The 41252-nt window shown below is 44.1% G+C and carries 34 protein-coding genes and 2 tRNA genes (1 of these 36 only partly in view); 5 read left to right on the forward strand and 31 right to left on the reverse strand.

Going from position 1 to position 41252, the window contains the following annotated elements; translation table 11 throughout:
- On the forward strand, positions 1 to 283 hold the final stretch of the coding sequence (locus tag ACVBIL_RS05295) for a putative bifunctional diguanylate cyclase/phosphodiesterase (protein WP_447165948.1). The gene continues 1760 nt to the left of window position 1, outside the view; only the last 283 of its 2043 coding nucleotides appear in the window; the start codon falls outside the window, past its left edge; it ends in the stop codon at positions 281 to 283.
- A gap of 198 nt (positions 284 to 481) precedes the next feature.
- Here ACVBIL_RS05295 and rpsO read toward each other — a convergent pair whose 3' ends face one another.
- From rpsO to rlmE, 14 genes are all read right to left on the reverse strand, one after another.
- The gene (gene rpsO, locus ACVBIL_RS05300) at positions 482 to 751 is read right to left on the reverse strand and encodes a 30S ribosomal protein S15 (protein WP_012156278.1); all 270 of its coding nucleotides are present in this window, start codon (positions 749 to 751) and stop codon (positions 482 to 484) included.
- 121 nt (positions 752 to 872) lie between these two features.
- Positions 873 to 1820: a tRNA pseudouridine(55) synthase TruB gene (gene truB, locus ACVBIL_RS05305; protein WP_447165949.1), complete on the reverse strand. Its 948-nt coding sequence runs from the start codon at positions 1818 to 1820 to the stop codon at positions 873 to 875.
- Positions 1820 to 2248, reverse strand: coding sequence for a 30S ribosome-binding factor RbfA (rbfA, locus tag ACVBIL_RS05310; RefSeq protein ID WP_447165950.1), 429 nt, complete (start codon positions 2246 to 2248; stop codon positions 1820 to 1822). Before rbfA ends, truB begins: the two co-directional genes overlap by 1 nt.
- A gap of 60 nt (positions 2249 to 2308) precedes the next feature.
- The gene (gene infB, locus ACVBIL_RS05315) at positions 2309 to 4999 is read right to left on the reverse strand and encodes a translation initiation factor IF-2 (protein WP_447165951.1); all 2691 of its coding nucleotides are present in this window, start codon (positions 4997 to 4999) and stop codon (positions 2309 to 2311) included.
- Positions 5000 to 5026: 27 nt separating this feature from the next.
- The gene (gene nusA, locus ACVBIL_RS05320; RefSeq protein WP_447165952.1) at positions 5027 to 6526 is read right to left on the reverse strand and encodes a transcription termination factor NusA; all 1500 of its coding nucleotides are present in this window, start codon (positions 6524 to 6526) and stop codon (positions 5027 to 5029) included.
- Positions 6527 to 6553: 27 nt separating this feature from the next.
- The gene (rimP, locus tag ACVBIL_RS05325) at positions 6554 to 7009 is read right to left on the reverse strand and encodes a ribosome maturation factor RimP (protein ID WP_447165953.1); all 456 of its coding nucleotides are present in this window, start codon (positions 7007 to 7009) and stop codon (positions 6554 to 6556) included.
- A gap of 159 nt (positions 7010 to 7168) precedes the next feature.
- A tRNA-Met gene (locus tag ACVBIL_RS05330) sits at positions 7169 to 7245 on the reverse strand.
- Positions 7246 to 7348: 103 nt separating this feature from the next.
- Positions 7349 to 7435 (reverse strand) — tRNA-Leu (locus tag ACVBIL_RS05335).
- Between the two features lie 112 nt (positions 7436 to 7547).
- A complete protein-coding gene (gene secG, locus ACVBIL_RS05340; protein ID WP_447165954.1) occupies positions 7548 to 7883 on the reverse strand; it encodes a preprotein translocase subunit SecG in 336 nt (111 codons plus the stop codon).
- 1 nt (position 7884) lies between these two features.
- Positions 7885 to 8667 carry a triose-phosphate isomerase gene (gene tpiA, locus ACVBIL_RS05345; RefSeq protein WP_447165955.1) on the reverse strand — a complete coding sequence of 261 codons (783 nt, stop codon included), beginning with the start codon at positions 8665 to 8667 and terminating at the stop codon, positions 7885 to 7887.
- Positions 8668 to 8864: 197 nt separating this feature from the next.
- Positions 8865 to 10202 carry a phosphoglucosamine mutase gene (gene glmM, locus ACVBIL_RS05350; RefSeq protein ID WP_447165956.1) on the reverse strand — a complete coding sequence of 446 codons (1338 nt, stop codon included), beginning with the start codon at positions 10200 to 10202 and terminating at the stop codon, positions 8865 to 8867.
- A 97-nt stretch (positions 10203 to 10299) separates the two neighbouring features.
- Positions 10300 to 11088 carry a dihydropteroate synthase gene (gene folP / locus ACVBIL_RS05355; protein ID WP_447165983.1) on the reverse strand — a complete coding sequence of 263 codons (789 nt, stop codon included), beginning with the start codon at positions 11086 to 11088 and terminating at the stop codon, positions 10300 to 10302.
- A 112-nt stretch (positions 11089 to 11200) separates the two neighbouring features.
- Entirely contained in the window at positions 11201 to 13153 is a 1953-nt protein-coding gene (ftsH, locus tag ACVBIL_RS05360; RefSeq protein WP_447165957.1) for an ATP-dependent zinc metalloprotease FtsH, read from the reverse strand.
- A 60-nt stretch (positions 13154 to 13213) separates the two neighbouring features.
- Positions 13214 to 13843, reverse strand: coding sequence for a 23S rRNA (uridine(2552)-2'-O)-methyltransferase RlmE (gene rlmE, locus ACVBIL_RS05365; protein WP_447165958.1), 630 nt, complete (start codon positions 13841 to 13843; stop codon positions 13214 to 13216).
- Between the two features lie 93 nt (positions 13844 to 13936).
- On the opposite strand from rlmE, the gene yhbY reads away from it, so the two are divergent.
- A complete protein-coding gene (gene yhbY / locus ACVBIL_RS05370) occupies positions 13937 to 14236 on the forward strand; it encodes a ribosome assembly RNA-binding protein YhbY (protein ID WP_447165959.1) in 300 nt (99 codons plus the stop codon).
- Between the two features lie 87 nt (positions 14237 to 14323).
- Here yhbY and secF read toward each other — a convergent pair whose 3' ends face one another.
- The 11 genes from secF to dnaK all read right to left on the reverse strand — a co-directional run bounded on the left by secF (position 14324) and on the right by dnaK (position 29228).
- Positions 14324 to 15232, reverse strand: coding sequence for a protein translocase subunit SecF (gene secF / locus ACVBIL_RS05375; protein WP_447165960.1), 909 nt, complete (start codon positions 15230 to 15232; stop codon positions 14324 to 14326).
- A 1-nt stretch (position 15233) separates the two neighbouring features.
- Positions 15234 to 17048 (reverse strand): protein translocase subunit SecD, encoded by a 1815-nt coding sequence (secD, locus tag ACVBIL_RS05380; RefSeq protein WP_447165961.1) that lies wholly within the window; start codon positions 17046 to 17048, stop codon positions 15234 to 15236.
- A gap of 370 nt (positions 17049 to 17418) precedes the next feature.
- The gene (locus ACVBIL_RS05385; RefSeq protein ID WP_447165962.1) at positions 17419 to 17874 is read right to left on the reverse strand and encodes a hypothetical protein; all 456 of its coding nucleotides are present in this window, start codon (positions 17872 to 17874) and stop codon (positions 17419 to 17421) included.
- A 214-nt stretch (positions 17875 to 18088) separates the two neighbouring features.
- Positions 18089 to 18565 (reverse strand): transcription elongation factor GreA, encoded by a 477-nt coding sequence (gene greA / locus ACVBIL_RS05390; RefSeq protein WP_447165963.1) that lies wholly within the window; start codon positions 18563 to 18565, stop codon positions 18089 to 18091.
- A 323-nt stretch (positions 18566 to 18888) separates the two neighbouring features.
- Positions 18889 to 22110: a carbamoyl-phosphate synthase large subunit gene (gene carB, locus ACVBIL_RS05395; protein WP_447165964.1), complete on the reverse strand. Its 3222-nt coding sequence runs from the start codon at positions 22108 to 22110 to the stop codon at positions 18889 to 18891.
- A gap of 28 nt (positions 22111 to 22138) precedes the next feature.
- A complete protein-coding gene (gene carA, locus ACVBIL_RS05400; RefSeq protein WP_447165965.1) occupies positions 22139 to 23284 on the reverse strand; it encodes a glutamine-hydrolyzing carbamoyl-phosphate synthase small subunit in 1146 nt (381 codons plus the stop codon).
- A gap of 200 nt (positions 23285 to 23484) precedes the next feature.
- Positions 23485 to 24300 carry a 4-hydroxy-tetrahydrodipicolinate reductase gene (gene dapB, locus ACVBIL_RS05405; RefSeq protein WP_447165966.1) on the reverse strand — a complete coding sequence of 272 codons (816 nt, stop codon included), beginning with the start codon at positions 24298 to 24300 and terminating at the stop codon, positions 23485 to 23487.
- A gap of 65 nt (positions 24301 to 24365) precedes the next feature.
- On the reverse strand, positions 24366 to 24983 hold the full coding sequence (locus ACVBIL_RS05410) for an FKBP-type peptidyl-prolyl cis-trans isomerase (RefSeq protein ID WP_447165967.1): 618 nt from the start codon (positions 24981 to 24983) through the stop codon (positions 24366 to 24368).
- A gap of 82 nt (positions 24984 to 25065) precedes the next feature.
- Positions 25066 to 25866 carry a M48 family metallopeptidase gene (locus ACVBIL_RS05415; protein ID WP_447165968.1) on the reverse strand — a complete coding sequence of 267 codons (801 nt, stop codon included), beginning with the start codon at positions 25864 to 25866 and terminating at the stop codon, positions 25066 to 25068.
- A 226-nt stretch (positions 25867 to 26092) separates the two neighbouring features.
- Positions 26093 to 27223: a molecular chaperone DnaJ gene (gene dnaJ / locus ACVBIL_RS05420; RefSeq protein ID WP_447165969.1), complete on the reverse strand. Its 1131-nt coding sequence runs from the start codon at positions 27221 to 27223 to the stop codon at positions 26093 to 26095.
- Positions 27224 to 27311: 88 nt separating this feature from the next.
- Complete coding sequence (gene dnaK / locus ACVBIL_RS05425) at positions 27312 to 29228, reverse strand: molecular chaperone DnaK (RefSeq protein WP_447165970.1); 1917 nt, start codon at positions 29226 to 29228, stop codon at positions 27312 to 27314.
- 310 nt (positions 29229 to 29538) lie between these two features.
- Between dnaK and ACVBIL_RS05430 the strand changes: the two genes are divergently transcribed.
- Complete coding sequence (locus ACVBIL_RS05430) at positions 29539 to 30453, forward strand: DMT family transporter (protein ID WP_447165971.1); 915 nt, start codon at positions 29539 to 29541, stop codon at positions 30451 to 30453.
- 390 nt (positions 30454 to 30843) lie between these two features.
- Entirely contained in the window at positions 30844 to 31200 is a 357-nt protein-coding gene (locus tag ACVBIL_RS05435; protein WP_447165972.1) for a hypothetical protein, read from the forward strand.
- Between the two features lie 92 nt (positions 31201 to 31292).
- Here the strand turns inward: ACVBIL_RS05435 and ACVBIL_RS05440 are convergent, their stop codons facing one another.
- The 6 genes from ACVBIL_RS05440 to ACVBIL_RS05465 all read right to left on the reverse strand — a co-directional run bounded on the left by ACVBIL_RS05440 (position 31293) and on the right by ACVBIL_RS05465 (position 40501).
- Complete coding sequence (locus ACVBIL_RS05440) at positions 31293 to 32561, reverse strand: glutamate-5-semialdehyde dehydrogenase (protein WP_447165973.1); 1269 nt, start codon at positions 32559 to 32561, stop codon at positions 31293 to 31295.
- On the reverse strand, positions 32558 to 33676 hold the full coding sequence (gene proB / locus ACVBIL_RS05445) for a glutamate 5-kinase (RefSeq protein ID WP_447165974.1): 1119 nt from the start codon (positions 33674 to 33676) through the stop codon (positions 32558 to 32560). The genes ACVBIL_RS05440 and proB overlap by 4 nt, the downstream gene beginning before the upstream one ends.
- 269 nt (positions 33677 to 33945) lie before the next feature.
- Positions 33946 to 35235, reverse strand: coding sequence for an NCS2 family permease (locus ACVBIL_RS05450; protein WP_447165975.1), 1290 nt, complete (start codon positions 35233 to 35235; stop codon positions 33946 to 33948).
- A 1303-nt stretch (positions 35236 to 36538) separates the two neighbouring features.
- Positions 36539 to 37060, reverse strand: coding sequence for a hypothetical protein (locus tag ACVBIL_RS05455; protein WP_447165976.1), 522 nt, complete (start codon positions 37058 to 37060; stop codon positions 36539 to 36541).
- Positions 37061 to 37521: 461 nt separating this feature from the next.
- The gene (locus ACVBIL_RS05460; protein WP_447165977.1) at positions 37522 to 38502 is read right to left on the reverse strand and encodes a transposase; all 981 of its coding nucleotides are present in this window, start codon (positions 38500 to 38502) and stop codon (positions 37522 to 37524) included.
- Positions 38503 to 38749: 247 nt separating this feature from the next.
- Complete coding sequence (locus ACVBIL_RS05465; RefSeq protein WP_447165978.1) at positions 38750 to 40501, reverse strand: sulfatase-like hydrolase/transferase; 1752 nt, start codon at positions 40499 to 40501, stop codon at positions 38750 to 38752.
- 174 nt (positions 40502 to 40675) lie between these two features.
- Between ACVBIL_RS05465 and ACVBIL_RS05470 the strand changes: the two genes are divergently transcribed.
- The gene (locus tag ACVBIL_RS05470; RefSeq protein WP_447165979.1) at positions 40676 to 41221 is read left to right on the forward strand and encodes a hypothetical protein; all 546 of its coding nucleotides are present in this window, start codon (positions 40676 to 40678) and stop codon (positions 41219 to 41221) included.
- The last annotated feature ends 31 nt before the right edge of the window (positions 41222 to 41252 follow it).

Raw genomic sequence — 41252 nt, forward strand, 5'->3', positions numbered from 1 at the left:
ATATTTGCGTCGTCTACCGATCACCACCATGAAAATTGATCGCTGCTTTGTGTCAGACCTACCAGAAGAAAGTGCTATCGCCTCTACTATCCTAATGCTTGGAAAACAGCTTAATCTAAACATTGTTGCCGAAGGGATAGAAAACGAGCAACAGCTGCAGTGGTTACAGGAACGTGGCTGCCAAATAGGCCAAGGATTTTACTTCAGCAAGCCGTTGCCAATAGCAGAGTTTGAGGCGAAGTACATAGCGGGCAAGCATTCAGAGATAAAAACGATTAGCTAACTATCCACACACTAAGCTATGTGTCATTTAATTAAATAATCAGAACACTCTTGGTAAATGATTAGCAACGAATCACTATGTTAACTGTTAACTGTTGAATGACTTATGCCCCTAGTAACGGCATTAACATCAAAAACGTTAAAATACAGGCACAAAAAAAGGAGGCTTAGCCTCCTTTTAATAGATCAGACGTTAAAATTAACGACGTAGACCTAACTTCTTGATTAGTTCCTGGTAGCGAACGTTTTCAGTACGCTTTAGGTATGCAAGAAGTTTACGACGTGTGCTAACCATACGTAGTAGACCACGACGAGAATGGTGATCGTGGATGTGCTCTTTGAAGTGACCTTGTAGGTGGTTGATCTGCGCAGTTAGCAGAGCAACTTGAACTTCAGAAGAACCAGTATCATTTTCACAACGACCGAATTCAGCTAGGATTTGAGCTTTAGCTTCAACACTTAGTGACATTTCTATCTCCAAAATATTACATTAAAAAATCTTTAGCCGATCACTAACTCAGCCAAAGGGGCGCGCCATTCTACCCATTTAGACTTTAGGTAGCAAGTCTAATCTAAGAATATGTCTTCAATTAGACTTGGGGCTCTCTTAATACGATGAGCCGCTTAGGAGCAAGCTGGCCATCATCATTCATTTGCCCAATACCGACAAACTGATGCGAATCACCGATAGTGATACGGACTAACTCATCGACAGGTAAATTAGAGACTTGCACAGGGTTACCATTCATTAAATACGTGGCCAGTTCATCAGAGACATTCACCTCTTTAAAAGCACTTACCGCAGTATCCATGGGTAACAATAGTGGATCTAACACCTCAGATAGCGTCAAAGACTCTTCTTCGGCTTTAGTCACTAGCTCTTCAAGTTGCTTTAGTGACACCATCTTATCGTATGGGTAACCTGCAACTTGGGTACGGCGCAACATGATAACATGAGCCCCACAGCCTAACATCTCGCCTAAATCATCGGTGATAGTGCGGATGTAAGTGCCCTTAGAGCAATGGATATCTAAAGTTAACTCATCGCCTTCAAGGCTAATAAAGTTAAGCTCAAATACATTGATTGGGCGGGCTTCGCGTGGTATTTCGATGCCTTCACGCGCGTATTTATATAAAGGCTGGCCTTGATATTTAAGCGCTGAGTACATCGAAGGAATTTGCATCGTCTTGCCGCGAAAATGTTCTAAAGCAGTATCTAACTGCTCTTGAGTGAAGTTAACTTCTCTTGTTTGAACAATTTCACCATCAGAGTCACTGGTGTCTGTGCGCTGACCCAGTTTGGCGGTCACTAAATAACGCTTATCGGCGTCAAGTAAGTGCTGCGAGAACTTAGTCGCCTCACCTAAGCAAATAGGTAACATACCCGTAGCTAGCGGATCCAGAGCGCCTGTATGACCTGCTTTATTTGCATTAAAAAAGCGTTTAACTCTTTGTAAGGCAAAGTTAGAGCTCATACCGGTGTCTTTATCTAACAGTACAATACCGTCGATAAAACGGCCGCGAGAACGACGTGCCATTACTTATCGCCCTCATCCTTAGATTCATCTTCAGCAGCATCAGTTTCTACGCCGTGCTGCTTCTGTTTGGCTTCATCATTGCTAATAACACGGCTAACTAGGTTAGACATGCGCATACCTTCAACCAGTGAACTGTCATAGATAAAACGAAGCTCAGGCATAACGCGTAACTTCATACGACCAGCAACGAGTGAGCGGATGTAGCCTGCTGCAGCATCGAGTGCTTCGACTTTCTTTTGAACAAGACTTTCATCTTCTTCATAAAAAGTAACATACACTTTTGCATAGTTTAGATCGCGAGTAACATCGACATCATTAACCGTCACAAACCCAATACGAGGGTCTTTCATATCACGTTGTAGCACCTGTGCAAGCTCTTGTTGAAGCTGCTGTGCGATACGACGTGTACGACTAAATTCTTTTGCCATAATATATTTGCCATAAATAGTAAGGGCGGCTAACGCCGCCCTTATAAGTAATAAGATAGATTACAAGGTGCGTGCTATCTCAACGGTCTCGAAGACTTCAATCTGATCGCCAACTCTGACGTCATTATAGTTCTTCACACCGATACCACATTCCATACCGTTACGAACGTCGCTAACGTCATCTTTAAAGCGACGTAGTGATTCAAGTTCGCCTTCGTAGATAACGATGTTATCACGAAGAACACGGATTGGAGCGCTACGCTTGATCGTACCTTCAGTTACCATACAACCCGCAATTGCGCCGATCTTAGGAGACTTAAATACGTCGCGAACTTCAGCAAGACCAATAATCTCTTGTCTAAACTCAGGAGCAAGTAGACCACTCATCGCATCACGAACTTCATCAATCAATTGATAGATGATGCTGTAGTAGCGTAGATCAACACTTTCGCTATCGATAACTTTACGCGCTTGTGCATCAGCACGAACGTTAAAGCCAACCATAATCGCGTTAGATGCTGCAGCAAGTGTTGCATCGGTCTCAGTTAATCCACCCACACCACGTGCGATGATATTAACTTTAACTTCGTCAGTTGATAGAGCGTTTAATGAATCACAAATAGCTTCTAATGAACCTTGAACATCAGCCTTAAGCACGATGTTCAACTCTTCAACTTCGCCTTCAGTCATGTTAGCAAACATGTTCTCAAGCTTAGACTTTTGCTGACGAGCCAACTTAACGTCACGGAACTTACCTTGACGATATAGTGCAACTTCTCGCGCTTTACGCTCATCGCGTACAACCGTTGCTTCATCACCGGCAGATGGCACACCTGAAAGACCTAAGATCTCTACAGGAATAGATGGACCCGCTTCAGTAATTGTATTACCGTTTTCGTCTCTCATAGCACGAACTTTACCGTACTCAAGACCACATAAAACGATATCACCCTGCTTCAGGGTACCTTCTTGTACAAGTACGGTTGCAACTGGACCACGGCCTTTATCAAGCTTAGATTCAACAACAACGCCAGAAGCCATGCCTTCTTTGATAGCTTTAAGCTCAAGTACTTCAGCTTCTAGAAGAATGCCTTCTAATAGCTCATCCACACCAGCGCCTGTCTTAGCTGAAAGGTGAACAAACATGTTGTTTCCGCCCCAATCTTCAGACATAACGCCATGCTGAGAAAGCTCTGACTTTACACGATCAGGATCAGCTTCTGGCTTATCCATCTTGTTAACTGCAACGATTAAAGGTACGCCGCCCGCTTTCGCGTGCTGGATAGCTTCAATAGTCTGTGGCATAACGCCGTCATCAGCAGCAACCACCAAGATAACAATATCAGTAGCCTTAGCACCACGAGCACGCATAGCGGTAAACGCTGCGTGGCCTGGAGTATCCAGGAAGGTGATCATGCCATTTTCTGTTTCAACGTGGTATGCACCAATGTGCTGAGTAATACCACCCGCTTCACCTGATGCCACTTTAGCACGACGAATATAATCGAGTAATGAAGTCTTACCATGATCCACGTGACCCATGATAGTGACTACTGGAGCACGAGTCTCAGCTAATACATCGCCGTTACGATCTGCAAGCACTTGATGCTCTAGCTCGTTCTCACGAGTCAGAACAACCTTGTGACCCATCTCTTCAGCAACAAGCTGTGCAGTTTCTTGATCTAGGACTTGGTTAATCGTAACCATTGATCCCATCTTCATCATCTGCTTAATGATCTCAGTCGCTTTGATTGACATCTTAGAAGCAAGTTCAGAAACAGATACTGTTTCACCAATACTTACATCGGTCTTAACCACTGCAACAGGCTTAGTGAATGCGTGATCCATTGACTCTGGAGCAACGCTACGGTTGTTGCTACGAGAATTACGTGAATTACGGCTATCACGACGGTTATCTTTACCACCGCGCTTATTACCTTTACCGCTTGGCTTAGCACCTGCGTTTGCATTAGTGTTAGTGTTGTTACCCGCATTTGCAGAAGGCTTACGTGGGCGACGACCGCGCTTTTCAGCATTAGCATCAGCAGTATCTTCAGCTGCACGCGCTTCAGTAGACGTGGTCACATGGTGATCACCTGTCTTTTCAGCTTCTTTACGGGCCTTTTCTTCATCAGCCCAACGCTTCTCGTTTTCTTCCGCTAAACGACGAGCAACTTCTGCTGCAGCCTTTGCGTCTTCGTCAGCTTTCGCTTTCGCAACTGCGTCTTGACCGGCTAGCAATTTAGTTTCTTCTGCTTTTGCTGCTTTTTCTTCAGCACTTTCTTGAACTGGTTTATCTGTTTGCACTTTTACTTTCGCCTTAGCTTCAGCATCAACTTTTGCTTTAGCTTCTGCGTCGGCTTTCGCCTTAGCTTCTGCCTTTGCTTTCGACTCAGCTTCTGCTGCAGCTTTAGCTTCTTCAGCTTTAGCTGCGGCTAGCTCTGCTTCAGCCGCTTCATCGCGTTTTACGAAGGTACGCTTTTTACGTACTTCGACTTTAACGTCTTTTGACTGTCCGCCACTACCAGCAACACTAAGTGTTGAAACTGATTTGCGTTGTAATGTCATTTTAGTTGGGGCTGCATCGCCACCGTGTTGCTTCTTAAGGAAATCAAGCAACTGCTGTTTTTCAGTTTCAGAAACCGTATCACTTGCCGACTTCTTAATACCAGCCTGAGAAAACTGCTCGACTAAACGATCAGTACTTTTCCCAACTTCCTGGGCTAGCTTGTCTACTGTAGTATCCGCCATATATAAAACTCCCCTCTGCTGATCGACTTATGCTTCTTCGCCAAACCAACAGATATTACGGGCAGCCATAATTAGCTCGCCTGCTTTTTCTTCTGTTAATTCTTCAATTTCGATCAAATCATCAATGCCTTGTTCGGCTAAATCTTCAAGCGTAATTACGCCTTTGCTTGCCATTACGAATGCCAAGTGTCTATCCAAACCTTCTAGTGCAAGAAGATCTTCACTTGGTTCAGCACCGTCAAGTGCCTCCTCAGTCGCAAGTGCACGAGTAGAGATCGCCGCTTTTGCGCGCTCTCTTAATGACTCAACGATATCTTCGTCAAATCCATCAATTTCTAGTAACTCTGACGCTGGTACATAGGCAATCTCTTCTAAAGAAGTGAAACCTTCGTCAGATAGTACTTGTGCAAACCCTTCATCAACCTCTAATGCTTGAATGAATAAATTTACAATTTTAGCACTTTCAGCTTGATGCTTAGCTTTCATGTCAGCAACAGTCATCACGTTTAGTTCCCAACCCGAAAGTTGAGTCGCTAGACGAATATTTTGACCATTACGACCGATAGCTTGCGCTAGGCTATCCGCTTCAACAGCGATATCCATAGAGTGGTTATCTTCATCAACGATGATTGATGCCACATCAGCTGGTGCCATACAGTTAATAACGTACTGTGCTGGGTTATCGTCCCAAAGCACGATGTCGACACGCTCACCGCCAAGCTCGTTAGATACGGCTTGAACACGTGCGCCACGCATACCAACACACGCACCGATAGGATCGATACGACGGTCGTTAGACTTAACGGCAATCTTAGCGCGAGAACCTGGATCACGGGCAGCGCCCATGATTTCAATCATCTCATCAGCAATTTCAGGTACTTCAACACGGAATAGCTCGATAAGCATATCTGGCTTAGTACGTGTTAAGAATAACTGCGCGCCACGCGCTTCTGGACGTACAGAGTAAAGCAATGCACGAACGCGGTCACCTGGGCGGAATGATTCACGAGAAATCAAATCTTCTCTGAACAATACGCCGTCAGCGTTATTACCAAGATCGACAACCACACTTTCGCGGTTGCTCTTTTTAACAACACCAACAATCAGCTCACCTTCGCGATCACGGAACTGATCAACGATTTGTGCGCGTTCAGCTTCACGTACTTTTTGTACGATCACTTGCTTAGCCGTTTGCGTGGTAATACGGTCAAAAGCAACAGAGTCAATTTCATCTTCAATATAGCCACCAAGCTCTATTTCAGGTTCTTCGTACTGTGCAGCTTCTAGCGTAATTTCACGGAAAGGGAATTCTAATGGTACACCCTGGTCTTCAACTACCATCCAACGACGGAAAGTTTCATAAGCACCGGTCTTACGATCGATAGCGACACGAACTTCAATGTCACCTTCGTATTTTTTCTTGGTTGCTGTGGCTAGTGCAATTTCCAGCGCTTCAAAAATCTTTTCGCGCGGTACACCCTTTTCGTTTGAAACCGCCTCAGCGACTAGCAGAATCTCTTTATTCATTATCTTGCCTCGTTCACCTTGAATTCATCAAAACTTAGCGATTACGTTGCCTTTGCGGATATTATCCAAAGCAACGATAAGTTCGTTCCCATCTACTGACAGAGTAAGCATTTGCCCTTCAACGCCAGTAACGGTGCCTTTTAAATTACGACTGCCCGCTACAGGCATCGTTAATTGTACTTTTACAGTCTCACCGATGTAGGCCTGGTACTGCTCTGCAGTAAACAAAGGTCTATCTACACCAGGAGAAGAAACTTCTAATGTGTACTCAGATGAAATTGGATCTTCAACGTCCATTACAGCACTGACTTGGCGGCTTGCTTCGGCGCAATCTTCAATGAAGATGCCTTTTTCGTTGTCTATATATAGACGCAAGATAGAATGCTTACCTGCTTGAATATATTCCAAACCCCAAAGCTTGTGGCCTAATGCTTCAACTGGCGCTTTGAGCATCTCTACCAGTTTGCGTTCTAATGTAGCCAAGGTTACCCCCAGAAAAACAAAAAAGGGCCTAATAGCCCCAGTACACGTCACAGAAAGTGACCGTTTTATAAGTTCCAGATAACAAAAAACCCCGTAATGACGAGGTTGAAATATCCAGAACCTGTAACAGTATAGAAATAAATTTCCTTACTGGGAAGCTGGTTGCGGGGGCCGGATTTGAACCGACGACCTTCGGGTTATGAGCCCGACGAGCTACCATACTGCTCCACCCCGCGACAACTTGTGCAAGTATATTGAGAATTCTCTCCACTTGCAATAATAAAGCACGTTTAAAGCACTTTATTATCTTCAAGTTCGTCGTTAACGAACTCAAAGATTTGGTGCGGATGGGGGGACTTGAACCCCCACGAGCTTTCGCTCACCAGCCCCTCAAGCTGGCGTGTCTACCAATTCCACCACATCCGCATAAATCGTTACATTTGACTGTCTTTTTGTTTGCTACATTGAGAGGGGTAGCAATCTAACAGTCGGTACCAATCAACTAAGGATTAATACCATTCATAAAGTATCTTATGAATTAGTCAGGGATTTTATCTTCTGACTTTTCAGCTTCTTGCTGAACTTGCTCTACAACTTGCGCTGCGTCACTTCCTAAATCGTCCCATGCACCTTCAGCTTTAGTGTGATTTGCACTTAAGTTACCGATAGTAAGACTTAATGCAAAAAACGCGACTGCCAAAATTGCAGTTGAACGAGTCAAAAAGTTACCAGAACCAGATGAACCGAACAAAGTACCTGAAGCACCGGCGCCAAACGAAGCACCCATGTCAGCACCTTTACCTTGCTGGATAAGGATAAGCCCAACTAGACCAATCGAAACCAACAAGTATATAACCATTAGAACTTCATACATATTATGCGCTCATCGCTATCGTACATAAACTGAGGAATTCAGTAGCATTGAGGCTTACACCGCCAATCAATCCACCGTCTACATCAGGTTGAGCAAACAAGTCTGCTGCATTACTCGGTGTTACGCTACCACCGTACAAAATCCTGATATTTTCTCCGATAAATGGAGATACTTCAGAGAGGCGTTTGCGAATAAACGCATGAACTTCTTGAGCCTGCTCTGGCGTAGCGCTCTTACCCGTTCCTACTGCCCATAATGGCTCATAGGCGATAATCGCGTTATCAAAAGCCATGGTGCCATTTTTTTCAATGACGATATCTAACTCTTCAGCAATCACTTCAAAAGTGCGTCTTGCTTCACGAGCGGGACCTGACTCACCAACACATAATATTGGCGTCAAACCATGTTTTTGTGCTGCAGCAAATTTCTCTGCTACTATATTACTCGTCTCTCCGTACATACGGCGACGTTCTGAATGCCCGATAATAACATATCGACATCCTGAATCTTTTAACATCTGACCAGATATTTCACCAGTATAAGCGCCAAAGTCATGTTGACTTACATTCTGCGCACCCATTCTGACCAAACAACCATTTAAGGCTTCTTTGTTTTCATCTAGTAGCTGTCGAACACTTTCTAAGTAAATAGAAGGTGGACACAATACCACTTCCGCTGAATCATCTTGGAGCTTGGTAGCGAATTTTTTGAAAAGCTCTTGCGCCAATTGCGCACTGCCGTTCATTTTCCAATTACCAGCCACCATAGGACGTCTAAGTGCCATTACAGTCTCCTTTGAAAGCGGCGTGAATCATAGCGAACCACTTGTTAAGTTACAATACCTAAAGTCGTTATTTTTCAAAATCGCGGCGAGTATGCGTATTTTTTACGCTACCAAGAAGCTGCCCGTACAATTAACGACAGCTTTGCCGTAAATTTAATCGCAGCCACCAGCAGATGGCTTTAATATTCCACCTTTTACTAAACTAAATTACGTACAGCATCAGCAATATAGTTAGCATATTCCGTGACCGCTTGTTGCTCATCACCTTCAACCATTACCCGCAGTAACGGCTCAGTTCCTGACTTACGCAATAACACTCGACCACGAGCACCAAGCTTTTGCTCCACTTCAGCTTGTGCCGCTAAAACGATTTCAGACGCTAATGGGTCGTTGTCGCCCTCAAAACGCACATTAACTAATACTTGTGGCAGCATGGTGATATTTGCTGTCAGCTCTTCCAAACTGGCATTTTGACGCTGCATAGCGGCAAGAACTAAAATACCGGCAACGATACCGTCACCCGTTGTACCGTGATCAAGGTTTAAAATATGACCTGAGTTTTCACCACCAATACGCCAGTCATGCTCTTTTAACAGCTCCATCACATAGCGGTCGCCCACTTTAGAGCGCACAAACGGAATATTAAGCGCTTGAAGTGCCAGATCTAACCCTAGGTTAGACATCAAAGTCCCAACTACACCACCGCGAAGCACACCACGTTTTTGCGCATCACAAGCTAAAATATAGAGGATTTCATCGCCATCAATAACACGGCCATGACGATTCACCATCATGATACGGTCACCATCACCATCAAGAGCAATACCTAAGTCAGCATTCTCGGCCAATACAGTTTCACAAATCTTAGCCATAGAGGTAGCACCAACGTTATCGTTGATATTCAGACCATTTGGCTTATCACCTATCGCGATAACTTCAGCGCCTAGCTCTCTAAACACACTTGGGGCGATATGGTAAGTTGCGCCATGAGCACAGTCGACCACAATCTTAAGGCCGCTTAATGTCTGCTCGGCAGGAAAGTGGCTTTTGCAATACTCGATATAACGCCCAGCAGCGTCATCAATACGGACAACTTTACCGAGTAAATGAGACTCGACACAGGTCAATGGCTTTTCTAGTTCAGCTTCAATCTCTAGCTCAACCGCGTCATCAAGTTTACTGCCATCGGTATAAAAGAATTTAATGCCATTATCGTAATATGGGTTATGTGACGCACTGATCACAATACCTGCCTCAGCACGGAATGTTCGAGTTAGGTAGGCTACAGCAGGCGTTGGCATAGGACCTATCAACATAACATCAAGACCCGCGGCAGAAAGGCCGGCTTCTAATGCAGATTCAAATAGGTAACCCGAAATACGCGTATCTTTACCGATAATCACTTTATGCGTACCTGAACGAGATAACACCCGCCCAGCCGCCCAACCTAATTTAAGCGCTAATTCAGGGGTCATTTTACCCGCGCCGACTTTACCGCGAATACCGTCTGTTCCGAAAAATTGTCTTTGCTTCACATTAACTCCAAACTCAATCACAAGGTAGAAATGGATTAATCGATTCTACCTCTACAATACTGACCCTAGCTGAACACCTGGCATGAAAAGCCCATTATTAAGCTAAAGCGTTATAATTCTTTGTGGCTTGTAGAACAGCGAGCATATCGCTGGTCTCTTGCACATCGTGCACGCGCAAAATCTTCGCGCCAGCTTGAACTGCCAACATATTACCAGCAAGGGTGCCACTTAATCTTTGTGATACCTCACGTCCGAGTAACTGTCCGAACATACTCTTACGCGACAAACCTGCCAGGATAGGCAAGCCAAAGGGTAAAAATTCAGCCATACGATTTAGCAGCTCATAATTATGTGCAAGGGTTTTACCAAAACCAAAGCCAGGATCGAGCACAATATGCTCACGCTTTATTCCTGCTGCAATACACTTATCGACTCGCTCAGTAAAGAACTGAGTAATATCGCTAATGATATCCTCATATTGAGGTGCATCCTGCATCGTCCTAGGCTGCCCCTGCATATGCATTAAGCAAACCGGTACGTTTAATTTTGCCGCTGTTGTTAACGCATCGGCCTCTTGCAACGCTCTAACGTCATTAATCAAATGCGCGCCTGCATCTACTGCGGCCTTCATCACTTGCGCTTTGCTGGTGTCAATCGAGATCCACACATCATGGTTTCGGCTAACATAATCGATTAGAGGGATGACCCGTTCGAGTTCATGCTCTGCTGATACGTCTTTTGCACCAGGACGTGTTGACTCACCGCCAATATCAATAATTTTTGCGCCGTTAGCCACCATAAAGTCGGCTTGTCTGCGGGCGGTTTCAATCGATGAGTATTCGCCTCCATCAGAAAATGAGTCCGGCGTGACATTGAGGATCCCCATTACAACTGGAGAACTTAAATCTAGAGATGCATTACCACTGGTTAATTTAGACAAAATAAAGTTCCGTAAACAAGAAAACCCCTAGAAGGGGTTTTCTTTATCTAACTAAAGATTACTTAGCGGGTGATTCGTCAGCATCACTGACATCAGGCTTATCTTCTTTAGCTTCCTTGATCTCTTCTTTCTTTTCAGATGAAGCGTCATTGCTATCGTTATCATTTGACTGCAGATCTTTTTCCCACTCAGCAGGCATACGCACTTCACGACGAGCCATCAAATCACTAATTTGATTCGAATCAATCGTTTCATACTTCATCAACGCATCTTTCATTGAGTGAAGAATGTCCATATTTTCAGTTAAGAAAGTATGAGCACGTTGGTAGTTAGCATCAATCAACATTTTGACTTCGGCATCAATAATACGCGCAGTATCATCAGACATATGCTGTGATTTACCCATACTACGGCCTAAGAACACTTCGTTTTCATCTTCAGCGTAAAGCACTGGGCCTAGCTTTTCAGAGAAGCCCCACTGAGTCACCATGTTACGCGCAATAGACGTTGCATACTTAATGTCTTGCGATGCACCAGTAGAGACTTTTTCGCTACCGTAGATAATGTCTTCTGCAATACGTCCACCGTAAGCCACTGAGATTTGACTCTCTAGTTTACGACGGCTTTGGCTAATCGCATCAGCTTCTGGCAAGAAGAAGGTCACACCTAGTGCGCGGCCACGTGGAATGATAGTGACCTTATGCACAGGATCGTGCTCAGGCACTAAACAGCCCACAATAGCATGGCCCGCTTCATGATAAGCGGTCATCTCTTTCTCTTCTTCTGACATCACCATGGTGCGGCGCTCAGCACCCATCATGATTTTGTCTTTTGCGCTTTCGAACTCTTCCATACCGACTACGCGGCGGCTGTTACGAGCAGCGAACAATGCCGCTTCGTTAACAAGGTTCGCAAGATCCGCACCAGAGAAACCCGGTGTACCACGTGCGATAACACTGGCTTTAACACCGTCAGCTAAAGGCACTTTGCGCATATGAACTTTAAGAATTTGTTCACGGCCGCGTACATCAGGCAGACCCACAACGACTTGACGGTCAAAACGACCTGGTCGTAGTAACGCCGCATCTAATACGTCTGGACGGTTAGTTGCTGCGATAACAATCACACCTTCGTTACCTTCGAAGCCATCCATTTCAACCAGCATTTGGTTCAATGTTTGCTCACGCTCATCATGACCACCACCAACACCGGCACCACGTTGGCGACCAACAGCATCGATTTCATCGATAAAGATGATACAAGGAGATGATTTCTTAGCTTGTTCAAACATGTCGCGCACACGAGATGCACCGACACCGACAAACATTTCTACGAAATCAGAACCTGAAATAGTAAAGAATGGCACTTTCGCTTCACCAGCAATAGCTTTGGCGATTAGTGTTTTACCTGTACCTGGCGGGCCAACTAACAACACACCTGTAGGAATTCGACCACCTAATTTCTGGAAGCGCGTTGGCTCTTTTAGGTAATCAACCAATTCTTTAACGTCTTCTTTTGCTTCGTCACAACCCGCAACGTCAGCAAAAGTCGTTTTAATTTGGTCTTCGCTCATCAATTTGGCTTTACTCTTACCAAATGACATCGCGCCTTTACCGCCACCACCTTGCATCTGACGCATGAAGAAAATCCACACACCGATAAGCAGAAGCATAGGGAACCAAGAGATAAAGATCTGAGTTAGGAATCCTGACTCTTCAGCTTCCTCACCCTTGAATGTAATACCCTTGCGGTTTAATTCGTTAATTAGATCTAAGTCTGGTAACGGCATAACAGTGACAAACTTTTCACCAGTACGCGTTGTTCCCTCAATAGTACGTTGGTCGCTTTTAACCGTTGCAGTATTGACTTGCCCATCTTTAACGTTATCTAAAAATGTTGAATAATCCATCTTCTGCTTTGTCGAAGAAGAGGGGGAATAGCCCTGAAAAACTGACATCAGCACAACGGCGATGACAACCCAGAGAATTAAATTTTTTGCCATGTCACTCAAATTACTCGACCTCTTTTAAAGTCTTTCGAAAACTAATGTTAGAGTACTTACGATAGATTACTACAACTTGTACCCTGTCGCCACAAGATAGACTTCACGCGAACGCGGGCGCGAAGAATCTGGCTTACGTGTTTTAACCGTTTTGAACGCCTCTTTAACCGATTTCATGTAGTCATCAAAGCCCTCCCCCTGAAAGACTTTAACTGCAAAACAACCGTTAGGTGCCAATACTTGATGACACATATCCAACGCAAGTTCTACTAAATACATGGCTCTTGGTTGATCAACGCCACCTGTACCACTCATATTCGGTGCCATATCTGATAGCACCACATCAACCTTGGCATCGCCCACTCGGGTCAGCAATGCATCCAGTACTTTTTCTTCGCGAAAATCACCCTGTAGGAAATCAACACCGACGATGGGATCCATAGGTAAAATATCACAAGCGATAACTTTACCTCGGTCTCCAGCCAATTTAACAGCAACTTGAGACCAACCACCAGGCGCAGCCCCTAAATCCACTACCGTCATTCCAGGTCGAATGAGTTTATCTTTTTCTTGGATCTCTTCAATCTTAAAAGCCGCACGCGACCTAAAACCACGCTTCTGCGCTAGTTTGACATAATGATCGTCGAAATGTTCCTGCATCCAGCGATTAGAGCTAGCTGTTCGTTTTTTTCCTGACATTTAAAATCCGCAACAAAATTGAGAGTTACACAAAGCCTATATAAGGGTAGAATAGCGGGTTTTCAACAGTAACTCAGCATAAAGTTGGTATAAATGAACTTAACAACCAAACAAAAACAGCACTTAAAGGGCTTAGCGCATAGTCTCAAGCCTGTAGTGATGCTTGGTGGCAACGGTCTGACTGAGGGAGTATTGGCTGAAATTGATAATGCACTTTCTCATCATGAATTGATTAAAGTGAAAGTAGCCTCTGGTGACAGAGAGCTTAAAAGCGCTATCGTAGATGCCATTGTACGTGAAACCAAAGCTGAAAAAATACAGCTTATCGGTCACGTTTTAGTACTGTTCCGTCAGTCTGAAGAAATGAAAGTTGCTGTGCCTAAGGCAAAGTAATTAACAAAGGCGGCTTCATTAATATGAAAGCCTTTGTAAGATAAATAAAAAGAGCCGCTGATTATTCAGCGGCTTTTTTTATGCCAATTATGGTGTATCGCTTATAGGCTCGACTTTATAGTGCTCTGCACTCACCTTTAAATACTCTGGTAAACAAGTACCTACCGACACAGACGAAACCGTTCCAATCATGATCCCAAGAAACATCGCAATCGAAAATCCTTGCAGAGGTACCCCTCCCATCACCCATAAAGCAGCAACAGTAAATAGAGTGGTACCACTGGTGACCATGGTGCGCGAGAACGTTGCTTTAACTGCGCTACTACACACTTCATCTACCGCCATCTTAGGCTTGGCAATTAATACCTCTCTGACCCGGTCAGCAATCACAATAGAGTCATTTAAGGAGTAACCTAAAATAGCCAGTATCGCGGCCAAAATCGTCAAGTTGAATTCCATCTGAGTTAATGAGAAAAATGCCAATACAAAAATGACATCGTGAAACAGTGCCAATAAAGCTCCACTGGCAAGACGCCACTCAAAGCGAAAACTCAGATAAGCCAAAATACATAACATAGCCGCCAGCAACGCCAAGCCGCCCTGCTCTGCTAGCTCTTGACCAACTTGCGGCCCGACAATGCTTGAGTTAAGCACTTCAACATTATCGGTCAACGGCGCTAATACCCTTGTTATATCATGCGCGCCCGCATTATCTATTTTTGCGTAACGCAAAATCCAGCGACCTGGCTCACCCGCTGAAATAACGCTGACCTCTTGCTCAGAGGTTTGCGCTAATAACGCGCTAATCTGTGTGGCTTTTATATCTTTATCGAGTTTAACTTCAGTGACGATACCCCCGGTAAAATCCAGTCCCCAATTAAAGCCATTGGCTAAAATAATGCCTATTGATGACAGCATAATCAGCACAGAGAATACACTTGATAGGTAACGTGCTTTGGTTAATTTGCTTAGCTTATTTAAATGATTAAGTTCCATATTACACCTTCACGTTACGACTAAAATTACGACCATATGCCCAGTTAACTAATGCTCTAGATGCAAAAATTCCGGTAAACATACTGGTTAGCAGACCTAACCCAAGGGTTAATGCAAAGCCTTGGATAGGTCCATTGCCTATGGCATAAAGCACGACTGCGGTGATCATCGTGGTGAAGTTGGCATCGACAATAGTTGAAAAGGCACTATCAAAACCTCTATCAATGGCATGTGCAAAGCTCCTCCCCTCCTTTAACTTATCCTTAATGCGCTCAAAAATTAGCACATTCGTGTCAACAGCCATACCGACCGTTAGCACCAAACCTGCTATGCCCGGCAAAGTTAATACCGCGCCTGGGATCAGTGCCATTAAGCCGAAAAGTAGGATCATGTTAGCCATAAGAGCCACGTTGGCTATCCAGCCTAAACGGCGGTACCAAAGGCCCATAAACAACAAGGTCACCGCCATACCTAAAGCAAGCGCAGAGAAACCGTTAGTGATGTTTTCCTCGCCTAAGCTTGGACCAATAGTCCGTTCTTCAACGATAGTTACAGGCGCTGTCATCGAGCCCGCTCGAAGTAACAAAGCAAGCTGCTGTGCACTGGCATAATCCCTAGAGCCTGTTACGCTAAATCGGTCTCCCAGCTGAGACTGAATCGTTGCAACGCTAATCACTTCAGTGGTTTGTCTAATTTGTCCGTTATCACCACGGCTATACTCGCTGTATGAGGTCGCCATCGGTTTACCGATATTGTCACGAGAAAAGGCTGACATGATTTTGCCGCCTTCTCGGTCAAGATGAATAACCACTTCAGGCTGGCCCATCTCTCCAAGTGTCGCTCTTGCGTCGACAATATGCTCACCGCTCAATACCGCTCGTCTGGCAACATAAACGGGTGCGCCCTGTTCATCTTTCAATACCTTGGCATTAACAGAGCCCTGCTGCTTAACCTGATAGAAGGCTAAGCTTGCGGTTGCGCCGATCACCGACTTTGCGGCAGCTGGATCTTGTACACCGGGAAGCTCGATGCGAATTCGGTGCTCACCTTGACGCTGCACAACGGCCTCGCTGATCCCAAGTTGCTCAATACGACTGCGCATAATCTGCAAGTTTTGCTTTACGGTAAGGTCACGGATATTCACTTTTTCAGTTTCTGACAGATCAGCATTCAGCGCTTGCTCACCAGAATTTGAGACTTGCCAATTAGGATATTGCGTATTGATAAACCCTCTAACTGCGGCTCTTTGCGCTAAGTCTGTGGTTGCAATACTCACATTCCCGTCAGCCTGCTGCTGAATCGTGACGCCATATAACGACTGTTCACGCGCAAATTGCCTAACGGACTCAATGAAGGTGTTGGAGTGCAGCTTATAGACGGGCTCAATTTCAACATCCAGTAGAAATTGCACCCCACCTCGCAGATCTAGTCCCAATTTAATCGGCGTAAAACCGAGTGATAATAACCAGTTGGGCGCCGCTGGAGCTAAAGTCAGGGTGATCTTTGAAGGATCGTTTACCTGGCTTGCAAGCAAGGACTTAAGCTGGCTCTGTTGTGAATTGTCGTCCAGCACAATCAAGGTTTGGCCTTTAGCTTCATCGATACGCTTAACGCTGACACCTTGGGCTACGAGCAGCTGATGTAATTCCAAAGGGTTTACTTTCAATCCAGCCTCATCGCTGACCTGCACCGCGGCATCTTCACCAAAAAAGGTAGGCAATGCACTTAATAACATGATGCTGATGGTGACGACTAACACTATGTATTTCCAGGCTGCATAATGGTTCAAAATTGCTGATTTTTTCTGTTCTCTCATATTTTTGCTCTTTAAATTCACTAAAAGTGTGATAGCAACTCACCCTTATCCAAAGCTCACAACAGTGAAATCGGACTTATTACCAAGAGACGAATCCCAGAAGGACTCATGCCTAAGAATATTGGTACCTAAGAATATTGGGCGAGTATGCTTTAGAGCTATCGAGGTAGACGTCAACCGTTTCAATCACATGCTTGTGACGGAAATAAGTAGGCGTGTATACGAATTTCACCATTAGCTGAATCGACAACAAAGTGAGTAAACACGTAATACGTCAATGCATCAGGGAAAAGTTAGTCGTAACTAACGCTGCCGCTCTCAATAGCTGTTTTAATACCAACCGATAACTAAGCCAAAAGGCTATCGGTCGTTAGCTTAAGGAGCGAGACTGAGAAAAACGATAGAGAAGATTAGACTCTTTCCACGCACAAAGTCGGTGAGAATGAGTTTTAATGTGCAGTGACCAGTCTACAGCTGGCGTAAAGTCCACACGATAACCAACGGTTAAAGAGGGCACTGCGGGGGAAAGAAATTCAAAAGCAAGCAGATAGTCTGGACGACTTTGCAGGGGAGCATGCTGAGAAAAACTGATAAAGCGCTGCGAAACAAGTGGCGCATATTCAGAGCCATCGTTGTCTGTTTGCTTAGCCTGCTTATCTTGAAGCTCTAAAGGAGTATTTTTAGGTAAGCCAGAGGATTGTGTGCTTGTCATATCTGCGAGCATATTCTTATGCGGTGCAGCCTTTATAAAGGTTATAACAGCCCCTGCAGATTCCACTGAGCACATATCATTACTTTGAACATTTTCAGATGCACTTGCAGACATAGGTGTGAGAAATAATCCCCCTATGAACAACAAGATGAAGCCGAATCGCCAAAATGACAGCACTAATTACCTATTTTAAGTCTATTTACTATGTTGAATATACTAAACGTAGCACAGCCTCGATACAAATGATTATTCACTGTTTTGGCGCTATCGGTAAATTCGTCACATAAAAAAACCGCTAAAAAGCGGTTTTTTCTATGCTAATTAAAAATTAGATATAGTCGACTTTAATGATCTCAAAATCAGTTGTGCCACCTGGCGTCACAATAGAGATTTCGTCATCTAAACTCTTCCCAATTAAGCCACGAGCAATAGGTGAGCTAACTGAAAGCAGATTTTCTTTAATATTAGCTTCGTCTTCACCTACAATGCGATAAGTCACTTCATCTTCAGTGTCTACGTTCAAAATAGTCACAGTAGAGCCAAAGATAACGCGGCCGTTATTATCCATTGTGGTCACGTCGATGATCTGCGCGTAAGACAGCTTACCTTCAATATCTCTAACGCGCGCTTCGCTTAATCCCTGCTCTTCACGGGCGGCATGATATTCAGCGTTTTCTTTCAAATCGCCAAGCTCACGGGCTTCACCAATTGCAGCGGCAATTAGCGGACGGCGTTCAAACTTGAGAAAATCTAACTCTTTACGCAGTCTTGCAGCACCGACTATGGTCATTGGAACCGTACTCATAAGCTCTTTCGTCTCCTTTAAAACAAAAGCATGCCCCACTGAGTGATACATCAGCGAGGTTAAATCGGGGAATTGCGTTATTGTAAACGCTCAGGGCAATCGATGCACTCTAATCTATACTTGCTCGCGATCTAGCTATCATTCAAGCCGTATAAACAGCCTCTATATAAAATTAAATCACGACTTAAGACCGTAGAGCTTACTCAACCTTTGCCAAACTTGCTAGCAGTGACAGATAAATATTTATTTATCTCGGCATACCCTATCTAAAAATCAAGCCATAAAAAAGGCCGCTGTAAGCGGCCTTGTTTTTTTAGCTTAGCTTATTTGGTAATACGCTTATGTAGCTCTTGCACTGATGTAACATTCGAGCGGTCATCCGCTGAATGTGCCATACAAGTTGCAAATGCCGCATTCAGGGTCGTTGTGTAGTTCACTTTGTAACGCAGTGCACCACGACGAAGTTGACGTGAGTCTTCAATCGCCTTACGACCTTCTGTTGTATTAACAATATAGGTGTACTCACCGTTCTTGATACGGTCAAGAATGTGTGGACGGCCTTCATGTACCTTGTTCACTAGACGTGGGTTAATACCCGCTTCGCCTAAGATCACTGCTGTACCGTGCGTCGCGTCAATCTGATAACCCAGTGCGATTAATTGCGCGGCTAAATCAGCAACACGTGCTTTATCGCTGTTACGTACCGACAATAGTGCGCGCCCAGACTTAGGAACTTCAGATGTCGCACCTAACTGCGCTTTAGCATAAGCTTCAGCAAAAGTGTCACCCACACCCATAACTTCGCCCGTTGAGCGCATTTCAGGGCCAAGCAGAGGGTCTACACCTGGGAACTTGTTAAACGGTAATACCACTTCTTTTACAGAGAAGAATGGCGGAATAACTTCCTTAGTGAAGTTCTGTGACTTAAGGCTTTGACCCGCCATAACGCGCGCTGCAATCTTAGCTAATGGCACGCCAGTCGCTTTTGATACAAATGGCACGGTACGTGCTGCACGAGGGTTAACTTCGATCATGTAGATCTCGTTATCCTTCACCGCAAACTGTACGTTCATTAGGCCAATTACGCCAAGCTCCATTGCCAGCTTACCCACCTGCTCTCGCATGCGATCTTGAATTTCTTCGCTTAAGCTATATGGCGGCAATGAGCAACCAGAGTCACCTGAGTGAACACCGGCTTCCTCGATATGCTCCATGATAGAACCGATAACAACAGTTTCACCATCACAAATTGCGTCAATATCGATTTCAATTGCGTTGTCTAGGAAACGGTCAAGTAGCACTGGTGATGCATTTGATACGCTTACCGCTTCATTAAAGTAGCGACGTAAGTCTTGCTCGTCATAAACGATTTCCATAGCACGACCACCTAAAACATAAGATGGACGAACCACTAACGGATAACCGATACGCTCAGCAGAAATTACCGCACCTTCAACAGTGGTTACCGTATCGTTTTCTGGTTGCATCATGCCTAAACGTTGAATCGCTTGCTGGAAACGCTCACGGTCTTCAGCGCGGTCAATCGCATCTGGGCTTGTACCAATAATCGGTACGCCAGCAGCCTCTAGATCGCGTGCTAATTTAAGGGGGGTTTGACCACCGTACTGTACGATAACGCCTTTTGGCTTCTCGATACGTACGATTTCAAGCACATCTTCAAAGGTTATTGACTCAAAGTACAGACGATCTGAAGTGTCGTAGTCGGTAGAAACCGTTTCAGGGTTACAGTTAACCATGATGGTTTCAAAGCCGTCTTCACGTAGCGCTAACGCCGCGTGTACACAACAATAATCAAACTCAATACCTTGACCAATACGGTTTGGACCACCACCTAAAATCATGATCTTGTCACGATTTGATGGATTCGCTTCACACTCGTCTTCATAAGTTGAGTACATGTAAGCGGTATCAGTTGCAAATTCTGCCGCGCAGGTATCAACACGCTTATAAACTGGATGAATTTCAAAACGCGTACGTAGCTTACGTACTTCTGTTTCGCTCACACCAGCAAGTGCTGCTAAACGTGAATCGGCAAAGCCTTTGCGCTTAAGGTTACGTAGAACATCTTTATTTAAACCAGCAAGACCGATTTCAGCCACTTGCGCTTCAGACTTAAGCAAGTCTTCAATCTGTACCAGGAACCAAGGGTCAATATTAGTTAAACCAAAGATATCATCGACCGAAAGACCCGCACGGAATGCATCAGCAATATACCAAATACGCTCTGCACCCGGTTCTTTTAGCTCATGACGAATGCGTGACATCGCATCCGAATCAGCTAAATCAATCTCTGGGCACAAACCATTTTTACCCACTTCAAGACCACGAAGGGCTTTTTGAAATGACTCTTGGAATGTACGACCAATCGCCATCACTTCACCCACAGACTTCATCTGTGTCGTTAGACGGTCATTAGAACCGGCAAACTTTTCAAAGTTAAAACGTGGGATTTTAGTCACAACGTAATCGATTGCAGGCTCAAATGATGCTGGAGTTGCACCACCAGTAATGTCGTTGCTTAGCTCATCAAGCGTAAAACCAACCGCTAGTTTTGCTGCAATTTTAGCAATCGGGAAACCAGTTGCTTTTGATGCTAACGCCGATGAACGTGAAACACGTGGGTTCATCTCGATGATAACCATACGGCCATCTTTCGGGTTGATACCAAACTGTACGTTTGAACCACCGGTTTCAACACCAATTTCACGCAGTACAGCAAGCGATGCATTACGCATCAACTGATATTCTTTGTCAGTTAGTGTTTGCGCAGGTGCAACTGTAATAGAGTCACCCGTGTGCACGCCCATAGGGTCAAAGTTTTCGATTGCACAAACAATAATACAGTTATCGTTGCGGTCACGTACCACTTCCATCTCGTACTCTTTCCAACCAATCAAAGATTCGTCGATAAGCAGTTCACTAGTCGGTGATAGCTCAAGACCTTGAGAACAGATATCCTCAAACTCTTCTTTGTTATAAGCGATACCGCCGCCGCTGCCGCCCATGGTAAATGATGGACGAATAATACAAGGGAAGCCCAGTTCAGCAACAACGGCATTAGCTTCATCCATAGTGTGTGCGATACCGGCACGAGGACAATCCAGACCGATAGATTTCATTGCTTTATCGAAACGACTACGATCTTCAGCTTTATCAATCGCATCGGCTGTAGCGCCAATCATTTCAACATTGAATTCTTTTAGTACACCGCGGCTTTCGAGGTCTAGGGCACAGTTAAGTGCAGTCTGACCGCCCATGGTTGGCAAAATCGCATCAGGACGCTCTTTGGCAATAATGTTACGCACTACTTCCCAGTGAATGGGTTCGATGTAGGTCGCATCGGCCATTTCAGGATCAGTCATAATGGTTGCAGGGTTAGAGTTAACAAGAATTACTCGATAACCTTCTTCGCGTAAGGCTTTACAGGCTTGTGCGCCTGAGTAGTCAAACTCACAGGCTTGACCAATTACAATCGGTCCAGCCCCTAGGATAAGAATACTCTTTATATCTGTACGTTTTGGCATTGCTTAAATCTTCTCCCCGATGAGGTTACTACTTGGCGTGTTGACGGTACAAATCAATCAAATCGATGAAATGATTAAATAGTGGCGCCGCATCATTTGGTCCTGGACTTGCTTCTGGGTGTCCTTGAAAACTAAATGCAGGCTTATCTGTAAGGTGAATACCTTGCAGTGAACCATCGAATAGTGACTTGTGAGTCACTTTAATATTGGCTGGCAGCGTTGTTTCATCAGCAGCAAAACCGTGGTTTTGGCTGGTGATCATGACATTGCCTTGCTCAACATTGCTCACAGGGTGGTTAGCACCGTGATGGCCAAACTTCATTTTCAGTGTTTTTGCACCAGAGGCTAGCGCCAACAACTGATGACCTAAACAGATACCAAAAACTGGAATTTCAGTTTTTAAGATCTCTTTAATCGCCGTAATTGCATAATCACATGGTTCAGGATCACCTGGGCCATTTGATAGGAAAATCCCATCAGGATTCATTGCAAGTACTTCGCTCGCAGGAGTTTGCGCCGGTACAACCGTCACATCACAGCCACGGTCAACCAACATACGTAAAATGTTACGCTTTACACCGTAGTCGTAAGCCACAACTTTATATTTAAGCTCAGCTTCTGGGGTATCAGATGGCAAGCCGCCAACTAAACGCCAGCTACCACTGCGCCATGCATAAGTTTCATTGGTGGTGACTTCTTTAGCGAGATCCATGCCTTTAAGGCCTGGGAAGGCTTTAGCTGCAGCTAGCGCTTTAGCTTCATCTAAATCACCCACCATGATACAACCGGCTTGAGCGCCTTTTTCACGTAGGATACGAGTGAGTTTACGAGTATCGATATCAGCAATGCCAACAACGTTGTTAGCGATCAAATAATCGCTTAAAGATTGCTGATTACGAAAATTACTTGCGATTAACGGCAAGTCTCTAATGATAAGGCCACATGCATGAACAGAATCAGATTCTGTATCTTCATCATTGGTACCTGTATTACCAATATGTGGATAAGTGAGGGTTACCATTTGACGTGAATATGATGGATCAGTCAAAATTTCTTGGTAACCAGTCATTGAAGTGTTAAAAACGACTTCACCAACAGACATCCCTTCAGCACCAATTGCAGTGCCAGAAAAAATGGTTCCATCTTCAAGTACGAGTAGGGCAGACTTTGTCAACGCGACCTCCGGAAAGAGCCAAATCTTTGAAATTAATTGTTTTTTGTGTGTTTTTAAAATACCAACTTCCGCTACAATGCGAAATTTTGACAAATTCCGCAGATTTTATATGTAAAACAAAAACCTGTCTATAGCTTATATAAGTATTTTGTCAAAAATTTTTAAAGTAAAAAAAAACCGCTAATAGCGGTTTTAAATAATTATGCCTTCAAGCCTAAGACTTGCTGCATATCATAGAGCCCAGCTTTTTGCTCGACTAACCAGGTTGCTGCGCGCATAGCACCATTAGCAAAGGTCATTCGGCTTGAGGCTTTATGAGTAATTTCTAAACGTTCGCCCATATCGGCAAATAGCGCTGTGTGCTCACCGACAATATCGCCAGCACGCACAGTTGCAAAACCAATGGTGTCTCTAGCACGCTCACCGGTTATGCCTTCACGGCCGAAAACGGCACACTGTTCAAGATCACGGCCTAAGGTTTCAGCGATCACTTCGCCCATCTTAAGCGCGGTGCCTGACGGTGCATCTTTTTTAAAACGGTGGTGAGCTTCAATAATTTCGATATCGCTATATTGCCCCATCACTTCTGCGGCGACCTCAAGCAGTTTCCACATCAGATTGACGCCAACAGCCATATTCGGTGCCATCACAATTGGAATTTGATCCGCATAAGCTGAGATTTGCTCTTTTTGAGCATGATTGAACCCGGTGGTGCCGATTACGATTGCTTTGCCATTCTTAGCGCACCAGTCGGTATGCACCACACTGGCTTCAGGTGAAGTAAAATCAATAAGCACGTCAAAGTCATTGACCGCATTATCGAGAGAGTCGGTAATAGCAACGTTCATTGCACCAACACCTGCAAGCTCTCCAGCATCAACGCCCATAAGAGTTGAGCCGGCTCGTTCAATCGCCGCGCCTAACAAAATGATGTCATTTTGTTTGGCCGCCTCAATAAGAGTTCGCCCCATGCGGCCACTGCCGCCTGTTATTGCCACTCTTACTTGTTCAGTCATCTCAATTACTCCCTGCAAAAATGTCAAAAAAAAGCCTAAGTATTAACTTAGGCTGATTGTCTAACTTAGATAATCTCTAACAATTCAACTTCAAACACCAACGTTGAATATGGTGGGATAGCAGCGCCAGCGCCGCGTTCACCGTAGGCTAGGTGCTGTGGTACAAACAGTCTCCACTTAGAGCCCGTGCCCATAAGCTGTAGCGCTTCAGTCCAACCAGCGATAACGCCAGAAACTGGGAACTCAGCAGGCTCACCACGAGCAACAGAGCTATCGAATACATCACCAGAGATGAAAGTACCATGGTAGTGAGTACGTACCGTTGAATCATAACCAGGCTTGTCGCCGTTACCTTCAGTGATAATTTCGTACTGTAGACCTGAGTCTAGTGTTACCACGCCTTCACGAGCACCGTTATCAGCAAGGAACTTATCGCCCACTTCTGATGCAGCAGCGGCAGCAGCTTCTTGAACTTTTTGGATACGTTGGCTGATTTCAGTGAATGCAACTTGCATATCTTGCATAGATACTACACTTTCTTTACCTTCGAAAGCGTCAGATAGACCCAATTGAACAGCAGAAATATCGATACCTTCAAACGAGTTAGCGGCTAGTTGCTCACCTAGTTGACGACCAACACCGTAGCTTGCTTGACCTTCAATTGTACTGAACTTATCAGACATAATGATTGTACTCTCAATGATTCAATTAATTTTCGCGCAGAACTTTACCATAAATTCTGTGATGTTGCCCTAAAAACCGTAGCTATTTGGGTCTTTGACAAGTATTTTTCACACTGGCTTTACTTGCTTGATATAACGGCTGAGCTTTCGCCTGCATTTGCTGCAATTGCGCGATACGTTGATCATGTGATGGATGAGTAGAAAGTAATTCAGGCCCCTGTTCACCGCCCGCTTTTGACATATTCTTCCATAGCTCGACACTCGCGGCCGGATCAAAGCCCGCTTTTGCCATCAACTCGACCCCGATAACATCGGCTTCCGATTCTTGGTCACGACCATAAGGCAATATATAACCGACTTGCACGCCTAAACCAAGGGCTGCCATATACAGCTCTTTATCCGCTATCCCGCCAGCCCCTAACGCGAGATCGGCCAATTGCATGCCTGCGCCAGTCATCTGTGCGCGCGACACCTGCTCATTACTGTGATTAGCCAACACATGGGCCACCTCATGACCTATTACCGTGGCGAGCTGCTCTGAATTTACCGCCACATCAAGTAGCCCGGTATATACGCCAATGTGCCCACCTGGCAATGCAAAAGCGTTGACTTGTTCAGAGTCAAACACTACCACCTCCCAAGGCAAGCTTTGATCAGGTAAGGCTTGGGTTATACGCTGTGCCACGCAGTTAACATAAGCATTTAGCGCTTTGTCTTGACTGGCTTTCTCTTGCTGCTTTAACTGCGCAAATGATGAGTCGCCAAGCTGTGACATCTCTTGGGATGAGAACAACAGAGTTTGACCACGACCAGTAGGCGATTGATGCGTGGCACAACCACTTAGCAACAATGTTGCGCTAAGCAGTAATAGTATTCCTTTCATATCGACTAAATTCCATATTATGTATAGCGAAGCACTTATATAAAGTACTCATACAAAGCGCTAATACAAAGTACTTATATAAAGCACTCATACAAAGTACTCATACAAAGCGCTAATACAAAGTACTCATACAAAGTACTCATTATAGAAAGTGCTCATTAAAGTACAGATAATAAAAAGCCCCGCAAATGCGAGGCTTAAAAGTATATAACGATTTAACTCATTATTAACTATTCAGATCTTGAAAAAACTTCTTCACACCATCGAAGAAACCGTCAGCTTTTGGGCTGTGCTTCTTAGATTGGCCTGTTAAGGTATCTTCAAATTCACGTAACAGCTCTTTTTGGCGTTCGTTAAGGTTGACTGGCGTTTCCATGACAACCTTACATAACAAATCACCAACGGCATGGCTGCGAACCGACTTAACGCCTTTACCGCGCATACGGAACATACGACCCGTTTGTGTTTCAGTCGGGATCTTAAGATTAACTTTGCCATCGAGTGTTGGCACTTCAATCTCACCACCAAGTGCAGCTTTGCTGAACGAGATAGGCACTTCGCAATAAAGGTTATTGCCATCACGCTGGAAGATTGCATGTTCACGTACGCTCACCTGAACATATAAGTCACCTGGAGCTGCGCCATACTCGCCCGCTTCACCTTCACCAGAAAGACGAATACGATCGCCAGTATCAACACCGGCAGGGATCTTAACAGATAACGTCTTGCTCTTTTCTACGCGACCTTCACCATGACACTTGTTGCAAGGATCTTTAATGATCTTGCCACGGCCATGACAGGTAGGACAAGCTTGCTGAACAGCAAAGAAGCCTTGACGCATCTGCACTTGGCCTTGGCCATGACAGGTACCACAAGTGGTCGGTGAAGAACCTTTCTTAGCGCCGCTACCATCACAAACATCACAGGCTGCCAATGTCGGAATACGTAGTTCTTTGGTTAGACCACGAACCGCTTCTTCTAGTGACAACTCTAGGTTGTAACGTAAGTCACTACCACGAGCCGCTTGACGTTGACCACCACGACGTCCACCGCCGAAGATATCGCCAAATACATCACCAAACACATCACCAAAATCTGCGCCGCCGCCATAGCCACCGCCGCCACGATTAGGATCGACGCCAGCATGACCAAACTGGTCATAGGCAGCTTTCTTATCGCCATCGGTTAGAATTTCGTAAGCTTCTTTAACTTCCTTGAAGTTAGCTTCAGCTTCTTTGTTCCCAGGGTTACGGTCCGGGTGAAACTTCATTGCTAAACGCTTATAAGCTTTCTTAATTTCGCGTTCGCTAGTGTCACGTCCGACACCTAATACTTCGTAATAATCGCGCTTTGACATAATGTTTTATTTCTTTGCTAAAGTTGCACAAACGGGCGTTAGAGTTTCCTCATAACGCCCGCTACAATAAATTAGGAATTACCCGTCATTATTTTTTGTCGTCTTTAACTTCTTCAAACTCAGCGTCAACTACGTCATCATCTTGCTTAGCAGATTGTGCTTCGCCTTCTGGTTGACCTTGTTGTGCTTGCGCTTTAGCTTGAGCAATTTCCATTAACTTAGAAGACGCTTCCATTAACTCTTGAGTAGACTTTTCAATCGCTTCTTTGTCATTGCCTTTAACAGCAGTTTCAACGTTAGCCATTGCAGCTTCAATCTTCTCTTTCTCATCAACAGGTAGTGCTTCACCCGCTTCTTCGATTTGCTTCTTAGTTGCGTGAACCATGCCATCAGCTTGGTTACGAGCTTGAACTAGCTCTTCGAACTTAGCATCTTCGTCTGCGTGTGCTTCAGCATCACGAACCATAGCTTCAACTTCTTCATCACTTAGGCCTGAAGAGGCTTTAATGGTGATGTTTTGTGCTTTACCCGTCTTCTTGTCTGTAGCTGATACATGCAAGATACCGTCAGCATCGATGTCGAAAGTCACTTCTACCTGTGGCATGCCACGTGGTGCAGGCTCAATGCCTTCTAGGTTAAATTGTCCTAGAGACTTGTTGCCGCTTGATTGCTTACGCTCACCTTGAAGTACGTGAATAGTCACAGCACTTTGGTTGTCGTCAGCAGTCGAGAATGTTTGTGACGCTTTAGTCGGGATAGTGGTGTTCTTCTCGATAAGCTTAGTCATCACGCTACCCATAGTCTCAATACCTAGAGATAGTGGAGTAACGTCTAATAGCAATACGTCTTTAACGTCGCCAGATAGTACGCCCGCTTGAACTGCAGCACCGATAGCAACCGCTTCATCTGGGTTAACATCTTGGCGTAACTCTTTGCCGAAGAATGCAGAGACTTCAGCACGTACTTTAGGCATACGTGTCTGACCACCAACAAGAATCACTTCGTTGATATCAGAAACTGAAAGATCAGCATCTGCAAGTGCAACTTTTAGTGGCTCTAGTGTACGGATGATCAAATCTTCAACCAGTGACTCAAGTTTTGCACGAGTGATTTTAACCACTAAGTGCTTAGGACCTGTAGCATCAGCAGTGATGTATGGCAGGTTAACTTCAGTTTGGGTTGCGCTTGATAATTCGATCTTCGCTTTTTCTGCTGCTTCTTTAAGACGCTGCATTGCTAGTGGATCGTTACGTAAATCAAGTCCTTGCTCTTTTTTGAACTCGTCAGCAAGATACTTAATCATACGGTTATCAAAATCTTCACCACCTAAGTGAGTGTCACCGTTAGTTGCAAGTACTTCGAACGTTTGCTCGCCATCAACGCTGTCGATTTCGATGATAGAGATATCGAATGTACCACCACCTAAGTCATATACAGCAACGATGTTGTCGCCTTGCTTCTTATCAATACCGTAAGCAAGTGCTGCTGCAGTTGGCTCGTTGATAATACGCTTAACTTCAAGACCTGCGATGCGACCCGCATCTTTAGTTGCTTGACGCTGTGAATCGTTAAAGTAAGCAGGAACGGTAATAACCGCTTCTGTTACTTCTTCACCTAAGAAATCTTCAGCTGTTTTCTTCATCTTCTTCAAGATTTCAGCAGAGATTTGTGGTGGAGCCATTTTACGGCCTTGCGCTTCAACCCATGCGTCGCCATTGTCAGCGCCGATGATTTTGAATGGCATGATGTCAACGTCACGTTGAACTTCGTCATCTTTAAAACGACGGCCAATTAGACGCTTAATAGCAAATACTGTGTTAGTTGGGTTTGTTACAGCCTGACGCTTTGCAGACTGGCCAACTAAAGTTTCATCTGCAGTGTATGCGATGATTGAGGGTGTAGTACGATCGCCTTCAGCATTTTCTAATACGCGCGCTTTGCCGCCATCTAATACTGCAACACAAGAGTTAGTTGTGCCTAAATCGATACCAATAATTCTACCCATGGAGTCCTCCAAAAAAACTTTTAAAAACTAAATTTGTAATCTGGTTTATGAAGTGGGGATAGACCGAATAAATTTCAAGTCTTTTTTATCACCCTAAATCTTCTCTTAACCTCTATATTGGGACGTTTAAGATGAATACAAGGGATAAATTTAAAATTTATCTTAAGAGTGCGTTAATTTGATCTAGGGCGCGGTTAAAAAAACGCTAAAACGTATAATGAATACAATCTAAGAGGTAGCGTCACTTGTTTGGGTATTTCACCTTAACAATACGCTTAGTCGTCATCTCGCAGTCAAAGAGAAGTAAACATTGAAATCATCCCATCAAGCATATGTATTTGGCATCGGTGCCATTATCTTGTGGTCAACCGTAGCAACCGCGTTTAAATTGGCATTAGCGCACTATACGCCATTGCAGTTGGTGTTCATTGCTGTCACCACCTCTATTTTTGCTTTAGGTGCGATATTAATCGCCCAAAGAAAACTGTCACTCATTAAACAGCAATTTTGGGGTAGACCTTGGTTTTACCTACAAACCGGCCTACTCAACCCTTTCTTGTACTATTTAGTATTATTTAAGGCCTATGACCTGTTGCCGGCGCAACAAGCACTGTCACTCAATTACACTTGGGCTATTCTGTTACCTTTATTATCGGTACCTTTACTCGGGCAGAAATTAAGAAAGAGTGATATTACTGCGGCGCTTGTGGCTTATTGCGGCGTGTTTTTTATTGCCACCAAAGGCAACCTTACAGGCTTCCAGTTTGAAAGTATGACAGGCGTGGTTCTAGCGTTAACCAGCACACTGCTTTGGTCACTTTATTGGATCGTTAACACCAAAGATAAAGGCGACCCTGTAGTCAGTCTGCTACTGAGTTTTTTAGTTGGCTTACCCTTTATCGTTGTCGCACTGCTACTCACTCAGTCTTTACCCAGTTGGGATCTCAAAGCACTATTTGCAGGTGTTTATGTGGGGCTATTTGAAATGGGCGTCACCTTTGTGCTTTGGTTAGTCGCCTTAAAGAAAGCAGAGCGTACGGCGAGTATCAGCACTCTGGTGTTTATCACGCCGGTAATGTCGATAGGCTTTATTGCTTGGATTTTACAAGAGAGCATCGAGAAATCGACATACATAGGGCTTGGGCTAATTATATTCGCGCTAGCATTACAACAAATATTACCCAAAGTGGGACAATGGCGAGCAAGAAAGCGTATCTCCGCTTAGCCCGCTAGCATGGGGAATGTGAATACCACAGCCCTTATAAATCCTTCTACAACAAAAGCCGACTTAAAGTCGGCTTTTTCATATCTTAAAAAACATTACTGTACTCATTCTTGTACTAAACTGGCATATAACTGGTCGTTATACCAATGAGCCAAAACGCACTGAGTAGCTCCGTTTCTTATACAGATTGGTATTCGTTCACCTTGACTCATAAAAACGCTTAAGCATCAATGGATGAAGCAAAAAGCAATAACGACTTCGAGTACTCTCTCTATTAGCCTAGGTCATTGTTTAATTTGCTAAGACTTTGCACTTTTTTGTAAAGCCAATTGTAAATCATCTCAAGTCCATGTATAAAATAACAATTGCGTAACAATATGGAAGTTAGTTATGTATTACAGATATATAGATACCATAAAATTTTTTAAACAGGCTAAAGTTGCCAGAATTATCAGACTGAGCTCATTGGCCTTCGCTATCGCTATGCTATTAAACGAGCTACAACAAGAGCGCTCTTATACTTGGTACTTTGCTTTTTTATATAGCTTCTTTTTATTGCCATCACTCTACTTTACTCGTGAGGTCCAATATCGTCACTTCTTCCACATGCGGAACTTTCTCAATCCATTTAGGATCTACACCTCGATGATGGCTATCATCTACTTAGTACTCTACTTTCACCAAGTCATCACCTATGAGCCGCTGGTATTTCCACCTTTACCACCTAGCCGTGATGCTTTCCCATAAGAAAAAGTCCATAAAAAAGCCGCATAATGCGGCTTGTTAAATTATACCAATCATACTAAATATGTGATTGGTATTAGACAGGTAAATGGCAATCAACCACGAATGGTATAATCGCCCCAGGCTAACCATTTATACGTTGTTAGTGCTTCTAGCCCCATAGGTCCGCGAGCATGCAACTTTTGAGTACTTACAGCCACTTCTGCGCCTAGGCCGAATTCGCCGCCATCGGTAAAGCGAGTGCTTGCATTAACATACACAGCGGCTGAATCGATCGCATTCATAAACTCACTAGCGGTATGAATGTTATCAGTCAAAATAGCTTCAGAATGCCCGCTTGAGTACGTACGAATATGCTCAACAGCATCGCTTAAATCTGCGACAACCTTAATTCCAAGGGTTAACGACAACCATTCCGTCGCAAAACTCTCATCACTTGCAGCAGAAACCTCTATACCTTGTGCAGCTAAAATAGCCTGTGTCTGCCCACAGCCGTAAAACTTAACGCCTAAACCAGCAAGATGCTTAGCTAAAACAGGCATAAACTGCTTAGCATGACTTTGATTAATCAGCACAGTATCAAGCGCATTACACACTGTTGGACGTTGTACTTTAGCGTTTTCAATAACTGATAATGCTTTTTCTAAATTAGCTTCTGCATCAACATAGATATGGCAAATACCAATACCGCCTAAGATCACCGGAATGGTGGCTTGTTCAGCACATAAACGCTGCAAGTTTTGTCCGCCGCGCGGCACAATCATATCGACATATTTATCAAGCTTTAATAAACCTGAAACTAAGCTTCTATCTGGATTATCAATCAGCTGCACGCAATCTTCAGACAAACCTTGTTCAGCCATCGCACTGCGAATTACCTTACAAAGAGCTCGGTTCGAGGCTAGTGTTTCTTTACCGCCACGCAGAATAACCGCATTACCGGTTTTAAGGGCTAACACCGCAATATCAACGGTCACGTTTGGACGAGCTTCGTAAATAACACCGATAACACCAAGCGGCACACGTCTACGCGATAAACGCAAACCGTTATCTAAAAGGCGGCTATCGATTTCACTACCAACCGGATCGGTTAAGCCAATCACGTTATCAATGTCGCTAATCACGCCCATCAGTCTGGTCTCATCGAGTAACAAGCGATCAATCATCGCATCAGATAAACCGTTAGCTTTAGCAGCAGCAACATCTAGCAGGTTTGCACTAACGATGTCAGCTTTTGCTGCCGTTAGCTTTTGCGCAATACACTTAAGTAATGCAGACTTTTGCAGACCCGATAACGTGGCTAATGCATAACTCGCCTGCTTAGCATTTTTTCCTAAAGCCGTTAAATATTCGTCGTTATTCATAACACCACCATGTCGTTGCGGTGAACCACTGCATCACCATAATCATATCCAAGCACCTCTTCGATGCTATCAGAGTGCTTACCTGCAACCTTAGTCACATCAGCAGAGCTATATCGGCTCATGCCTTTAGCGTATACCTTGCCCTTGATATCAATCAGTTCAATGGTATCTCCACGCTGAAATATCCCTTTGATCTCAGTGATCCCTTTAGAAAGCAAGCTTCTGCCCTTCTCTGTGACCGCACCAATCGCACCACTATCGATGACCAGCTGACCACGAGCCTTTGGCCCAGCTAAGATCCACTGCTTGCGGCTCTCTAGCGGATGTTCAAGTGCCGTAAAGTGAGTACCGACAGGCTTTTTACACACTACATTTTGAATCACATCTTTGTGATGACCCGAGGCTATCACCACCTCAACACCTGCGCGACGCGCGATATCAGCCGCCTCAAGCTTAGTCGCCATGCCGCCCGTTCCTAAACCAGAAACAGCGCCGCCTGCTAGCATACGCAGGCTATCATCGATATTTTGCACTTCGGTGATCAGTTTTGCATCAGGGTTTTTACGCGGGTCGGCATCAAATAAGCCTTTCTGATCCGTCAATAGAATCAACAAATCTGCATCGCATAACAGCGCTGCGCGAGCTGACAAATTATCATTGTCGCCCACTTTAATTTCAGCCGTTGCTACTGCGTCATTCTCGTTAATGATTGGGATAATGCCATTATTAAGCAGCGCATTTAGAGAGTCTCTCGCGTTTAAATAGCGCTCTCTGTCATGCAGGTCGGCGCGAGTTAGCAGCAGCTGACCCACATGCAAACCATAAATGCTAAACAGCTGAGACCAAGCAAGGATTAGCTGGCTTTGACCGACAGCAGCCAGTAATTGTTTACTCGCTATGGTATCGGGTAATTTGGGGTAGCCTAAATGCTCTTTACCTGCGGCTATCGCACCAGAAGTACACAATACGACTTCGACCCCCGCTTTCATCAAGCAGGCCATCTGTCTTGCTAATTCAACCATGTGCGCTTTATCTAGTTTTCGACTACCAGATGTCAGAACACTTGTTCCCAATTTAACCACTACGCGGCGGTAACCAATCTCACTTAAGTTCATTATTTGCTAACAAAATTACATTGAATAAATCCTTATACCCAATCTAGGTTTGAATTGGTAGTAAGCACCAACAAAGAAACTAAAAAAAATAGCCGAATTAGCGGTTTCTCATGAAATTAGCAGGAAATTTAGCAGAAAATTGAAATTTAGCGCGAGATTTTTTAACAGCCACGCTTTAATACATGTCGAACAAAGTGCTTTAGTCTGAAAATAAAAAAGCCACACGGAGTGTGGCTTTAAGTAATCAAACCGATAGCTAACGACTGCAGTTATCCATAGATAAATTTAGCAATAAACAATGCAGCTAATATCAGCACGCCAAAGCTTAAGTCTTTATAGCGCCCACTCATCAACTTGATAACCGCATAAGAGATAAAGCCCATCGCAATGCCGGTCGCAATTGAAAATGTAAGAGGCATTAAAATACACACCACAACCACTGGCGCGGCTTCGGTAATGTCTTCCCACTCAACGTGAACCAGCCCTGACATCATTAAAATCGCCACATAAAATAGCGTTCCAGCAGTCGCATACGCAGGCACCATGCCCGCTAATGGCGAGATAAACAGCGCACCTAAAAATAGCACTCCCACAACAACGGCAGTTAACCCTGTGCGGCCACCCGCACTGACGCCAGCGGTACTTTCAACATAGCTCGTCGTAGTTGATGTGCCGAGCATAGCACCAGCGATAGTCGCGGTGCTGTCAGCCGTTAATGCGCGGTTTAAACGGGGTAAACGGCCTTTATCATCTAAGAAACCACCACGCTGAGCGACGGCAACTAAGGTCCCCGAAGTATCAAACAGATCCACAAACAAAAATGCAAACACCACAGATAACATGCTGACTTCAAGCACGCCAGACAGGTCCATTTTCATAAATGTCGGCATGATTGAAGGCGGCGCAGAAACAATACCTTGGTACTGTACATCGCCAAACAGTAAGCCGAGTAAGGTAATCGCTAGAATGCTTATCACCACGGCAGACTTCATCCCATGATGCACCATGGCGATGATTAAGAAGAAACCTAATGCCGCCATAACGGCAGGAAATGACGTGATGTCGCCCATGGTGACTAATGTTGCTGGGCTTGCAACCACGATACCAGCACTTTTTAGGCCTAATAAAGCCAAGAACAAGCCAATACCTGCAGCAATACCAATACGCAATGACATAGGAATGCTATTAACAATCCACTCTCGAATTCGCACTAAAGAAAGCACTAAAAAGCAGATCCCAGACAGGAATACAGCGCCTAAAGCCGTCTCCCATGAGTAACCCATCTCACCGACGACTGTGTAAGTGAAAAAAGCATTTAAGCCCATACCAGGTGCCAGTGCAATCGGGTAGTTAGCCACTAAGCCCATGACTAAACAACCAATGGCGGCGGCTAAGCAAGTCGCGACAAAAACGGCGCCATGATCCATACCCGCATCGGCAAGCATCATAGGGTTAACGAAAATAATGTAGGCCATGGTCAAGAAGGTCGTTAGTCCCGCAACGACTTCTTGCTTTAACGAAGTTTGGTTTTGTTTTAATTTGAATAGTTTTTCTAACATGGAACTGAGTCCCTTATTTTTTATTATATTGATTTGTAGGGTGTAATCATTGGCAACTTAAATACGACTTTTCTTTTTAGCAAACAATCATTGTTTGAATCAGCGTTAGTTTGACTCAGCGTTATTTTAAGTTAGCAAAATACGAATATAGACATGTACAAAAACCGCACAAATCGTACATTTCGAAGGGATTATACGGATGCTTTCCGCCAGAGGCTAGCTATTTAAAACACCTGTTTTGTTTGTGAGTTGGGCAACTTTGGAGGATGCTTAGTTTAGCTTAAGCCAGTTTTAGTCAGCTTCAGTGGGGTGATTGTTTTGCTGTTAATAACAATGGTGGCTGTCGAGTTTTCGACTAGAAAGTTAGGCTGCATCTAACAACTAAGCGTTGAAGCAATCAAACTTCGTTTGATAAAAGGTCGTGAGCTTCCAGCTCACTGACGGGGTTCAAGTTAGACTGCGTCTAACAACTTAAAGTCGCGGCGCTTCGCCCGCACCCGAGAAATTGTATAACATAGCCATAATGTTATTTTTAGGCCAAGCATGACAATCAGCTAAAGTGGTTCCAATGGCCTGCGGCCAGCGCATGTGCAGACACTTCTGAGGCACGCTACAAGTACGTCTGACCTCCATGGATGGAGGAAATGCCAAATTCTGTATGGAACAGAATTGGCCCTGTGAGCTCGACGATGACGAATAGCATCCCTGCTAAAAAGCCAGTTCGGCATCCTACCTCTCGTTCGAAAGCTTGGTAACTGCGTTACCTCTCACCATGCCATCGAAGGCCTCAGCCGTATCTACACTTAGTTAGAACAGCACAATCTTTAATATTTAGAGTTACGGCTAAAGCTCTAGCTTGTTTTTGGACAAAAGTTTGTCGGCGCTTGCCGCTGAGCTAAATCTAAAGCCAAATCAATCAAACTTCGTTTGATAACAAAGCCCATGCTGACTCCATATATCTTTATGCTAAGCGTGGATTCCAACAAAAGTGGTTCCAATTGCCTGCGGCAGGCGTATGTGCAGACACTTCTGAGACTCGCTGCGAGCACGTCCATGTGAGCTCAACGAAAACGTCCCTGTTTTCGACGGTCTCAGCCGCATCTACACTGAGTTAGAAAGGCATAATCTTTGCCACTTAGAGTTATGACTAAAGCCCTAACTCACTTTTGGACAGAAATGCGTTAGAGCTTAAGCTCTGAAAATGACTCTTGGCATTAGGATAGCTATGGCAATCAGATATGCGGTAACGCCCAAACAAATCAGGTGCGCCTTAGGCTCACCTGGATTTGCTTGTTAGCTGGCTTTAACTGTGAAACTCCTTTTGTCCAAGAGACCACAAGTTATTTATATTATTTAGGTACACTGTGACTTTTTGACGGGAGTCATTTACTAGTGTTTCAGGATTAGCGTCTTTATTAGATAAATCCAAGTAACCAACTTCAGAACACCATGGGTCATCAAGTCCTTGAGATATTCTATTTAACTGTTGATAGAAACTATGTAACAAGCTTTGATTGTCATAAAACTCTTTATCGAGAATTACAGTTACTCCACCTTTGCGCTCTCCAATGTAAAGAACCGGTGCTAGCAAGTTATTGAGATACAGTTTCTCAATAACCTCTATTACACGAGTATCATGATCTTCATCCCAAACAACACAAAAATCTTGAATTCTTAAAGGTGTCTGAGGCTGATACAGATTGTTCAGAAACTGGGCTGCTCTGAATATGGAATAGTGTGTACCACGACCTAGGTGGCCAATGGGAGCTTGCTCATCGTAAACAGTTGAGAAAAGTGTGGAGTACGCTTTGTTTTGGTCTTTCATAATAAATATCCAGTTCAATGGATTAGCAGTTTCACCTGCGGATGTTCAACCTTTCGGGTTGAACGGTTCAAGTTCAAATTAACTCTTTGTATCGATTGATGCAAGAGCTTAATTTAGCCTGCTAACGCCCGCTTAAATGGTGAGAAACGCGATACGATGTTTCCGCACATCACCTAAAACACTATAATTAGCGCATGGTGAAAATGCCACGCGTTGCGAATCCGCCTTGAAGCGTTCGTTAGCATCATAACTGAGACAGCCATTATTATTTGCAGTACTTATCGTCCTCAATCACAACTCAAATGGCCACGGATTTTTACTCATGCCCTTGCCTAAGCACTGTAATCACAAGCTAAATACCACTTATGAGTAAACTTTCGGAAAATTAAAGAAAATCACACAGCAGAAACGCCAAACATCTGTTTGGTAACATAATATGGGTTAAGCAGGTTTAAAATAAACTAACTACAATCTAGCCATCGGTGACAATTGGCTGCACCTTGTCGTCGTTTACGCTCTAGGTGTTCACAATACGTCGATAATTCTTGAGTGTTGCCCACTGCGCCTTTGAAGATTTTCGTGAACTCGGCGGTCATTTTAAGCCAGTTCTCGGCAGGAATGTTTAAGCGGTGCAACAACTGCGGTGAGGATTGGCTGATAGCACCTCGTTTATCATGACGTTGGATTCGACCTGTATCATCAATGAGTTGTAGATAATCTTTTGCATTAAACATGAGTCCTTTAGGCATATCTTGATGCCCATCGCCTACAAAAGGGAGTAGCGATTTAGGTTGTTCGCCGTTAACTGCCGCTTTGATGCGCAGCTGGATACTGGTGAAGTCTGAGGTGTCTGGAGATATCGCAATATTGGCTCGGATAGGATTGAGGTCGACATAGGCCATACAAGCCAGCACCGCCGCGTCATCAAGTAATGCTTGGGACTTAAAGCGCCCTTCCCAAAATCGACCCTTGCACTTATCTTCAGCATTAGCCTTTCTGGCTATGGGTTCATTAAGCGCTCGCATAAACCAAGAGATATCCATGAGTCGAAGTCGGTACTCTTTTATCCGCTTATTGATGATGGTTTGTTGATAAGATTCAAGAGGTTCAGCTTTAATGAAACCGTGATTCAGGCTATCGCCTTTGAACAGTTTTTGCCATTGCGTTACAACCTCGATATCTGACCAGCTCTTAGCCAACTCAGCATCAACCCGCAATACAAGGTGAAGATGATTACTCATCACCGCAAAAGCACAGATATCGATTGCGAACACTTCAGCTAGCTGCAACAGCCGACTTTCGACCCAGTCACGCCTATGCTCATAGGATTGTCCCGTGTGAATATCAACCCCACACAGGAATGCCTTTCTAACACAGCGGCTTATGCAATGGTAATAAGGTGTATCCTCCAAGCTGACTAACGCTTTTCTTGGCGTTGGCATAACACACTCCTCTGCTCAACCTTAACTAAAGCCTAGTAGAGGAATCGCTATCCAACAATTTTGGGTGTCTCGGTTATCACGATCACGGTTTGATACTTTACTAATGTGGGCGAAGCGCCACGTCTTTAGCTGTTAGACGAAGTCTAACTTAAGGCTCAGGTGCAGCCTAATTTCTAACCTTAAATCCAAGGCGAAAAATGCCAGCAATGAATCATTGTCTGGCATTTTTTATCAAGCTAGTTAAGTTTTAGTGAGATGAGTGACGAGTACTATTTTTTAATACTTGCGTTAAAGGGTTATAACCATCAGGAACGGGTACTAAAGAGTTTTCTTTTTCATATACAGCATACGCAGCTTTCAACTCTTCCACTAACTCAGGCATTTCTTGAGCTAGGTTATTAACTTCCGATGGGTCTATGCTTATATCATAAAGTTCCCATTCCCCATTTCCCTTAGGTGCTGGGTTATTAGATAACTTATATTTACCTTGAAATACAGCACTACTACCAGCCAGTTCGTAACCGATTACGTCTTTCTCTCCATGTACGGACGGCTTATCCCCCATAAGAACTGATAATGCACTTTTACCATCAGGGACATGTATTTCTTTACCATTATAATTACGACTCGGCAAATCAACACCTGTCACCTCTAAAATGGTTGGGTAAACATCTTTAACAAAAGCAAAGGTATTAACTTTACTGTTTGCTGGAATTGTTTTAGGAAAACGTGCAATAAAAGGAACACGTAATCCCCCTTCACTTGAGAACGTTTTGAAGTAACTGTTAGGGGTATTCGCTGCTGCCGCCCAACCCGGACCATAGTCAGCATACGAGCCTTTTTGCCCCATTGTAGAGTAGTCACCTTCATAATCATCCATGTAGGTATACTTGTAATTCTTACGGTACCAAGCTTCATACTCTGCTTTCGCAGACAGTAAGTTAGGATCGGTACCGTTATCAGATAAGAACAAGATAAACGTATTGTCTAACTCACCGATATCTTTTAAATAAGTTAAGATTTTACCAATATTATGATCCATGTTATCAGCCATGCCTGCGTATGTTTGCATACGACGAGCATTAAACTTTTTCTCTTCTTCGCTCAGAGTGTCCCAATCAGGTAACTGCCAATCTTCGAAACTTGTTTTATCGAAGTTTTCTGCCAGTTTAACTTCCTTAGGAAACAGTCCCATCTCTGTTTGGCGTGCCAGACGACTCCTTCTTAACTCCTCCCAACCCGCGTCATAAACACCGTTATATTTATCAATAAACTCTTTAGGTGCTTGATGAGGATAATGCACTGCTTGGTATCCTACCCAAGCAAAAAAGGGTTTGTCATCTTTACGATTACTCTCGATATTGTCGATGATCCTCTGTGTATAAAAGTCAGAGGAAAAGTAATCTTTGGTTGGCAGTTCGACTTCTTTGCCATTTTCAAAATAATGAACACGCTCATACATTGGAGCATACGGCTGCTCAACCCAATTGTCTGCACCGCTTTCTGCTAGAGCGAATGATTGTTCAAAACCACGAGCATGAGGAATAGATTCAGGGTTGCCACCTAGATGCCATTTACCTGCCATATAAGTGTGGTAGCCCGCATCTTTTAAGACGGTTGCGAGAGTAACAACAGAGTTATTCAAATACCCTTCATAGCCGGGCTTACCAAATTGGTTATCAGCCATAATTTCATGCATATTACCCAATCCTGCTAGATGGTTATCTACACCACTAATCAGCATCGTTCGTGTTGGAGAACACGTTGCACCCACATGGAAGTTTGTAAAACTAACCCCTTCATTGGCTAACTTATCAATATTAGGCGTTTCAATTTCACTACCAAAAGCACCGATATCACTATATCCCATATCATCTGCGATCAAGACCAGTACATTAGGGCGCTTTTCTTCCTTTAATCCCCCAACATCTTCAGGTGCTTCTGTAGAACAGGCACTTATTGCTAGCACGATGAGTGGGCTTAATAACTTCAACTTCATTCTAGTTCCTTTAGTTTGATTTTCTCTTAGCGGCGCAAAGAAAAAGTATCTAACATTCACATTGAAATTATTCATCACATTAACCATGCGTAACTTCAACCCGAACCTTGCTATAAGATCAGCCTTTGATACATTAACAATACATTTACATAGCGGTAACGGTAGCAGTTTTTTATGGCCAGCAATATGCAATTCCCGCAAACACCATTCGGCTTAAGTGAACAAAAGATTCAAACTTATTACTTGAGTGATTTAGCGACATTTCAAAGCAGAAAAAACAGAAGTTATACCCAATTAAAGCCGGGTGATGGCCAACACTGCTATATGGAGGCAAATTTAGGTAGTGTTCAATTACTACGTGAACAGTTAACCACTGCGACACATATCCATGCAGCGCCACCCAAACAATTTCTGCCCATTGCCGTCCCCCTGCCGAGTAGCAAACCACTTAGGTTTTGCGGCCGAGCGAGAGAAGAATATACCTTGTTACAAGCAACAGGAGACGAGTGGGACATTTGTACTGAAGGTTTTTTAGACTATGCCGGATTAGTGTTTGATTACGATACGCTAAACCAGCAGTATCAACATTTATATCAACGAGAAATCCCCTCTCAATGGCTGTTAAGCAAAGCCATTAAGAATAAAAAAGAAAGTTTAGATCTGTATACAAATAGGGCTCTTCTCCGCTTACATGAGCTTGATATTTGGATAAAAGGTTGAATGGGTATCAGGGACTGATGTTTGTCTGATC

The organism is Shewanella sp. 125m-7 (genome assembly GCF_052977045.1).

Excerpts from the sequence above, each read along its gene's own strand:
- rpsO (WP_012156278.1), bottom strand. The coding sequence starts at position 751 with ATGTCACTAAGTGTTGAAGCTAAAGCTCAAATCCTAGCTGAATTCGGT.
- truB (WP_447165949.1), bottom strand. The coding sequence starts at position 1,820 with ATGGCACGTCGTTCTCGCGGCCGTTTTATCGACGGTATTGTACTGTTA.
- rbfA (WP_447165950.1), bottom strand. The coding sequence starts at position 2,248 with ATGGCAAAAGAATTTAGTCGTACACGTCGTATCGCACAGCAGCTTCAA.
- infB (WP_447165951.1), bottom strand. The coding sequence starts at position 4,999 with ATGGCGGATACTACAGTAGACAAGCTAGCCCAGGAAGTTGGGAAAAGT.
- nusA (WP_447165952.1), bottom strand. The coding sequence starts at position 6,526 with ATGAATAAAGAGATTCTGCTAGTCGCTGAGGCGGTTTCAAACGAAAAG.
- secG (WP_447165954.1), bottom strand. The coding sequence starts at position 7,883 with ATGTATGAAGTTCTAATGGTTATATACTTGTTGGTTTCGATTGGTCTA.
- tpiA (WP_447165955.1), bottom strand. The coding sequence starts at position 8,667 with ATGGCACTTAGACGTCCTATGGTGGCTGGTAATTGGAAAATGAACGGC.
- folP (WP_447165983.1), bottom strand. The coding sequence starts at position 11,088 with ATGGGGATCCTCAATGTCACGCCGGACTCATTTTCTGATGGAGGCGAA.
- rlmE (WP_447165958.1), bottom strand. The coding sequence starts at position 13,843 with ATGTCAGGAAAAAAACGAACAGCTAGCTCTAATCGCTGGATGCAGGAA.
- yhbY (WP_447165959.1), top strand. The coding sequence starts at position 13,937 with ATGAACTTAACAACCAAACAAAAACAGCACTTAAAGGGCTTAGCGCAT.
- secF (WP_447165960.1), bottom strand. The coding sequence starts at position 15,232 with ATGGAACTTAATCATTTAAATAAGCTAAGCAAATTAACCAAAGCACGT.
- secD (WP_447165961.1), bottom strand. The coding sequence starts at position 17,048 with ATGAGAGAACAGAAAAAATCAGCAATTTTGAACCATTATGCAGCCTGG.
- ACVBIL_RS05385 (WP_447165962.1), bottom strand. The coding sequence starts at position 17,874 with ATGTCTGCAAGTGCATCTGAAAATGTTCAAAGTAATGATATGTGCTCA.
- greA (WP_447165963.1), bottom strand. The coding sequence starts at position 18,565 with ATGAGTACGGTTCCAATGACCATAGTCGGTGCTGCAAGACTGCGTAAA.
- carB (WP_447165964.1), bottom strand. The coding sequence starts at position 22,110 with ATGCCAAAACGTACAGATATAAAGAGTATTCTTATCCTAGGGGCTGGA.
- dapB (WP_447165966.1), bottom strand. The coding sequence starts at position 24,300 with ATGACTGAACAAGTAAGAGTGGCAATAACAGGCGGCAGTGGCCGCATG.
- ACVBIL_RS05410 (WP_447165967.1), bottom strand. The coding sequence starts at position 24,983 with ATGTCTGATAAGTTCAGTACAATTGAAGGTCAAGCAAGCTACGGTGTT.
- ACVBIL_RS05415 (WP_447165968.1), bottom strand. The coding sequence starts at position 25,866 with ATGAAAGGAATACTATTACTGCTTAGCGCAACATTGTTGCTAAGTGGT.
- dnaJ (WP_447165969.1), bottom strand. The coding sequence starts at position 27,223 with ATGTCAAAGCGCGATTATTACGAAGTATTAGGTGTCGGACGTGACACT.
- dnaK (WP_447165970.1), bottom strand. The coding sequence starts at position 29,228 with ATGGGTAGAATTATTGGTATCGATTTAGGCACAACTAACTCTTGTGTT.
- ACVBIL_RS05435 (WP_447165972.1), top strand. The coding sequence starts at position 30,844 with ATGTATTACAGATATATAGATACCATAAAATTTTTTAAACAGGCTAAA.
- ACVBIL_RS05440 (WP_447165973.1), bottom strand. The coding sequence starts at position 32,561 with ATGAATAACGACGAATATTTAACGGCTTTAGGAAAAAATGCTAAGCAG.
- proB (WP_447165974.1), bottom strand. The coding sequence starts at position 33,676 with ATGAACTTAAGTGAGATTGGTTACCGCCGCGTAGTGGTTAAATTGGGA.
- ACVBIL_RS05450 (WP_447165975.1), bottom strand. The coding sequence starts at position 35,235 with ATGTTAGAAAAACTATTCAAATTAAAACAAAACCAAACTTCGTTAAAG.
- ACVBIL_RS05455 (WP_447165976.1), bottom strand. The coding sequence starts at position 37,060 with ATGAAAGACCAAAACAAAGCGTACTCCACACTTTTCTCAACTGTTTAC.
- ACVBIL_RS05460 (WP_447165977.1), bottom strand. The coding sequence starts at position 38,502 with ATGCCAACGCCAAGAAAAGCGTTAGTCAGCTTGGAGGATACACCTTAT.
- ACVBIL_RS05465 (WP_447165978.1), bottom strand. The coding sequence starts at position 40,501 with ATGAAGTTGAAGTTATTAAGCCCACTCATCGTGCTAGCAATAAGTGCC.
- ACVBIL_RS05470 (WP_447165979.1), top strand. The coding sequence starts at position 40,676 with ATGGCCAGCAATATGCAATTCCCGCAAACACCATTCGGCTTAAGTGAA.